General features: G+C 63.4%; 45 protein-coding genes. 23 read left to right on the top strand and 22 right to left on the bottom strand.

Annotation, left to right across the window (positions count from 1 at the left end):
* Positions 1-225: 225 nt before the first annotated feature.
* Together FB481_RS22755 and FB481_RS22750 are read right to left on the bottom strand one after the other, a co-directional pair.
* A complete protein-coding gene (locus FB481_RS22755) occupies positions 226-2256 on the bottom strand; it encodes an NADPH-dependent 2,4-dienoyl-CoA reductase (RefSeq protein WP_147178019.1) in 2031 nt (676 codons plus the stop codon).
* The gene (locus tag FB481_RS22750; RefSeq protein WP_147178018.1) at positions 2253-2432 is read right to left on the bottom strand and encodes a hypothetical protein; all 180 of its coding nucleotides are present in this window, start codon (positions 2430-2432) and stop codon (positions 2253-2255) included. The genes FB481_RS22755 and FB481_RS22750 overlap by 4 nt, the downstream gene beginning before the upstream one ends.
* Positions 2433-2453: 21 nt before the next feature.
* Between FB481_RS22750 and FB481_RS22745 the strand changes: the two genes are divergently transcribed.
* The 9 genes from FB481_RS22745 to FB481_RS22705 all read left to right on the top strand — a co-directional run bounded on the left by FB481_RS22745 (position 2454) and on the right by FB481_RS22705 (position 9818).
* The gene (locus FB481_RS22745) at positions 2454-3515 is read left to right on the top strand and encodes an AraC family transcriptional regulator (RefSeq protein ID WP_147178016.1); all 1062 of its coding nucleotides are present in this window, start codon (positions 2454-2456) and stop codon (positions 3513-3515) included.
* 190 nt (positions 3516-3705) lie between these two features.
* Positions 3706-4893, top strand: coding sequence for a PepSY domain-containing protein (locus tag FB481_RS22740; protein ID WP_147178014.1), 1188 nt, complete (start codon positions 3706-3708; stop codon positions 4891-4893).
* Positions 4890-5435: a thiamine pyrophosphate-binding protein gene (locus tag FB481_RS22735; RefSeq protein ID WP_147178012.1), complete on the top strand. Its 546-nt coding sequence runs from the start codon at positions 4890-4892 to the stop codon at positions 5433-5435. The genes FB481_RS22740 and FB481_RS22735 overlap by 4 nt, the downstream gene beginning before the upstream one ends.
* A complete protein-coding gene (locus FB481_RS22730) occupies positions 5432-5758 on the top strand; it encodes a hypothetical protein (protein ID WP_147178010.1) in 327 nt (108 codons plus the stop codon). Before FB481_RS22735 ends, FB481_RS22730 begins: the two co-directional genes overlap by 4 nt.
* Positions 5755-6321: a DUF6162 family protein gene (locus tag FB481_RS22725; protein ID WP_093503248.1), complete on the top strand. Its 567-nt coding sequence runs from the start codon at positions 5755-5757 to the stop codon at positions 6319-6321. The genes FB481_RS22730 and FB481_RS22725 overlap by 4 nt, the downstream gene beginning before the upstream one ends.
* 35 nt (positions 6322-6356) lie before the next feature.
* A complete protein-coding gene (locus tag FB481_RS22720; RefSeq protein ID WP_147178008.1) occupies positions 6357-7283 on the top strand; it encodes a metal ABC transporter substrate-binding protein in 927 nt (308 codons plus the stop codon).
* A complete protein-coding gene (locus tag FB481_RS22715; protein ID WP_093503244.1) occupies positions 7280-8035 on the top strand; it encodes a metal ABC transporter ATP-binding protein in 756 nt (251 codons plus the stop codon). Before FB481_RS22720 ends, FB481_RS22715 begins: the two co-directional genes overlap by 4 nt.
* A complete protein-coding gene (locus FB481_RS22710; RefSeq protein ID WP_178109923.1) occupies positions 8032-8934 on the top strand; it encodes a metal ABC transporter permease in 903 nt (300 codons plus the stop codon). Before FB481_RS22715 ends, FB481_RS22710 begins: the two co-directional genes overlap by 4 nt.
* Positions 8931-9818 (top strand): metal ABC transporter solute-binding protein, Zn/Mn family, encoded by an 888-nt coding sequence (locus FB481_RS22705; protein ID WP_147178006.1) that lies wholly within the window; start codon positions 8931-8933, stop codon positions 9816-9818. The genes FB481_RS22710 and FB481_RS22705 overlap by 4 nt, the downstream gene beginning before the upstream one ends.
* Before the next feature lie 255 nt (positions 9819-10073).
* Here FB481_RS22705 and epsC read toward each other — a convergent pair whose 3' ends face one another.
* The 4 genes from epsC to FB481_RS22685 all read right to left on the bottom strand — a co-directional run bounded on the left by epsC (position 10074) and on the right by FB481_RS22685 (position 14714).
* Positions 10074-11036, bottom strand: coding sequence for a serine O-acetyltransferase EpsC (gene epsC, locus FB481_RS22700; RefSeq protein WP_244154149.1), 963 nt, complete (start codon positions 11034-11036; stop codon positions 10074-10076).
* A 122-nt stretch (positions 11037-11158) separates the two neighbouring features.
* Positions 11159-13234, bottom strand: a complete 2076-nt coding sequence (gene treS, locus FB481_RS22695; protein ID WP_372239587.1) for a maltose alpha-D-glucosyltransferase — start codon at positions 13232-13234, stop codon at positions 11159-11161.
* 104 nt (positions 13235-13338) lie between these two features.
* Positions 13339-13692, bottom strand: a complete 354-nt coding sequence (locus FB481_RS22690; protein ID WP_256662793.1) for a cytochrome c family protein — start codon at positions 13690-13692, stop codon at positions 13339-13341.
* A gap of 134 nt (positions 13693-13826) precedes the next feature.
* A complete protein-coding gene (locus FB481_RS22685) occupies positions 13827-14714 on the bottom strand; it encodes an NAD(P)/FAD-dependent oxidoreductase (RefSeq protein ID WP_147178000.1) in 888 nt (295 codons plus the stop codon).
* 145 nt (positions 14715-14859) lie between these two features.
* Between FB481_RS22685 and FB481_RS22680 the strand changes: the two genes are divergently transcribed.
* Positions 14860-15309 carry an Rrf2 family transcriptional regulator gene (locus tag FB481_RS22680; RefSeq protein WP_147177998.1) on the top strand — a complete coding sequence of 150 codons (450 nt, stop codon included), beginning with the start codon at positions 14860-14862 and terminating at the stop codon, positions 15307-15309.
* A gap of 6 nt (positions 15310-15315) precedes the next feature.
* On the opposite strand, the gene FB481_RS22675 is transcribed toward FB481_RS22680, so the two are convergent.
* On the bottom strand, positions 15316-15717 hold the full coding sequence (locus tag FB481_RS22675; RefSeq protein WP_093503533.1) for a hypothetical protein: 402 nt from the start codon (positions 15715-15717) through the stop codon (positions 15316-15318).
* A 70-nt stretch (positions 15718-15787) separates the two neighbouring features.
* Positions 15788-17422 (bottom strand): methyl-accepting chemotaxis protein, encoded by a 1635-nt coding sequence (locus FB481_RS22670; RefSeq protein ID WP_147177996.1) that lies wholly within the window; start codon positions 17420-17422, stop codon positions 15788-15790.
* Positions 17423-17755: 333 nt separating this feature from the next.
* On the opposite strand from FB481_RS22670, the gene pgm reads away from it, so the two are divergent.
* Positions 17756-19420 (top strand): phosphoglucomutase (alpha-D-glucose-1,6-bisphosphate-dependent), encoded by a 1665-nt coding sequence (pgm, locus tag FB481_RS22665; RefSeq protein WP_147177994.1) that lies wholly within the window; start codon positions 17756-17758, stop codon positions 19418-19420.
* Positions 19421-19481: 61 nt separating this feature from the next.
* Here the strand turns inward: pgm and FB481_RS22660 are convergent, their stop codons facing one another.
* The 7 genes from FB481_RS22660 to FB481_RS22630 form a co-directional block, all read right to left on the bottom strand.
* Positions 19482-20117 (bottom strand): hypothetical protein, encoded by a 636-nt coding sequence (locus FB481_RS22660; RefSeq protein WP_244154148.1) that lies wholly within the window; start codon positions 20115-20117, stop codon positions 19482-19484.
* Positions 20117-20818, bottom strand: coding sequence for a hypothetical protein (locus FB481_RS22655; RefSeq protein ID WP_013790904.1), 702 nt, complete (start codon positions 20816-20818; stop codon positions 20117-20119). Before FB481_RS22655 ends, FB481_RS22660 begins: the two co-directional genes overlap by 1 nt.
* 100 nt (positions 20819-20918) lie before the next feature.
* A complete protein-coding gene (gene pstB, locus FB481_RS22650; RefSeq protein ID WP_218571915.1) occupies positions 20919-21680 on the bottom strand; it encodes a phosphate ABC transporter ATP-binding protein PstB in 762 nt (253 codons plus the stop codon).
* A 76-nt stretch (positions 21681-21756) separates the two neighbouring features.
* On the bottom strand, positions 21757-22650 hold the full coding sequence (gene pstA, locus FB481_RS22645; protein ID WP_093503225.1) for a phosphate ABC transporter permease PstA: 894 nt from the start codon (positions 22648-22650) through the stop codon (positions 21757-21759).
* Entirely contained in the window at positions 22647-23615 is a 969-nt protein-coding gene (gene pstC / locus FB481_RS22640; RefSeq protein WP_093503223.1) for a phosphate ABC transporter permease subunit PstC, read from the bottom strand. Before pstC ends, pstA begins: the two co-directional genes overlap by 4 nt.
* 62 nt (positions 23616-23677) lie before the next feature.
* Complete coding sequence (pstS, locus tag FB481_RS22635) at positions 23678-24709, bottom strand: phosphate ABC transporter substrate-binding protein PstS (protein WP_013790900.1); 1032 nt, start codon at positions 24707-24709, stop codon at positions 23678-23680.
* A 168-nt stretch (positions 24710-24877) separates the two neighbouring features.
* Entirely contained in the window at positions 24878-25228 is a 351-nt protein-coding gene (locus FB481_RS22630; RefSeq protein ID WP_027904981.1) for a DUF3509 domain-containing protein, read from the bottom strand.
* Positions 25229-25470: 242 nt separating this feature from the next.
* Here FB481_RS22630 and FB481_RS22625 point away from each other — a divergent pair, with 242 nt between their 5' ends.
* Positions 25471-26040 carry a cysteine hydrolase family protein gene (locus tag FB481_RS22625; protein WP_147177992.1) on the top strand — a complete coding sequence of 190 codons (570 nt, stop codon included), beginning with the start codon at positions 25471-25473 and terminating at the stop codon, positions 26038-26040.
* A gap of 32 nt (positions 26041-26072) precedes the next feature.
* Here FB481_RS22625 and FB481_RS22620 read toward each other — a convergent pair whose 3' ends face one another.
* Positions 26073-27347 carry a glucarate dehydratase family protein gene (locus tag FB481_RS22620; RefSeq protein WP_147178025.1) on the bottom strand — a complete coding sequence of 425 codons (1275 nt, stop codon included), beginning with the start codon at positions 27345-27347 and terminating at the stop codon, positions 26073-26075.
* A 57-nt stretch (positions 27348-27404) separates the two neighbouring features.
* On the bottom strand, positions 27405-28760 hold the full coding sequence (locus FB481_RS22615; RefSeq protein ID WP_147177990.1) for an MFS transporter: 1356 nt from the start codon (positions 28758-28760) through the stop codon (positions 27405-27407).
* A gap of 107 nt (positions 28761-28867) precedes the next feature.
* On the opposite strand from FB481_RS22615, the gene FB481_RS22610 reads away from it, so the two are divergent.
* Positions 28868-29767 (top strand): LysR substrate-binding domain-containing protein, encoded by a 900-nt coding sequence (locus FB481_RS22610; protein WP_147177988.1) that lies wholly within the window; start codon positions 28868-28870, stop codon positions 29765-29767.
* A gap of 275 nt (positions 29768-30042) precedes the next feature.
* Here FB481_RS22610 and FB481_RS22605 read toward each other — a convergent pair whose 3' ends face one another.
* The 4 genes from FB481_RS22605 to FB481_RS22590 form a co-directional block, all read right to left on the bottom strand.
* Complete coding sequence (locus FB481_RS22605; protein ID WP_093503215.1) at positions 30043-30711, bottom strand: TIGR04211 family SH3 domain-containing protein; 669 nt, start codon at positions 30709-30711, stop codon at positions 30043-30045.
* 213 nt (positions 30712-30924) lie between these two features.
* Complete coding sequence (locus tag FB481_RS22600) at positions 30925-32139, bottom strand: MFS transporter (protein ID WP_147177986.1); 1215 nt, start codon at positions 32137-32139, stop codon at positions 30925-30927.
* A gap of 188 nt (positions 32140-32327) precedes the next feature.
* Positions 32328-33227 (bottom strand): LysR family transcriptional regulator, encoded by a 900-nt coding sequence (locus tag FB481_RS22595; protein WP_147177984.1) that lies wholly within the window; start codon positions 33225-33227, stop codon positions 32328-32330.
* Positions 33228-33281: 54 nt separating this feature from the next.
* Positions 33282-34160, bottom strand: a complete 879-nt coding sequence (locus FB481_RS22590; protein ID WP_147177982.1) for a LysR family transcriptional regulator — start codon at positions 34158-34160, stop codon at positions 33282-33284.
* 91 nt (positions 34161-34251) lie between these two features.
* Between FB481_RS22590 and FB481_RS22585 the strand changes: the two genes are divergently transcribed.
* Together FB481_RS22585 and FB481_RS22580 are read left to right on the top strand one after the other, a co-directional pair.
* The gene (locus FB481_RS22585) at positions 34252-35388 is read left to right on the top strand and encodes a DSD1 family PLP-dependent enzyme (protein ID WP_147177980.1); all 1137 of its coding nucleotides are present in this window, start codon (positions 34252-34254) and stop codon (positions 35386-35388) included.
* Entirely contained in the window at positions 35378-35776 is a 399-nt protein-coding gene (locus tag FB481_RS22580; protein WP_147177978.1) for a RidA family protein, read from the top strand. The genes FB481_RS22585 and FB481_RS22580 overlap by 11 nt, the downstream gene beginning before the upstream one ends.
* A gap of 1 nt (position 35777) precedes the next feature.
* Here FB481_RS22580 and FB481_RS22575 read toward each other — a convergent pair whose 3' ends face one another.
* Positions 35778-36284, bottom strand: a complete 507-nt coding sequence (locus tag FB481_RS22575) for a GNAT family N-acetyltransferase (protein ID WP_147177976.1) — start codon at positions 36282-36284, stop codon at positions 35778-35780.
* 227 nt (positions 36285-36511) lie between these two features.
* Between FB481_RS22575 and minC the strand changes: the two genes are divergently transcribed.
* From minC to FB481_RS22535, 8 genes are all read left to right on the top strand, one after another.
* The gene (gene minC, locus FB481_RS22570) at positions 36512-37243 is read left to right on the top strand and encodes a septum site-determining protein MinC (RefSeq protein ID WP_147177973.1); all 732 of its coding nucleotides are present in this window, start codon (positions 36512-36514) and stop codon (positions 37241-37243) included.
* Between the two features lie 181 nt (positions 37244-37424).
* On the top strand, positions 37425-38240 hold the full coding sequence (minD, locus tag FB481_RS22565) for a septum site-determining protein MinD (RefSeq protein WP_013790889.1): 816 nt from the start codon (positions 37425-37427) through the stop codon (positions 38238-38240).
* Positions 38237-38491 carry a cell division topological specificity factor MinE gene (minE, locus tag FB481_RS22560; RefSeq protein ID WP_013790888.1) on the top strand — a complete coding sequence of 85 codons (255 nt, stop codon included), beginning with the start codon at positions 38237-38239 and terminating at the stop codon, positions 38489-38491. The genes minD and minE overlap by 4 nt, the downstream gene beginning before the upstream one ends.
* A 152-nt stretch (positions 38492-38643) precedes the next feature.
* Complete coding sequence (locus FB481_RS22555) at positions 38644-39279, top strand: RluA family pseudouridine synthase (RefSeq protein WP_147178023.1); 636 nt, start codon at positions 38644-38646, stop codon at positions 39277-39279.
* An 868-nt stretch (positions 39280-40147) separates the two neighbouring features.
* Positions 40148-43057, top strand: coding sequence for a ribonucleoside-diphosphate reductase subunit alpha (locus tag FB481_RS22550; protein ID WP_147177971.1), 2910 nt, complete (start codon positions 40148-40150; stop codon positions 43055-43057).
* A gap of 173 nt (positions 43058-43230) precedes the next feature.
* Positions 43231-44487 carry a ribonucleotide-diphosphate reductase subunit beta gene (locus FB481_RS22545; RefSeq protein ID WP_147177969.1) on the top strand — a complete coding sequence of 419 codons (1257 nt, stop codon included), beginning with the start codon at positions 43231-43233 and terminating at the stop codon, positions 44485-44487.
* A 122-nt stretch (positions 44488-44609) separates the two neighbouring features.
* The gene (locus FB481_RS22540) at positions 44610-45233 is read left to right on the top strand and encodes a DUF5343 domain-containing protein (RefSeq protein ID WP_147177966.1); all 624 of its coding nucleotides are present in this window, start codon (positions 44610-44612) and stop codon (positions 45231-45233) included.
* Positions 45223-45813, top strand: coding sequence for a Swt1 family HEPN domain-containing protein (locus tag FB481_RS22535; protein WP_218571914.1), 591 nt, complete (start codon positions 45223-45225; stop codon positions 45811-45813). The genes FB481_RS22540 and FB481_RS22535 overlap by 11 nt, the downstream gene beginning before the upstream one ends.
* The last annotated feature ends 116 nt before the right edge of the window (positions 45814-45929 follow it).

Below are 45929 nucleotides of genomic sequence, written 5' to 3'. Positions count from 1 at the left end.
AAGGGGTGGGGCGAGGTCTCCTACCGTCTGTACTGCTGCGAACAGTCAGAATTGGCTTTGTCGTCCCACCACCCCTTCGAGTATCACCATACAAGCGGCTTTAGCCGCGAGCTCTTTGCGCACACCAATATAGCTCGGGGCTAACGCCCCTCCTACATGCTCAACGACCGTTTCGGCCTTGCAGCAGCCTGTTTAATGTCGCCCAACAAGACCGCGAACAGGTTCCTAGAGCTCCGCCGCCAACCGCGACCCTTGGTTGATCGCGCGCTTGGCATCCAGCTCGGTAGCCACGTCGGCGCCGCCGATCAAGTGCACGGACTGGCCAGCCGCGACCAGCGCGTCCTGCAGTTCACGCAGCGGCTCCTGGCCGGCGCAGAGAATCACCGTATCTACCGGCAACACCTGGGGCTCACCTTCGCCGACGCGGATATGCAGGCCTTGGTCGTCGATCTGCAGGTACTCGACGGCGTTAATCATCTGTACCTGCTTGTTCTTCAGGCCCGCGCGGTGGATCCAGCCGGTGGTCTTGCCCAGGCCGTCGCCGACCTTACTTTTCTTGCGTTGCAACAGGAACACCTGGCGTGCCGCCGGCTCGACCTGCGGCTGCACGCCGGCGACGCCGCCGCGGGCTTCAAGGGCCAGGTCGATGCCCCACTCCTTCCAGAACGCTTCACGATCCAGGCTGGTCGCAGGCCCGGCGTGGGTGATGAATTCGCTAACGTCGAAGCCGATGCCACCGGCACCGATCACCGCAACGCGCGGGCCAACCGGCTTGCGCCCCAGGATGGCGTCCAGGTAACTGATCACCTTGGCGTGCTCGACACCCGGGATGGCCGGCGTGCGCGGCACGATGCCGGTGGCCAGGATCACCTCGTCGAAACCGCCGGCGAGCAGATCCGCAGCGCTCACCCGGGTGTTCAGGCGCAGCTCGACGCCCGTGGTCTCCAGCTTGCGCTTGAAGTAGCGCAGGGTCTCGTAGAACTCTTCCTTGCCCGGGATGCGCTTGGCCACGTTGAACTGCCCGCCAATTTCGCCCGCAGCATCGAACAAGGTCACGCTATGGCCACGCTCGGCAGCCACAGTGGCAGCGGCAAGGCCGGCAGGCCCGGCGCCGACCACGGCGATCTTTTTCACCGTGGCGGTAGGAATGTAGTTCAACTCGGTTTCATAGCAGGCGCGCGGGTTGACCAGGCAGGTGGTCAGCTTGCCGCCGAAGGTATGGTCCAGGCATGCCTGGTTGCAGCCGATGCAGGTATTGATCTCGTCGGCGCGGCCTGCGGCGGCCTTGTTGACGAACTCGGGGTCAGCCAGGAACGGCCGCGCCATGGACACCATGTCGGCATCGCCTTCGGCCAGCACCTGCTCGGCCACTTCCGGAGTGTTGATGCGGTTGGTGGTGATCAGCGGGACCTTCACCTCGCCGCGCAGCTTGGCGGTGACCTTGGTGAACGCCGCGCGCGGCACCTTGGTGGCGATGGTCGGGATGCGCGCCTCGTGCCAGCCGATGCCGGTGTTGATGAGGGTGGCGCCGGCCGTCTCGATGGCCTTGGCCAGGGTCACGATCTCGTCCCAGGTGCTGCCGCCCTCGACAAGGTCGAGCATCGACAGGCGATAGATGATGATGAAGTCGCGGCCGACCGCTTCGCGCACCCGGCGCACGATCTCCACCGGCAGGCGCATGCGGTTGGCGTAACTGCCGCCCCAGCGATCGGTGCGCTGGTTGGTGTGGGCGACCAGGAACTGATTGATGAAGTAGCCTTCGGAACCCATGATCTCGACGCCGTCATAGCCGGCCTGCTGGGCCAGCGACGAGCAATTGACGAAGTCGGCGATCTGTTTCTCGATGCCCGCCTCGTCCAACTCCTGAGGCTTGAACGGGTTGATCGGTGCTTGAATGGCGCTTGGCGCCACCTGTTTGGGGCTATACGCATAGCGCCCGGCGTGCAGGATCTGCATGCAGATCAGCCCGCCCGCCTTATGCACCGCCTCGGTGACGATGCGATGCTTGTCGGCTTCCTCAGGCGTGCTCAGCTTGGCCGCGCCAGCGTATACGCCGCCCTCCTCGTTCGGCGCGATGCCGCCGGTGACCATCAGGCCGACGCCGCCGCGGGCGCGCTCGGCGAAATACGCAGCCATACGCTCGAAACCACCCGGTTTCTCTTCCAGGCCAGTGTGCATGGAACCCATCAGGGTGCGGTTCTTCAAGGTCACGAAGCCCAGATCCAGGGGTGCGAGCAGGTGCGGGTAGGCGGTCATGGTGTCAGTCCATCGGCGTTGGTCACGGAATTGCCGCAGCCTGCGCGGGCAGCGGTCGTATGGCACAGACGATAGTGAAGCAGATGCACCTGCTCAATGATCGTAAATAACAAATTAATGATCATGTCTAACAGCGCCGCTGGCAGCTCGCCGGCGACCAGGCTACGCTGGCGCATCTCCTCCAGCGCCTTACTTTGATGAAACCTGCCGCCATTCGCCTGGGCGATCTCTCCGTTGGCTACCTGCACAGCCTGGCCGATGCCATCGAGCACCTTGGCCACGCCGCGCAACCACTGCTCGAGCACTACGGTTTCGACGCCGCGCGGCTGGCCGAACCGCGGGCGCGGCTATCGATTCCCCGCTATATGCATCTGGGCCATGCCGCCGTCGTGCTGACTGGTGAGCCGGCCCTGGGCTTGGTGATGGGCCGCTTTGCCTACCTGCATCGCCTGGGGCTGGCCGGTATCGCCGCAGCCCAGGCGCCTACCGTACGTGAGGCGGCCCGCACGCTGATCCGTTTCGAGGCGCTCTATGCCTCCAACTACCGGGGCCGCTCCAGCCTGCAGGAAGACAGCAGCGGCGCCTGGCTGCGCTTTCACTCCATCGGCCCGTACAACGCTTACAACCGCTTCGTGGTCGACACCGTGCTGGCCGCTTGGCTACGGCAAATGGGCGCCCTGGCGCGCACGCCGCTGATCGCCCAGGCGCTACAGCTGGAATTCAGCGCACCTGAGTACGCCGAACGCTATCCGCTGGAGTTTGGCTGCACTCCTCTCTTCGAAGCCGACTTCAACGGCCTGCGCCTCGATCAGCAGACCCTCAATCTGCGCAACCCCATTCATTGCCCCGGCACCTGGCATGAATTGTTACAACTTTGCGAGCAAGCGCTCGAACGCCTGATGCAGCCGAAAAGCATGCGTGACCGGGTCATTCAATTGATCGGCCCACGCCTGCATGGCCGCGAGCCGGACATGGACGATATCGCCCGTCAGCTGCAATTGCCGAGCTGGACGTTACGTCGCCGATTGGCCGAAGAAGGCACGCGTTTCAGCTCGATCATCAATGAAACCCGGCGTGATCTGGCCGTTGCCTATGTGCGCGACACCGAGCTGTCGTTCGGGGAAATCGCCTATCTGCTCGGCTTCGCTTCTGCCGAAGCTTTCCAGCGCGCCTTCAAGCGCTGGCTCCAACAAACGCCCGGGGAAATGCGCCGCGTCTATCGGCAAACCGGCAACAGCACATCCGAATCTATAAAATAACTATTTTCATTTGCAGCTGCGGGTTTTAGGCTTCTCATTCGTCTTAACAAGTAACTGACCGCTGGGTGCGTGCCACTGGCCGCAGTCGTCGGTTAACGCGCCTCGCTGCCGACCGGTTGGCGAAGCGTCGTTCGTACCAAAATCGCCCTGCCGTGCTAGTGGCGGCGGCGCACAGACAAGACTGATATTCATGTCCAAGAAGTCGCGTTCAAAAATCTGGTTTCTGGTGCACAGCTGGCTCGCCCTGCCGATCTGGTTCTTCGTGCTGATCGTCTGCGTCACCGGCACCCTGGCGGTGGTCAGTCAGGAAATCGTCTGGTTGGCCAACCCCGACGTACGCGCCAGCAAGCCCTCCGACGATGCCGAGCTGCTGACCTTCGGCCAGGTGCTGGCCGAGATCAAGAAGGCCGAGCCGGATCTGGTGGTGCAGTCCATCACCCGCCCGGACGAATCGCACTTCGCCCTCACCGCGCGGGTCAGCTACCCGGACGGCAGCAATCCGACCATCTACGTCAACCCCTACACCGGCGCCATCCAGGGCGTGAGCCCGGAGTTCGACTTCCGCCAGTTCACCCGCGCTCTGCACGGCTGGTGGTTGGTGCCCTTCACCAACGGTTTCAGCTGGGGCTGGTACCTGGTGTCGATGATGGGCATCCCGATGCTGCTGTCGTTGATCACCGGCCTCGTGGTCTACAAGAAATTCTGGAAGGGCTTCTTCAAGCCGCGCCTGCGCTTCAACCAGGGCGCGCGGATCTTCTGGGGCGACTTCCACCGCCTGAGCGGTATCTGGTCAATCTGGTTCATCGCCGTGGTGTCGATCACCGGCATCTGGTTCCTGATCCAGGCGATCCTGTTCGACAATCAGATTTCCATCTCCACCGAAGGCGTGCCCGCCGTGGTCGCCCGCGAAGACGTGCCCATCGTGCGGCCCGGCGAGCCGATCCCGATGCTCGACGTGGACGAAGCCGCGCGCATAGCCATCGGCAAGGTTCCGAGCCTGGACGTCAGCTTCACCCGCCTGCCCAGCAACGCCTACGACCACATCTCCGTGGGCGGGCGCGGCTGGTACCCGCTGATGATGCAGAGCGCCTCGATCAACCCCTACACCGGCGAAGTGGCGCAGCAGCGCCTGCTCGAGGATCGCTCCAAGCTGGAGTTCGTCACCGAATCCATGCGCCCGCTGCACACCGGCGATTTCGGCGGCCTGTGGGTGAAGATGATCTGGTTCTTCTTCGGCCTGGTGCTCAGCATGATGGTGCTCAGCGGCCTGCTGATCTGGACCAAGCGCACCGCCCTGGCCACCGCCAAGGTGATCAAGCGCCCGGCGCGGGTGCGTGAGCCGCAAACCGCAAGCGACAACGGGGAGGTTCAGGCATGAGCAAGGCCATGGCAGCACAACCCGCCTCGTCGCTGAGTCGCTTCTGGCACAAGTGGCGCTTCCACATCAACATCCTGCTGGTGCTCATTCCACTGGGCTTCATGCCTCGCTATTTCCACGACGTGGCGCTGTTTCGCGGCACCAGCGGCCTGGGCGAGCGCACGGTCGGCGAAGTACCGGTCGGGCCCTGGTCGATCACCCTGGCCGAATTTCGCGCCGCGCCACCGGAGCTCGACGGCCCGGCCGGCTACATGAAGACCTTCACCGGTGCGCTTTGCAGGGAATGCAGCAGCCAGGTCAAGGCCACCTACCTGCGCATCGGCAAGCCCCGCAGCCTGCGCGCCGCCGGCGGCATCTTCTTCGGCAGCGCCTACCGCATGGGCGCCACCGTGCCGTTACCGCCACGCACCAAGCCCGACGCCGAGCTGTGGATCACCATGGAGGGCTGGGACGGCTCCGTGCATCAGGCCGCCGTACCGCTCGAACTGGCATCCCCATCCACCGTCGCGTGGCTGCAGAAACAACAAGGAGGCAAACCATGATCAAGCCCAACGTTCTGCGCAGCGTCGCAGGTATCGCCCTGCTGTCGGTCAGCGGCCTGGCGATGGCCCACAACCCGATGTGCCAGTGCGAGGAAGTCGACGCCGAGAACATCCGCTGCACCGGCGGTTTCTCCGATGGCAGCGGCGCTGCCGGCGTGACCCTGGATGTGATCGGCTATGACGAGAGCATCCTGGTGCCCGGCAAACTGGCCGACGACTCGACCCTGACCTTCAAGAAACCCGAAGGCGAGTTCTACGTGCTGTTCGACGCCGGCCCCGGTCATATCGTCGAAATCGATCACACGGAAATCGAGACTCCATGACGGTTCAGATCGTACGCCCCGCCGGTGCCGGTCATGAAACCCTCTACGTGCTCGTCCTGTGCCTGGTCATCGTGCTGGTGGCCGGCTCGGTGGTCGCCTGGCATGGCGAAACGGACAGCGAAACCGCCATCGCCAGTCACCAGATCGATGCCCGCCGCGACCTGACTGCCGCCGAACAGGGCATCTATGCCGACCTGCGCGTGGCCGCCGACGAAATCCGCATTCGCCGCGACGAAGAGCAGCCCCTGCTGAGCCCCGCCGAGCTGGCCGACGAAGGCTTCCCGCCGTTCGTAAGCGACGCCAGCGCCACCAGCCGCGGCAGCCATCAGTGGCACTTGCTGCCCGGTGACGAGGCCGCCTACTTCGGTGCCAGCCAGGCGCTGGACGTCGCCGGCTCCCTGCTCATGCGCCTCGACGCCGAAGGAGAGCAGGCCGACGTGTGGCTCAATCGCAACACCGCCAGCGCGCCCGCCAGCCTCGATGCGCCGGCCCTGATCGCTGCCGGCTGGCAGCAGATCGCCTCCCAGTACGACGCAGGTGTGACCCGGCAACATCGCCACTGACACCTCCGACTCATCCGACAGAAGACCGCCCGCCCATGCCCATTTCCCGCCTTTTCCGCGCACGCGCTCTGTTATCACGCCTGAGCATCGGCGCCCTGCTGCTGCTCGGCGCTGCCAGCGCGGCCGATGCCAAGCTGCGCATCGGCATCACCCTGCACCCCTACTACAGCTACGTGAGCAACATCGTCGGCGACAAGGCCGAGGTGGTGCCGCTGATTCCGGCCGGCTTCAACCCCCACGCCTACGAGCCGCGGGCCGAGGACATCAAGCGTATCGGCTCGCTGGACGTGGTGGTGCTCAACGGCGTTGGCCATGACGACTTCGCCGACCGCATGATCGCCGCCAGCGAGAAGCCGGATATCGAAGTGATCGAGGCCAATGCCAACGTGCCGCTGCTGGCCGCCACCGGCATCGCTGCTCGTGGCGCCGGCAAGGTGGTCAACCCGCACACCTTCCTGTCGATCAGCGCCTCGATCGCCCAGGTCAACAACATCGCCCGCGAACTCGGCAAGCTCGACCCGGACAACGCCAAGACCTACACCCAGAATGCCCGCGCCTATGGCAAGCGCCTGCGCAAGCTGCGCGCCGATGCCCTCGCCCAGCTCACCGAAGCGCCAAACGCCGACCTGCGCGTGGCCACCGTGCATGCGGCCTACGATTACCTGCTGCGCGAGTTCGGCCTGGAAGTCACCGCGGTGGTGGAACCGGCCCACGGTATCGAGCCGAGCCCGAGCCAGTTGAAGAAGACCATCGACCAATTGCGCGAGCTGGACGTCAAGGTGATCTTCTCCGAGCTGGATTTCCCGTCCACCTACGTTGAAACCATCCAGCGCGAGTCGGGCGTCAAGCTCTACCCGCTGTCGCACATTTCCTACGGTGAATACAGCGCCGAGAAGTACGAGAAGGAAATGGCCAACAACATGAACACCGTGGTGCGCGCCATCCAGGACGCCGGCCAATGACCGCAGCCGAGAACCTGAGCGTGGCGGCCATCGGCCCGACCCTCGACTTCCAGCAGGTCAGCCTGGTGCTGGGGCGCACCCAGATCCTCGACAACGTCAGCTTCAAGGTGCGCCCGGGCAGCGTGCATGCGCTGGTCGGCCCCAACGGTGGCGGCAAGAGTTCGCTGATCAAGACCCTGCTCGGCCAGATGCCCCACCAGGGCACGCTCAGCCTGGCCTGGCAGGGCGAGGTCGGCATCATCGGCTACGTGCCCCAGGCATTGGAGTTCGACCGCGGCCTGCCGATGACCGTCGACGACTTCATGGCCGCCATGTGCCAGCGCCGACCTGCCTTTCTCGGCCTGTCGAAGCATTACGCCAGGGCCATCGACGAAGCCCTGACCCGCGTCGGCATGCTGGAAAAGCGCAAGCGGCGCATGGGCGCACTGTCCGGCGGTGAGCGCCAGCGCGTGCTGCTGGCCCAGGGGCTGATTCCCGCGCCACAGTTACTGGTGCTCGACGAGCCGATGTCGGCCCTCGACGAAGCCGGGATCCAGGTGTTCGAGCGCCTGCTCGGCGACTGGCGCCGCGCTGGCATGACCGTGCTGTGGATTGAGCACGACCTGGAAGCGGTCAAGCGCCTGGCCGATCGCGTCACCGGCCTGAGCCGCCGCGTGCTGTTCGATGCGCCGCCAGGTGAAGCCCTGACCCCGGAGCGCCTGCTCAGCCTGTTCTCCACCCATGCCCGCACCGTGGAGGCCGCCCAGCCATGATCGACTACGAACAGTTCCGCCTGTTGATCCAGGGCTGGGCCTCATCCGGCTACCTGCCCGCCGCGCTGGCCTATGGCTTCGTGGTCAACGCCCTGCTCGCCGGCCTGCTGATCGGCCCGGTGCTGGGTGGCCTGGGCACCCTGGTGGTGGTCAAGCGCTTCGCCTTCTTTTCCGAGGCGGTAGGCCACGCCGCGCTGACCGGCGTGGCCATCGGCATCCTGCTCGGCGAGCCCTACACCGGCCCCTACGGCGCGCTGTTCGGCTACGCGCTGTTGTTCGGCATCCTGCTCAACTACCTGCGCAATCGCACGGGCCTGGCGCCGGACACGCTGATCGGCGTGTTCCTGTCGGTGTCCCTGGCCATGGGCGCCAGCCTGCTGCTGGTGCTGGCCGGGCGCATCAACGTGCACATTCTGGAAAATGTGCTGTTCGGCTCGGTGCTCACCGTCAACGGCACCGACCTGTTGGTGCTGCTGGTGGTCGGTGGCCTGGTCATGGGCCTGGCGCTGCCGCTGTACAACCGCATCATGCTGGCCAGCTTCAACCCGCAGCTGGCCGCGGTGCGCGGCGTGGCGGTGAAGACCCTGGATTACCTGTTCGTGATTCTGGTGACGCTGATCACCGTGGCCGCGGTCAAGGTCATCGGCGCGATTCTGGTTGGCGCCCTGCTGGTGATTCCAGCCGCCGCCGCGCGCCTGCTCAGCCAGTCGCTGAAAGGCTTCTTCTGGCTCTCGGTACTGATCGCCACCGTCAGCACGCTGCTCGGCATCCTGTTGCCCATCGTGCTGGATCTGCCGATCCCCTCCGGCGCCGCGATCATCATGATCGCCGGTATCGCCTTCGCCCTCGCCGCCATCGCGCGCGGCGTCGTACCAAGCTTGAAAGGGAACCTGGGATGACCCATCGACTCCACCAACTGGGCCTCGCCCTGCTCCTCAGCCTGCCGGGCCTCGCTCTCGCCAAGGACGTGACCGTGCTGGTTTCGCAGCCGATCACCTTTGGCCTGGCCAGTGACCTGCTCGACGGCACCCAGGTGCACATCGGGCGCGCCGCACCGGCCAATCTGCCGGCCAGCCGCCAGGTATCGTATTTCGCCGGGCGTGGCGCCGCCGCGCTGCAAAAGGTCGCCGTCGAGGCCGACGCAGCCATCGCCCTGCGCTCGCTGTGGAGCGAAGACCCGCTCTACCCCATGGCGCGACGCAGCAACATCCGTATCGTCGAGATCGACGCCGCCCGCCCGGTGGACGGCGCCCTGCCGGGCATCGCCACCCAGGCCGAAAGCGCCGGTGACAACGATCTGGCCAGTTACCCGTGGCTGGCGATCAACAACATGGGCCGCATGGCCGACGTGATGGCTGCCGACCTGGTACGCCTGGCGCCGGACGCCAAGGGCAAGGTCGAGCAGAACCTGGCCGCCCTCAAGCAGCGCCTGCTCAAGCTCAACGCCCACAGTGAGCGCGAGCTGGCCAAGGCCGACAACCTGTCGGTGTACAGCCTCAGCGATCGCCTGGACTACCTGATCAGCGGGCTCAACCTGGATCTGGTCAGCAGCGACAGCCGCGATGACCGCGACTGGGACGCCGAGGCCCTGAAAACTCTGACCGGCGCCCTGAAAGCCGATGACGTGGCCCTGGTGCTGACCCACCGCAATCCGCCCAAGCCGGTGGCTGATGCAGTGCAGGCCGCCGGCGTGCCGCTGCTGGTGCTAACAACCGACAGCGACGACCCCGTCGCCGAGCTGGAAGGCAACGTCGATGCGCTGGTCAAGGCGCTGAGCCAGTAAGCACTTCAGCCGATGTAACGAAAAAGGCCCGATGCATGTGCATCGGGCCTTTTGTTTTGATCGTGGCCGGGGCTCGCCCCCAACCTTTCACCGAGCCTAGAGCTCGGTGGCGTCTTCGGCGAACTCGGGCACGTCCTGTTCCAGGGCACGGGACTCGAGCAACTCTTCCTGATAATCGTCCATCGCTTTCTCCTTTCTTTCTCTTCGGTCTCGTACCGATTCTAGTGGATCCCCGTGACCTTCCTGTGACAGGGATCAGCAACCGCTGCGTTCAGCGCTCGCCTGGGACACATTACTCCCAGGCTCGACACTGCGCGTCAACCAGACGTTACCGCCGATGACAGAGCCCTTGCCGATGGTGATACGCCCTAGGATGGTCGCGCCGGCGTAGATCACCACATCGTCCTCGACGATCGGGTGACGCGGCTGGCCCTTGTGCAACTGGCCGCTCTCGTCGCTGGTGAAGCGCTTGGCGCCCAGAGTCACGGCCTGGTAGATACGCACGTGGTTGCCGATGATCGCCGTCTCGCCAATCACCACGCCGGTGCCGTGATCGATGAAGAAGCTGTGGCCAATCTGCGCACCCGGATGGATGTCGATACCGGTGGCGCCGTGGGCAGTCTCCGCCGCGATGCGCGCCAGCAACGGCAGCCCTGCGCGGTACAGATGATGCGCCAGGCGGTGATAGATCACGGCCAGCACGCCGGGGTAGCACAGCAGCACTTCGTCGACGCTGCGCGCCGCCGGGTCGCCGTTATAGGCGGCCACCACATCCTGATCGAGCAAGCGGCGCAGCGCCGGCAATGCGGCGGCAAAATCACGCACGATGGCAACCGCCTGGCCATCCACGTCATCGCCGGACTCACCGCGCTGGCGCGCCGCGTAACGCAACTCCATACGCACCTGGGTCACCAGGGCATTGAGTGCGCGGTCCAGGGTATGGCCGACATAGTAATCCTCGCTTTCCTCGCGCAGCTCCGCAGGCCCCAGACGCATGGGGAACAGCGCCCCGCACAGGCCCGTGAGGATCGCCGCCACGGCCTGGCGCGAAGGCAGCTCGCGGCCACCCAGTTCCGTGTGGCGGCCCGAGCGGTTGCGCCATTCGGCACGCGCCGCGCGCAGGCCGGCCACGGTCTGCTCCAGGTCCCAGTTGACGGGACGGGAGCAGTAATCAACCTCGGCGCCATCGTCATTGCGGATGGCAAACTCGCCGTTCATCGACACCTCAACTCGACAGGTGGCCGGCGCCAACGGCCGGCCAGAACACGGACAATACGGCGCACCCGCAGGCGCGCTCAACTACTCGCAGGTTATGAGTTTAGTGCGCAAAGGCATATCGCTCAGCCGTCCATGGGCGCGATACCGGGCGCCATGCTGGCGATACGCAGCGCCAGCCCCTCATAGGGCTCGAGCTCGATGTGCAACTCACCATCGGCGGACAGATCACCCATCAGCCTTTCGTGAATGATGTCCACCACCGGGCCCGGCTCGACGTGCTCCAGCGTAATCACCTCGCTGAGCGGCTCGGCGCCGAAATTCAGCGCCGTGACTTGGATGCCGCGCCCGGCCGGCAGCTCGTGCACCATGATCAGCAGCGCGGGATGCTCGGTGACCGGCACGGCGATCTGCCGGCTGGAGGCCACGCCGTGGGAGCGCCGCGCCGCGAACAGCCGGCGCGCCTGGGAGGCGAACGACTGCGGGTCCTGCAACTGCTCGCTGAGGCTGCCGTACAGCTGGCGTGAACGCGGCAGGCCTTCGGCGGACAGCAGCGCATCGGGGTCGAGATCGACCAGGTCGTAGCCGCCGCGGTTGATCCAGCGCGTGTCGCCATCGGCGATCAGCTCGGCCACCTGCTCGGCTTCCAGCGGCAAGGCGCCGACCAGGTCCCAGCCCGACAGCGCCACCACGCCCGGCTGCATGGCATTGAACATCAGCAGCAGCAGGTGCACGCGGCGGATCTGCTCGATGTCGGCGTCGGTGATGGCGTTCAGGTCACGGATGCCCAGCGCCGCGGTGATGATGCTCACCGTGGTGCAGGCCACGCCGTTGGTGACGAACTTCAGGTTGTAAGGCGCGTGGTCGCCGGTCAGGCGCTCGTACATCTCGCCGCGGATGTGCTCGCGCAGGATGCTGCCTGGCAGGCTCTGCCCACGGAACACGTAGGTGTCGTTGGCATGCAGCGTCCAGAAATGCACCAGTTCCAGGGTCAGTTCGTCATGGTTCTGCAGGGCGTGGATCAGCGACGCCGGGTCGATGCCGAAATCGTGCATCTGCTGCAGCATCAGGCGCAGGAACTCGACTTCCCCCGTCAGCAAGGCGTGCTGGTAGGCCGGCCGGGTGATGAAGTCGTAGGACAGATCCGCACCGCCCTGGGACATCGAGGCGATGTCATCGAGCGTCAGGTTGAGCTCTTGAAAACTGAAAGCGCCGGCCTTGCGAATCATCCCGGCGAGCAACTGGTTGCCGGTCAGCGACAGCGGGTGGCTCTCCGACCACGCATTGCCCTGGCTACGCCGCTCGACACCGAGGAAACCGTTGGCATCCAGGCGCAGCACTCGCGAGCCGATCACGTCGATGGCGTGCAGCGACTCACCGGTGACCAGCTGCTGGGCGGCAAAGGTCGGGTCCAGCCAGTTCAGCGACGGCTGGCCTTCCTTGAAGTAATGCAGATACACCCAACGCCGCACCTTGCCATCGACGCCGATGATCTCGCCGGTGGCGCTCCAGTCGGTTTCCTTGACGCCCGGCTCGAAGAAGATCACCCGCTGCAACTGGCCGACGATGTAGTGCTTGTCGCGCAGCGCATCGACGGTGGCCGGCGACAGGTTCACCGAATCGCGGCCTTCGGGCAGCGGCGGCAGCAGCTCCCAGTCGGCCTCGGCGATTTCCACCATGTGGTAGAGGCCGGGGTAATCGCCATAGGCCATTTCCGCCAGGCGGAAATCCGCGCCCTTGCCGGTGTGCGACGGGATCGAGTCGTCGATGGTCACGGCGTTATGGGCCGCCGCCACACGGCTCAGGTGCACCAACTCTTCCTCGCTGCCGAAGCGCGGGTCGATCTCCAGGCTGATCCGGTCGAAATTGCCGTCGACGGTGGGCGTGTACTCGCGCCCCTGCAAACCACCCGAACGGCGCAGCGGCCCGGTGTGGATGCCCTGAACGCCAAGTTCGGAGAGTGCCGCCCACAAGCGCTCGTCGCCGAGCGCCTGCAGTACCGAGCCATCGGGCGACGTGATGATCGAGGCGGGATAGACCGCCAGCCACACCGAAGCTACCGCGGTGACGCTGCGCGGCCGTGCCAGTGCATAAGGTTGCTGCCACAGGCGGGCCTGGCCCGAATACAGGCGCATGCGTTGGCGGGCGGTGTGCAGCATGGACTGCTCGACCAGCCAGTTGATCTGTTGTTCATCTGCCATAGCGATCCCGGGGTGCGAAAGGGAGGATCGCGAACGGCCAGGCCGTCCGCTGGTTCAATTTCAGAGCCAGCGGTGAGGGCTTCGTTCAGATTGATTGCTGCCGTTCAGTGATCCTGCTGAGCCTTCAGATATAGCAGCAGGCCATCGATCTTGTCCTGATCGCCAATGCCCCAGAAGCGCATCTTGTTGCCCGGCACCACGCTGTCGGAATCCTTGATGAAGGCGCTCAGGGTGTCGTGATCCCACACCACGTCCGCCTGCTGCATGGCAGGCGAATACTTGTAGTCCTGGGTGGCGCCAGCGTGGCGGCCGAAAATCCCGTTGAGTTGGGGCCCGAAGGCCGCCCGCGCGCCCGGCCCGACGTTGTGGCAGTTGCCACAGACGCGCTTGAACAGTGCCTCGCCGGCAGCGATATCGGCTTCGGCCAGGGCCGTCTGGGTGAACAGCGCGCTCGCCACGATGAGCAACCCGTGTCGCAGGAGGCGCCGGCCCGGTAGGTGAATCAGTACAGAAACGGTCATTGGCACGCAGCAAGTCGATGCGAAGAAGCCGCCAGTATGCCCCAGCACCCGCACCGATTCATTGATCTGCGCTAGCGAAAGATCAGCGACTGATGCGCCCCCGCCCCTGCCCTTGCGCCAGTGCCCACGGCAAGCGCTACGGAACCGGCAGCCAGTGCCGCGTCGCCGCAGGCGAACACGCCAGGCACGCTGGTTTCCTGGGTTTCCGAGGTTTGCAGGTAGAGTCCCATCGGCCCTTCCAGCAGCGCGCAGCCCAGCTGGGTGGCCAGCGGATTGTTCTGGTGCGTACGCGGCATCACGAACAATCCGTCCAGTGACACGCGGCGGCCGTCAGTCAAGTTGAGGTCCACGCGCTCGCCGCTGATCGATTGCACGCGGTCCGGCTCGACCACCACGCCGCGGCGCGCCAGCTGCTGCAGTTGCTCGGCATCAGGCACGAAGACGCCGTTGAGAAAGAAGGTAGTACTGCCCCAGTCCGGCAGCATCAACGCGTGGTGAATCGACATGGGCGAGACGGCCAGCACGCCGATGCGTCCCTGCTCCAGCTCGTAGCCATGGCAATACGGGCAATGAAACACATGGCGGCCCCAGCGCTCGGCCAACCCTTCGATGGCCGGCAGTTCATCGCGTACGCCGCCGGCCAGGATCAGGCGCCGGGCGGCCACACGCTGACCGCCGCGCAGCGTGACGACGAAACCCTCGCCGTCACGCTGCACCTGGCTAGCTTCGCCTACCTGCCAGGTGACGGTCGGATAGTCCATCAGTTCGGCACGGCCATCGGCAGCGATCTCTTCGGGGGCACGCCCGTCCTGGCCGAGAAAGCCGTAGGAATGGCTGGCAAAGCGATTGCGGCGCACGCCGGCGTCGATTACCAGCACCCGCCGTCGGGCGCGGGCCAGCTGCAGGCCGGCGGACAAGCCGGCGTAGCTGCCACCGACGATGATTGCGTCATAACTCATGGCGTCATTCCTCTTTCTTACGGCTCGGGGAAATGCCAAGCCATCATGAAACACCATAAGTTACGAATAAGAAAAACGTCAACCTCTCGTAACTCTATTCATTACGAATCATACTCGGCGCGACTGCCTTCAGCCTGAGACACCCATGAGAAACGACACCCGCCTATCGCGCATGCTGCACGTGCTGATCCACATGGATCGCCACGAAGAGCGCGCCACCTCGGAGACCATCGCCCGCATGCTGGAAACCAATCCAGTGGTGGTGCGGCGCACCATGGGCCTCTTGCGCGACAAGGGCTACGTGACCTCCGACAAGGGCCACAATGGCGGCTGGTCGCTGGCACGACCGCTGGCCGAGATCACGCTGCTGGATATTCACGAGGCGTTGGGCTCGCAGTCGATCTTCAGCATCGGCCTGGCGACCGATAATCCCACCTGCCTGGTCGAACAGGCCGTCAACCAGGCCCTTGGTCAGGCGTTCGACGAGGCCCAGGCCCTGCTCCTAAAGCGGCTGGCGTCGATCAGCGTGGCCTCGCTGGCGGAAGATTTCGACGCGCGTTACCAGGCCCTCGGGCAGCCCTGCAAAAACCTGTAGATGAGCTCAAAGATCGCGGAACAGGTCATGGGCGTTGAGCAGTGCGTAGGCGATTTCCGGACGGCGCTCCAGACCGCGGCGGATGGCGGCCGGGATCGCCTGGCGGGTCTTGCGGCAAAGACCAGGAAAGTTGCGCACCTCGATGGTGATGCCACGCATGCTGCGCACTTCGTTGAAGCCCGGTGCCACGTCGACGCGAATGCCCAGTTGCTCGAACATGCGCTGCTGCATGCGTTCCAGGTCTTCCAGGCTGGCGAGGTTTTCCAGGCGCTCGAGCAGGCGCTTTTCCTCAGCTTTGGTCAGCAGCAGGATGCGCCGATCCGCCTCGGGCTGTTCCAGCAACTGCTCGCGCTCGCAGTCGCAAGCGCCCGGTGGGCAGGGATGACGGATTGGCAGGGAGGCATTCATGGCCTGCATCATAGCCACGCTGGCGGCGCGTTGACCATGGTCAACGCGCCGCCAATCAGTGCTTACTCACTCAGGCACTGAGCTTGAAGCGACCCACCAGGGTATTCAGGCCCTGGGCCAGGTGCGCCAGCTCGCTGCAGGCCGCTGCGGTCTGATTGGCGCCCGAGGCGCTCTGCATCGACAGGTCGCGGATGCTCACCAGGTTGCGATCCACCTCGCGGGCCACGTGAGCCTGCTGCTCCGAAGCCGTGGCGATCTGCAGGTTGCGCTCGTTGATCATGCCGATGGAGTCGACGATCTGCCCCAGGGCGACCCGCGCCTCGTCGGCCACCTGCAGGGTGTTGGTGGCCTCCTGACTGCTGCCGCGCATGGCCTGCACAGCCTTCTCGGTGCCGGCCTGAATCGCCGCGATCATCTGCTCGATTTCCTGGGTCGAGGCCGAGGTGCGGTGGGCCAGCCCACGTACTTCGTCAGCCACCACGGCAAAACCGCGGCCATGATCACCGGCGCGGGCAGCCTCGATGGCAGCGTTGAGCGCTAGCAGGTTGGTCTGCTCGGCGACGTTGCGGATCACGTCGAGCACCTTGCTGATATCGCGCGCCTGATCGGCCAGGCCCTGCACCTGATCGGAGGCCTCCATCACGTTACCGGACAGATTGCGGATTGCCGCTACGGTGCGGGCCACATGCTGGTTACCGGCATTGGCCGACACCGTCGACTCGCGGGACGCATCGGAGGCGCCGCTGGCGTTGCGCGACACTTCATCGACCGCCGAGCTCATCTGCGTTACCGCCGTGGCGGCCTGGTCGATTTCGGCGTTCTGGCTCTGCAGGTTGCGAGTGCTTTCCTCGGTGACCGACGCCATTTCCTCGGCAGCAGCGGCCAGCTGAGTGGAGGACTCGCTGATCTGACGGATCGCGTCATTGAGGTTCTTCTGCATGGTCGCCTGGGCGGCCAGCAGGCGCGAGGCTTCGTCCTTACCGCTGACCAGCACGGCGCGGGTCAGGTCGCCGGACGCGATGGTCTCGGCGCTCTGCAGCGCTTCCCTGATCGGCGCGGCGATGGAGCGGGTCAGCAGGGTCGCCAGCAGCACGGTCAGCAGCACCGCGATACCAATGGTGATCAGTACGCCGTTACGGCCATGGTCGAAGATGGTGCTGGCATTGAGGCCCGCCTGCTTGGCGCCCTGCATGTTGTAGGCAGTCAGCTCGTCGAGCTGATGCTGCAGCGAATTGCCATCGTCGCGCACCTTGCCGTTAGCCAGTTCCAGCGCCTGGGGCAGCTGCTTCTGGTGCAGGAACTGGACGATCTGCTGCTGCCCGTCGAGGTAGGCCTGAGCGCTGGCGCTGATGCGGTTGAACATGGCGCGCTCGGCCTCGGTGGACACCATGTGGCGATCGTACTGACCGAGCACCTGCTGCAGGGCGCCGCGGTACTGCTGGGCGACGCTTTCGTCAATGGCCTGGCCGGTGTTTTCTACCACGGCGAGCATGCGCAAGGTTTCCAGGCGGATATTGAGCAGATCCTTCTGCATTTCGCCGGAGGCCTGGATGCTGGCCATCCAATTGGTTTCAATATCCTGCTCGGCGTCGTAGAGGTCGGCGAGCTTGAAAAGTGAGAAGACGCCCAGCGCCATCACCAACAGGGTGATGAGCGCGAAACACAGAGCGGCACGGGGGGCGATATTAAGGCTACGAAGATTCATGGCGGCACCATATAAGGAACGTTTTACCAACCACTCCCTGTTGGCCCAGCACACACTTTCTATGTTCTGGCAGACACGACCAAACAATATCAAACAGCCATCATCTTGTGCGTTAAATAAATCTATCGCCCACCCAAAACAGCCTGCATAACTGCAATCGATCCTGACCAGCTGGCCAATAACATGGGTACTGGCGCTTTGCTGTGCAATCTTTATCATCCGCGACGCGAGTATGGGGAACTCCAGCCCACCGCCCTGGTGTCGAACCCGAGTCCGATGCCAGGCGTGCCGCCACAGCCGCCCGGCCCTTTTACCCCGTCAAAGGAACGATTGATGAGCATCCACAGCACCGCGGGCCAACTTCCCGACGAGCACAGCCTGGTCAACCTGCCACGCCTGGTGGCGCGCTACTACAGCGACCGCCCGGACCCGAGCGACCCCGCTCAGCAGGTGGCCTTCGGCACCTCGGGCCACCGCGGTTCGTCGCTGAAGAATAGCTTCAACGAATGGCACATCCTCGCTGTTACCCAGGCAATCTGCGATTACCGCCGCGGCCAGGGTATCGACGGCCCGCTGTACATCGGCATGGACACTCACGCGCTGTCCGAGCCCGCCTTCGTTTCCGCCCTGGAAGTGCTGGCCGCCAACCGCATCGAAACCCGCATCGATGCCGGCTGCAGCGAAACCGCCGGCGAGACGGGCTACACCCCTACCCCGGCGATCTCCAAGGCGATCCTCGATTACAACAAGGGCCGTAGCAGCGGCCTGGCCGACGGCATCGTCATCACCCCGTCGCACAACCCGCCGGCCGATGGCGGCTTCAAGTACAACGCCACCAATGGCGGCCCGGCCGACACGGGCGTGACCAAGTGGATCCAGGAACGCGCCAACGAACTGCTGGTGGCCGGCCTCAAGGGCGTGCAGCGCATCGACTACGCCAGCGCCCTGAAAGCTCCGACCACCCAGCGCCACGACTTCATCGAGCAGTACGTCGGCGATCTGGAGCAGGTGCTCGACATGCAGGCGATTCGCGGCTCGAGCCTGAAATTCGCGGTCGACCCGCTCGGCGGCGCCGGCGTGCACTACTGGACGCGCATCGCCGAGCGCTTCGGCCTGCCGCTGGAGGTGCTGTCGACCCGTATCGACCCGACCTTCCGCTTCATGCGCGTCGACTGGGACGGTAAGATCCGCATGGACTGCAGCTCGCCCCACGCCATGGCCGGGCTGATCGAGAACAAGGACCGCTTCGACGTGTCCTTCGCCTGCGACACCGACCACGACCGCCACGGCATCGTCGCCCGCTCCGTGGGGTTGCTCAATCCCAACCATTACTTGGCCGTGGCCATCGAGTACCTGTTCACCCACCGTCCGCAGTGGGCCGCCCAGGCTGCCATCGGCAAGACCCTGGTGTCTTCCTCGATGATCGACCGCGTGGCCAAGGGCATCAGCCGCGACGTGGTGGAAGTGCCGGTGGGCTTCAAGTGGTTCGTCGACGGCCTGATCGAAGGCCGTTTCGGTTTTGGCGGTGAAGAGTCCGCCGGCGCCTCGTTCCTGCGCAAGGACGGCAGCGCCTGGTCCACCGACAAGGACGGCATCATCCTCGGCCTGCTGGCGGCGGAAATCACCGCGGTGACCGGCAAGGACCCAGGCGAGCGTTACCAGGCGCTGACCGAGCGTTTCGGTGCGCCGGTCTATCAGCGTATCGACGCCCCGGCGGACCGTGAACAGAAAGCGCGCCTGAGCAAGCTGTCGGCGTCCCAGGTGACCGCCAGCGAGTTGGCCGGCCAGCCGATCACCGCGATTCTCACCGAGGCGCCCGGCAACGGTGCGGCCATCGGCGGACTCAAGGTGGTGACCGACAATGGCTGGTTTGCCGCCCGCCCGTCCGGCACCGAAGACGTTTACAAGATCTACGCGGAAAGCTTCGAGGGCGATGCGCACCTCAAGCGTATCCAGAGTGAGGCCAAGGCGCTGGTCGACAGCGTGCTGGCCGGCTGACCAAAGAAAACGCCCGGCTGATGCCGGGCGTTTTGTTTAAGTCGCTTCAGCGCGCCTGGACTCAGGACGAATAAACCTGCGCACCCTGTACAGTCTTGGCGCGACGCACGCTCTGCTGCTGTCGGCTCATCTGCTTCTGCACCTTCGCCACGGCGCCCAGCACCTGCTGCGCCCACTGCGGGTCATCGGGGCGCACCACCACCACGCGGAAGCCATGATGCTGGCCTTCTATCTGCACGCCTTCGGAATCGTCGACGTGCAGGTCGATATCGAAGGCCGATGGCAGTTTCGAGGGCGCGTGGGACAACCCGCGCGCCGTCAGCGCATGCTTGTGGCGCACGCTGTTCACCACGCCATCGACGTGAATGCCGTGGAGCATCAGCCAACGCCGTATGTATGCAGGCGTGCGCCCTGAGGAGGTGTAGATCCACACGCTGCAGTTCTGCCGACGCAGCTCGCGAATCAGCGAGCGGGTGCCGATGCGCAGCGGCTCGCCGAGCCAGCGATGGACGAACGCCGGCAACCTGCTCGGCTCGGCATCGCTGTGCAGGGCCTGGCAGGCCAGGGTGTCGTCGATATCGAAGGAAATACGCAGGCGCTGGCGCTTGAACGAAGCCAGCGGCACCAGAGCTTTGAAGGTCTGCAGGGTCGGCAGATCAGTGAGGTGAGACAGGCGAGCTGCAAAACGCTTGTTCATTACGCCTCCCACCGCTGCTCGGCAGCGAGCTTCTTCTCGCTGAGGAAGAATTTCTTGCGCTCGGGCGACTGGTCTTCCAGAAAGGCGGCGTATTTCTTCTTGATCTTGGGCAGTTCGTACAAGGCCTTGACCCCGTGCTTGGCGGAGTTGCGGATCACCGACGAGGGGTTGAAGTAGCCCTCGGCATTTTTCAGGGTCAGCACGAAAGGCGGTTGACCATCGCGCATCAGCAGGTAGCTGACGATCAGCGAGCCGGTGCGATTGTTGCCCTCGATGAACAGCTGCGGCTTGCTGAGAATCCGCACATAGACGCCGGCGGCACGCTTCCAGACCGACTCGCTGCGGTGTGCGCAATACCAGTTGAACACGTCTTTGATCCCGCCTTCGATATTGTTGAAGAAGTGCGCTTCAGTCGCCGCCAGGTGCTGGGCGAACTCCTGCCGATGTGCCGCGTTCTGCCCGCAGAGCACGGTGGCATTGAGCTCCAGCATCAGGTTCAGATTCTGCAACTCGAACAGATCGATACCGCGGGCGACATAATCGTCAATCAGCGCGTAGCCCTCAAGCACGTTTTCCAGCACTTCGTCGGTCAGCGGATCACGGGGCTCGGTGAAGTGCCGGCTGAGCTCGGCGAAGCGGCTCTGCACCTCGCGCAGGGCGTGCTCCACAGCAGGTAAATCAAGGCGACGCTTGGCAGGCATTGGCATTCCTGAAAAAAGTCTTGAACCGGTAAAACGGCCGGATACCCGTTCGAGCCTTTCGGGCTCGTGCTGGCATGCGGCCTGCAACGATTGGCGGCGCTTAGCTGAACTTGCCGCTGATGTAGTCCTCGGTCATCTTCTCTTTCGGGCTGCCGAAGATCTGCTCCGTCGCGCCCATCTCGACCAGATAACCGGTACGGGTACCCTGGGAGATATCCACCGAGAAGAACGCCGTGGTATCGGCCACCCGGATGGCCTGCTGCATGTTGTGGGTCACCAGGGCGATGGTGTAATCCTTCTTCAGCTCGACCATCAGTTCCTCGACCCGGCGCGTGGCGATCGGGTCGAGCGCCGAGCAGGGTTCGTCGAGCAGCAATACTTCCGGCTCGGTGGCGATGGCGCGGGCGATGCACAGGCGCTGCTGCTGGCCGCCAGACAGCGACAGGCCGCTGACCTTGAGCTTGTCCTTGACCTCATCCCACAATGCGGCGCCTTGCAGGGCGTGCTTGACGCGATCACCCAGGTCGCCCTTGTAGCGGTTGAGGCGCAGGCCGAAGGCGACGTTGTCGAAGATGCTCATCGAGAATGGGTTGGGCTGCTGGAACACCATGCCGATGTAGCGGCGCACCACCACCGGATCGACGCCCTTGCCGTAGACGTCCTGGCCGAGGAAGTGCACGTGGCCCTCGAAGCGGAAGCCTTTGACCAAGTCGTTCATGCGGTTGAGGCTGCGCAGCACGGTGCTCTTGCCGCAACCGGACGGGCCGATGAAGCCAGTGATCTTGTTCTTCTCGATCGGCACATGGCTGTCGCGCACGGCCAGGAAGTTGCCGTAGAAAATCTTGTCCAGCTTGCAGTCCATGACCACGGGTGCGTGGGTTTCGGACGGCGCGGCGATTGGTGCGGATAACTGGTTCACTATCAGAGTGCTCCGATTCTCAATACTTGGGCTTGCCGAAAATACGGCTGATGACATTCACCATGAGCACGATCAGCACCAGGACCAGCGAAGCGGCCCAGGCGAGCTCAAGCTGGTTGTCGAACGGCATGCCGGAGAAGTTGTAGATCAGCACGGCGAGCGAGGCCGTGGGATTCATCACGGCCAGTTCGCCGTCGTGATAGATCCAGTAGTTGCTGAACAGCGCGGTGAACAGCAGCGGTGCGGTTTCACCAGCAGCACGGGCCACGGCCAGCATCACGCCAGTCAAGATCGCCGGCAGGCCGGTCGGCAGGATGATCTTCCAGATCACCTGGGAGCGGGTGCAGCCCATGCCGTAGGCCGCGTCCTTCATGACCTTGGGCACCATCTTCATCGCCTCTTCGGCGGTCAGCACGACGATGGGCAGCATCAGTACCGCCAGCGCCACACCACCGGCCGGGGCCGAGTAGGTGCCGGTGGTGACGACCACCAGCGCGTAGGCGAATACCCCGGCGAGAATCGACGGCAGGCCGGTGAGCATCTTGGCGGCGAAGCGTGCGGCATTGGCCAGCTTGCTGTGCGGGCCCAGTTCGGCCAGGAAAATCGCCGCCAGAATGCCGACCGGCACGGCGATGGCCGCCGCGATGCCGACCATCACGAAGGTACCTGCCATGGCGTTGCCAAAGCCGCCCCCTGTCTCGAAACCGGTGGGCGGCAGTTCGGTGAACACTTCCAGGCTCAGGCGCGCGCCGCCACGGGTGATCAGCATGTAGAGCACGGAGAGCAGCGGCACACTGGCCAGCAGCGCCACGACCCAGACCACGCTGGTCAGCATCAGGCTACGCAGCGCGCGGCCCTCGAAGCGGCGCTGCAGGCTCGGCATTTCAACGGGAGGAACGGTCAGGTTGGTCATTGTTTATTGCCCCGCTGGGCGTAGACCATCAGCATCGAGCCGATGATGTTGACGATCAGGGTGATCAGCATCAGCACCAGGGCGGCGTACATCAGCACCTCGACCTCGCGCGGCCCGGCTTCCGGGAAGTTCAGGGCCAGCAGCGCGGCCAGGGTGTTGGCCGGGGCGAACAGCGACAGGGAGATGCTGTTGGCGTTACCGACCAGCATGGCCAGGGCCATGGTTTCCCCCAGCGCGCGACCAAGGCCGAGCACCAGAGAACCGAAGATGCCCGTCGCAGCGGACGGCACCATCACCTTGAGAATCGCCTCCCAGTGGGTGGTGCCCATGCCGTAGGCGGCCTGCTTGGTCTTCATCGGTACGCTGGAAAGCGCGTCCTGAGAAACCGCTGCGATGGTCGGCAGAATCATGATCGCCAGCACCAGGGCGGCAGGCAGCAGGCCCGGGCCGCTCAGCGAGGTGCCGAAGAAAGGGATCCAGCTCAGTTCGGTGTGCAGCCAGGTGGTCAGCGGGCGGATGGCCGGGATCACCACATAGATACCCCACAGGCCGTACACGACGCTGGGGATGGCCGCCAGCAGCTCGACGATGGTGCGAAACACCGCCGCGAGCTTGGCAGGCAGAAAATCCTGGGTCAGGAAGATGGCCATGCTGATACCGAAGAACCCGGCGATCAACAAGGCGATAAAGGCGCTGTACAGCGTGCCCCAAATGGCAGGAAGAATGCCGTACTTGTTCTGATTGACATCCCAGACGGTGCCGAACAGTACGTCGAAACCATATTCCTGCATGCCGGGCAATGCCTTGCGCCCAACCTCGAACACCAGGGCGAAGACCACGGCCAGAATCAGAACCACGCCCACTCGGGAGAGTGCGCGGAAGGTCCGGTCAACCAGAAAATCCTTCGTAGAAGGCGGCTGACAGGCAGAGTCGGGGTTGTCTGGAACAACGAAAGGGCTGGTCATTGGCTAATTCCAACGCAATTGCAGGCCCCTTGCGGCTTGCACCGCAAGGGGCCGGGCGAGCATTACTTGATGTTGGCAGACGCTTTGCGAACCTGATCGACGACCGATTGCGGCAGCGGGATGTAGCCCATCGAGTCGGCGATCTTCTGACCTTCGGTCAGGCTGTACTCGACCATGTCACGCAGGGCCTTGGCCTTGGCCGGGTTGCCGTTGTCCTTGCGGAAGATCATCCAGGTGTAGGTGGTGATCGGGTAGGACTTGGCACCGTCCGGGTCCGGCAGCCAGGCCACCAGGTTTTCCGGCATTTTCACGGCGGCGAGCGCCTCGGCACCGCTTTCCGCGTTCGGCACCACATACTGGCCGGCCTTGTTCTGCAGCACGGCGAAGTCGACCTTGGCGAGTTTGGCGAAGCCGTATTCGATGTAGCCGATGGAGCCCGGGGTCTGGCGAACGGTGGCGGTCACGCCATCGTTTTTCGGCGACTTGATGAACTTGTCGCTGCCAGGCCAGTTGACGGTGTTGCCCTCGCCCAGCTCTTTCTTGAAGTCGGCGTTGATGGCCGACAGGTGCTTGGTGAATACGGCGGTGGTGCCGCTGGAGTCAGCGCGCACAACAACGGTGATCGGCAGGTCGGGCAGTTTCAGCTCAGGGTTGGCCGCGGCGATCTGCGGATCGTTCCACTTGGTGATCTTGCCCAGGAAGATGTTCGAGTAAACGTCGCGCGGCAGCTTAACGCCCTTCGGGTTGCCTGGCAGGTTGTAGGCCAGCACGATTTCGCCTGCCGTCATCGGCAGCAGCTGCACGCCTTCGGCGACCTTGGCGATATCGGCGTCCGACATCGCCGAATCGCTGGCAGCGAAGTCGACGGTCTTGTTCAGGAAATCCTGTACGCCGGCACCGCTACCCTTGGATTGGTAGTCGACGGTGACGCCGGGGGTGTTCTTGCTGAAGTCCTTGAACCAGCTCAGGTAGATCGGGGCCGGGAAGCTGGCACCGGAGCCGGTCAGGCGCACGTTTTCCGCGGCGAAGGAGACGGAACTGGCACAAAGAGAAACCGTGACGGCGATGGCGGCAGACTTGAATAGCTTTTTCATTGGGGACTCCTTGTGAGCGGGAGTCCGCACTTTGCATCAATCCTGTGACGCTTTTGTGACAGGTACTGGCTGATCGCCGCACTGCGCTTTTAAAACGTTGAAAGCCTTTCGCGCCAGCACGAAAAAGCCCCGCCGAAGCGGGGCTTTTATTGAGCCGTGGGGTGACAGTCAGGCGGTAGCGCGGTAGCTGCCATCGCGGCCACGACGGGCCCACATCATCTTGGCGGCAGTCGGGTTGATCGGCGCGCCGGTGAAGGTCGGCAAGCTGCGATCGATCCACTGGGCGCCCTGCCCCTTCCAGTTGATCTCGCCACTGATCAGCTTGCTGTCACGCTGAATCTCATGCAGCAGCGCCTGCACGCGGGTTTCACAGAACACGGTCTGGCGGTCGATGGCTTTGACGAAAGCCACTTCACCATCCTTGCGCAACGTCATCAGCAACATCCCGTCGGGGCGCTTCTTGAAATCGATGGCGTAGTCCGGGAGGCTTTCGATCAGATGCTGGATGGCGTATTGCATGGCTCTTACCCTCTGAGTGGTGTTCCTTGTACGAGGGATATTGCAGAGTGCATGCCAGCTATTAAGAAAAGCTAAGAGCCTGATTTAAAAGGACTATTTAGATTAAAAAAAGAAATGAACTTTGCATCCTGCACGATAACCAGATTCTGGTCGTGCAAGATGCAATGTCGAATGGGAGAAGGATTACTGTATAGATAGGTAAATGGCGCAGAAGTGCCCTGCCTCCCGACACAAGGTAATCCATGACTAAGCCCACCCTGATCATCATCGACATGCAACGCGGCATGCTCGAGCCGGCCGCCGGCGAGCGCAACAACCCCGAGGCTCCGGCACGCATCGCCGAACTGCTAAAGGCCTGGCGGCTGGCCGGCGCGCCGCTGGTGCATGTGCGGCATATCTCCAGATCACCAGACTCACCGTTCGCGCCTGGCCAGCCAGGCGTGGAATCTCAGCCCGCGCTACGGCCGCTGCCCCATGAACATGTGGTCGAGAAGAATGTGCCCGATGCCTTTATCAACTCCGGGCTGGAGCGCTGGCTGCGGGTGCGGGACATCCAGTCGCTGGTGATCGTTGGCGTCAGCACCAACAACTCCGTTGAAGCAACCGCACGTTCGGCAGGCAACCTGGGGTTCGCCACCCACGTGGTCGCCGATAGCTGCTTCACCTTCGCCAAGACCGACTACCACGGCGTGCGGCGCAGCGCCGACGAGGTGCATGCCATGGCCCTGGCCAATCTGCAGGATGAGTACGCGCAGGTAATAGAAAGCCAAGCAGCGCTAGCACTACTCAAGCAACTAATAAGAAAGGATTGAGGCAGCCATGAACGGCCGCCTCGGCATGAGGATCAGAAGCGTGGCTTGAGCGCCTTCCAGCTCGGATCGTACTTCTGCATCTGGGTCACGTCATTGCGCGAGCGGATGCCGCAGGTCAGGTACTGGTCGTTGAGCTTGGCCAGCTGGTCGTAATCCAGCTCGACGCCCAGACCCGGCGCGCGGGTCAGCGCCACGCAGCCGTCGACGATAGGCAGCTTGCCGCCCTTGATCACTTCCTCGTCCGGCTCCTGCCACGGATAGTGGGTATCGCAGGCGTAGGACAGGTTCGGCACCGCCGCCGCCACATGGGTCATGGCCATCAGACTGATGCCCAGGTGCGAGTTGGAGTGCATCGACACGCCCAGGCCGAAGGTGTCGCACATGCGCGCCAGGATCTGCGTGTCGCGCAGGCCGCCCCAGTAATGATGGTCGGCCAGCACGATCTGCACGCTGTTCAGCGCCACGCTGCGGCGGAACTCGTCGAAGTCGGTGACCACCATGTTGGTCGCCAGCGGGATTCCGGTGCGCTTGTGCACCTCGGCCATGCCTTCCAGGCCGGGGCACGGGTCTTCGTAGTATTCCAGGTCATCGCCCATCAGCTCGGCCATGCGCAGCGAGGTTTCCACCGACCAGTTGCCATTCGGGTCGATACGCAGCGGCGCCTCCGGGAAGGCCTGGCGCAGCGCCTTGATGCACGCCACTTCATGCTCCGGCCCAAGCAAGGTGCCGGCCTTGAGCTTGATGCTCTTGAAGCCGTTCTCTTCGATCATGGTGCGCGCCTGCGCAACGATCTGTTCGGGGCTGATGCCCTCGCCCCAGCGGTCCGGCTTGTAGGGCGAGCCCACGTGCTCGGCGTACTTGAGAAAAAGGTAGGCGCTGAACGGCACACGATCGCGCACCGCACCGCCAAGTAGATCCACCAGCGGCATGCCCAGGGAACGCGCCTGCAGATCGAGAAAGGCCACCTCGAAAGCCGAATAGGCATTGGCCACCTGCTTGCTCGGGTGCGAGCCCGGCGCCAGTTCGGCGCCCGCGGTGCCTGGCTTGAGCGTGGCCACGGTATTCACCACGCGAGCGCGCAGGCCGTTGAGGTCGAATGGGTCCAGGCCAACCAGCGACTCCTGCATGGCCTGCAGCACGCTGAGCACCGGCGCATCGCCGTAGCTTTCGCCCAGGCCGATGTAACCGTTGTCGCTTTCCACCTCGATGATCGAACGCAATGCGTAGGGCTCGTGGATGCCGCTGGCGTTGAGCAAAGGTGCGTCACGAAAGGCAATCGGCGTCACGCGTACCTGTTTGATCCTCATCATTCAAATTCCTTGTACTGGTAATAGCGGCGCTGGCCCGGCCAGCGCCCATGCATGTCAGGCCGGCGATACGGCCGGTTTGGGGCTCACGCCGTTGCCGCTGCCCTTGGCGCTTTTGCTGGTCTTGGTCATGAACACCAGGATGCCGGCGACCAGCGAGACCACGGCCAGGCCGATCAGCCCGCCTTCGATGGAGCCGGTATGCTCTTCCAGATAACCGAAGGTGGCCGGCGCCACGAAACCGCCCAGGCTGCCCACCGAGTTGATCAGGGCGATCACCGCCGCGGCGATACGCGCATCCAGATAAGCCTGGGGAATCGGCCAGAACAACGAGGAAGCCGCCTTGAAGCCGATCGCCGCGAAGCAGATGGCGATAAAGGAGAATACCGGCCCGCCGGTGGTGGACATGAACAGCCCGAACGCCGCGATCACGAACGCCGCCGAGGCCCAGGCCTGCTGCCATTTGTAGCGTGCTGCCAGGGCCGCGAAGGCGTACATGGCCAGCACCGAGATGATCCAGGGAATGGAGTTGAACAGGCCGACCTCGAAATCGCCCAGCCCGCCCATGGAGCGGATGATGCTCGGCAGCCAGAAGGTGCAGCCATAGATGGTCAGCGAGATCGAGAAGTAGAGGAAGCAGAACAGCATGATCTGCGGGTCACGCAAGAGCTTGAAGGCCGAGTGCTTGACCGTGCCGGTCTCGCCTGCGGCCAGTTGGCGCTGGCGCTGCTCTTCGTCGATGCACTCGCTCAGCGCCTGGCTTTCCTCGCGGCTCAGCCACTTGGCGTCCTTGGGCAGCGAGTCCAGCCAGAACCACACGAAGCCACACAGCACCACCGAGAACATGCCCTCGATGAAGAACATCCACTGCCAGCCCTTCATGCCCAAGCCGTCGATCTGCAGCAACGCACCCGAGAGCGGCCCGGAGATGATCGAGGCGATCGCCGAGCCACTCAGGAAGATGGCCATGGCCTTGCCGCGCTCGCCGGCCGGCAGCCACTTGGTGAAGTAATAAACCACGCCTGGGAAGAACCCGGCCTCGGCGACGCCGAGCAAGAAGCGCAGGATGTAGAACCAGGTTTCGTTGGGCACGAAGGCCATCGCGGTAGCGACGATGCCCCAGGTGAACATGATGCGGGTCAGCCACACCTTGGCGCCGTAGCGCTGCAGCAGCATGTTCGAGGGCACTTCGAACAGCGCGTAGCCGATGAAGAACAGGCCGGCGCCTAAGCCATAAACAGCGGCTCCGATACCCAGGTCGGTTTCCAGGTGACTGCGCACAAAGCCGATATTCACCCGGTCGATGTAGTTGACGATGAACATGACCACGAACAGCGGCAGCACGTGGCGTTTCACTTTCGAGACCGCGCGGGCGACAACCTGCGGGTCGGCTGAACCTTGGACGTTATTCAATTGGGGCGACTCCCGATCATTGTTTTTGTGGGATGCGCTGATCATGTACGCGGGTATTGATCCCGTCTAATCTATATTGGCATTCGATTGATACCTGGATTAGATCAATGTTCGAGCTCGCCCAACTACGCTGCTTTACCACCGTCGCCACCGAACTCAACTTTCGCCGCGCCGCCGAACGGTTGAACATGACCCAGCCGCCATTGAGCCGGCAGATCCAGCTGCTCGAACATAGCTTGGGCGTCGAGTTGTTCACCCGCAGCACGCGCAGCGTCGCGCTCACCGCCGCCGGCCGGGCGTTCTTCATCGAAGCGCAGAACCTGCTGGAGCGCGCCCATCAGGCCGCCGCCTCGGCACGGCGCTTCGCCGCCGGCGATGTCGGCTCGGTGAGCATCAGCTTCGTGGGCAGTGCGGTGTACGAGTTCTTACCCCGGGTGATCGCCGAAGCGCGCCTCAATCAGCCTCAGGTGAAGATTTCCCTGAGCGAGATGAACACCCACCAGCAACACGAAGCGCTGCGCACCCGGCGCATCGACCTGGGCATCGTGCGCCAGCCACTGCTGCAGGCCGGCTACGAAAATGAATGTCTGGTACGCGAACCCTTCGTGCTGGCCATCCCCCGGCAGCACCCGCTGGCCGCGGTCGGTCAGGTGAGCGTCGGGGATCTGGATGGCGCGCCCTTTCTGATGTACTCCCACGCCGCCTACCCACCTTTCAACGAGCTGCTGACCGGTATGTTTCGCTCGGCCGGTGTGGCCCCGGAATACGTGCAATGGCTGGGCTCGTCACTGACCATCCTGGCCCTGGTCAACGCCGGCATGGGCCTGGCCCTGGTACCGCGCTGCGCCACCAACGTGGTGTTCAAGGACGTGTGCTTTCGTGAGATTGATCTGGGCGAAGGTATCCAGAGCGAGCTGCACCTGACCTGGCGCAGCAACAACGACAACCCCGCCTGCCTGATGCTGCTCGAAGCGATCAGGGCAGCGGTGGCGGCGGAGATGCACTGAAGCTCGAGATTTGCTCAGTTGCAGTGGTCAGTGAAGCGTCCACTGGATGCGAAAGAGCAGCGACTGTGGAGTATGCGAAGAATGTGGGAGCACGCCATGCGCGCGAACTCCCATCAGCTGCCCCAGTTATCTGAACAGGCATACCGAGTCGCTGTAAATGCCTTTCGCGGGCATGGACTGGGCGTCCCCGCCCGCTCCCACAGAAAGAGATGGCGCAATTGCCAATTCGCCCCTGCAAAGCAAGGGCAAAGCGCAAGGTCTGAAAGCCTACCGACTCAAATCCACTGATCATTACGCTTACGACGCACGCGCAGCATGGTCGGCAGTATCAGGCCCAGCAGCAGGCCGGCGCCGGCGATGCTGCCGCCGTAGACCATATAGCGCATCAGCACCTGTTTCTGCTCGCTGCCCAGCTGGGCCTGGGCTTCGCGCAGTTCCGAGCGGGCCTGGTTGAGTTCGATATCTTGGGCGCTGCGGCTCGCTTCCAGTTCGTCGATCAGTTTCTTGCGCGAGTCGAGGGTCTCCTGCATGCCCTGCACGCGGGTTTCCCAGGTTTCGTTGATGTTCTTGAGCTCGGTGCTCAGTTCGGTGACCTTCTGCTCCAGCGCCGGCAGTCGCTCGGCCTGGCCGGGCACTTCCTGCAGGTCGCTGTTGGGAATCCACACCGCATCGCCGTTCTCGCCACGCACCTGGCTGAAGTCGCCCTGGGTGCGCAGCAGCTGCACGCGGGTACCGGAGCTCAGGGTGCCGACGATGCGGTAGCCCTCGGTCGGGCCACTGCGCACGTAGGTGTTCAGTTTGTCGCTGACCCAGCGCACGTTGTCGCTGGCTTGTTGGGCATGGGCGGGTGCTGCGATCAGCAGCAGGCCGGATAGAACACAGGTCCCCAGCGCGCGAACGGTCGGCAGGGAAAAGGATGCAGAAAAGGGGCGGGCTAGGGACATAAAAACCATCTTCACTCGGCGGTGGAACACAATGCGACGCAGCGCGCGAACGTCGGCCAGGCGAATTGTTGTAACCGGCGCGAAAGTGGCGCAACGCCATGCCTGCCACCGGTTTGGCCGACTGCTGAAAGACCGCAGCAGATCGGTCGGGTTCCTCAGCGCCCAGCAGATTGGCGGCGCACCAGCGGATGATCGGCGCGCCGCCTTCGTCCCTTACTTGCCGACGGCCAGCCCCTGTTCACCAGCCGCGCGCCGCCCGTGCCACAGCGCGAGCAGCAGCGCCAACGCCGGAAATGCCGCACCGGCCAGCGCCGCGCCCTGCCAGCCGTAGCTCTCGTAGATCGGGCTGGTGATGGCCGAGCCGCTGGCACCGCCAATAAAGATGCTGGTCATGTAAAGCGCGTTGAGACGCGCTCGGCTGTTCTGCTCCAGGGCATAGACCTCGCGCTGGCCAAGCACCATGTTCAGCTGCACGGCAAAATCCAGCAGCACAGCGCACAGCACCAGACCGATTACCCCGCCTAGCGGGCCAGCCAACGTCAGCGCGAAGGCCAGCGGCGCCAGCACGAGGGCTACCCGCGTGGCGCGGCGGGTGTGACCGGCATCGGCCAGGCGCCCGGCAATCGGTGCGGCAATAGCGCCGATGGCACCGACCAGGGCGAACAGCGCCACGTGCGTCTGGCTGAAGCCGTAATGGCGCACCAGCTCCACCGGCGCCACCGTCCAGAACAGGCTGAACGAGGCGAACATCAGGCCCTGGTACAGCGCGCGCTGACGCAAGGTGGCGTAACGGCGCAGCAGGCCGAATAGCGACAGCAGCAGATGGCCGTAATGACCGCGGTTATCCGGCGCATGACGGGGAATGGTGGTGGCGATCACCGCCACGATACCGAGCATCAGCGCCGCCGCCATGAAGTACACCGCGCGCCAGCCAAAATATTCGGCGATCAGGCTGGCCACCGGCCGCGCCAGCAGAATGCCCAGCAGCAGACCGGCCATGATGTTGCCCACCACCCTACCCCGGCTCGTCTCTGGCGCCAGGTGCGCGGCCAGGGGAATCAGCACCTGCACCGATACCGAGCTCAGGCCGATCAGCAGCGACAGCGCGAGAAACACGCCGGGCGTGCTCGAAAAGCCTGCCAGCAGCAGGCAGACCATCGCCGCCAGAGTGGTCAGCAGCATCAATCGGCGGCTTTCCAGCAGGTCGGCCAGGGGCACCAGAAACAGCAGGCCGACGGCGTAGCCGATCTGGGTCAGCGAGACGATCAGGCTGGCCTGATGCATGGACAGGCCGACCGCAGGCGCGATCAGCTCGATGATCGGTTGGGCGTAATAGAGGTTGGCGACGATGGCGCCGCAGCAGAAGGCGAACAGCAGCACCAGCGCCGGCGAAAGGCTGTGGGGCTGGCTGGAGGATGATGTGCTCATGATGACCTCGCGATGAGACGGCCCGGACCGGGCGCGGATCGCTCAAACAGATGAAGAATCAGTGGAGCCCGGGCGCTGCGCTTCGCGATTGCCCAGGGTTGATAAAAGGGTACGACGCCTGCCGCCTCGGCAGAATCCACCAGCGGCGCAACGCTGCGTTGCACCAGGTCGAACACTGCCACCGCTGCTCAACCTGCCAGCACCTCGCGCAGGAACTCGACGAAAGCAGCCACCCGCCGCGAGCCACGCTGATTGGGCAGATACAGCACGCTGATCGCGCCACTGGCCGAGCCCGGGCTGACAGCGTAGGACTCCAGCACGCGCAGCAGCCGGCCGCTGGCAACATCCTCGCGGACCAGCCAATCGGCCAGCAGCGCCACGCCCTGCCCAGCCAGCGCCGCCTCACGCAGCACGTCGGCGTTGTTGCTGTGCAGGCGACCGCGCACCGCCACCTGCTGTATCTCCCTGCTGGCGCTGAACTGCCAGCTTTGGCCGGCAGCGCCGTAATCGAAGCGCAGGCAGTCGTGCGCCAGCAGGTCCTGCGGCGCGCTGAGCGGCTCATGGCACGCCAGATACTCCGGGCTGGCCACCAGCCAGCGCTGGAACTGGCCGACACCGAGGCTGACCACATCGTCGCTTACCAGCGTGCTACCCAGGCGCACCGCGACATCCACCCGCTCGCCGAGCAGGTCGACCACCTCATCGCTCAGGCGCAGATTCAGCTCGAGCTGCGGATGCCGGTCGAGCAAGCGCCCGAGGCGCGGCGCGATGATCCGCCGTCCGAACTCCACCGGCACGCTGACATTCAGCCGGCCACGCGCCAGGCTGCCGCGATCGGCGATGGCCGCATCGGCTTCTTCAAGCGCCTCAAGAATCGCCACCGCTTTGGTGAAATACGCCTGCCCGGCCTCGGTCACGCTGACCTGCCGCGGGCTACGGTTGACCAGCACACTCTGCAGCTCGGTCTCCAGGCTGCTGACCAGCCGGGTCACCGACGAGGTCGCCACGCCAAGAGACCGCCCAGCCGCGGAAAACCCGCCACAGCGCACGGTTTCCACAAAGGCTTTCAAGGCCATCAGTTTATCCATACCTGCCTCCCCGCCTCGCTCGGCGGCAATTTGCTCGGGCATCGTCCGCCACGGTCACAAGGACTCGACGAGAAAATCGATCAGCGCCTGCAGCCGCGCGGTGCGTCGCTGACGGGCCGGCACCAGCAGATTGATCGGCGCACCGTCGAACGTCCAGTCCGCCAATACGCGCAACAAGCGCTGACCGGCGATGGCCTCGCTGACATCCCATTGCGAGCGCAATAGCAGACCTTGATCCTGCTCGGCCCACTGGCGGGCGACGCCACCATCATTGCTGAGCATCGCCGGCTCGATCCGCAGGGTGCGCAACGTGCTGCCCTTGCGCAGGTGCCAAAGCGTTACGTCATCGTCGTTTTCACGAATGCAGATGCAGCGATGCTGCGCCAACGCCTCGGGCTCCAGCGGAACGCCGTGCCGCTGGAGGTAGGCCGGGCTCGCACACAGCCAGCGCTGATTGTCAGCAAGCAGGCGAGCGGTCCAGGCCGAATCGTCGACATGGCCGATGTGGATGACTGCGTCACTATCGTGCCGGTCCGGCCACGGCGCCTCACGCAGATCCAGTTGCACCTGCACCTGCGGATGCAGCCGGGCGAAACGAGCCAGCACCGGTGCCACGCGTTTGCGGCCGTAGCCAAAGGGCGCGGCCAGACGCAGGGGGCCAGCCAACTGGGCGTCTGGCTGGCGGAAAGAATCGGGCAGCGCGTCGAGGCGTTCGAGCAGCGCCGCGCTTTCCCTGGCAAAGCGCTCGCCTTCCAGCGTCAGGCTCAGGCGCCGCGCGTCGCGATTGGCAAGGGCCACGCCCAGCCGAGCCTCGAGTTTGCGCAAACGCATCGATAGCGCCGGCGCCGAGACGTTGAGCGCACGAGCCGCGGCACTGAGTGAGTCAGCCTTGGCCAGGGTGGCCGCCAGGCGTAGATCCTCGATGGCGATCATTAATCAGCACTTAAGGAAAGATGACAGCTGATTTAACCACAGGCTTGGCTCATCGCCCTAAAGTGCCGTCACTACCCGCCCGGAGTTCATCATGATCACGCCTCCCGCAACGTTGCAGACGCCCGCCGCCCTTCTCGACGTGCCGCGCCTGGAACGCAATATCCAACGCATGCAGGCGCGCATGAACGCCCTCGGCGTGCGTCTGCGCCCCCATGTCAAAACCAGCAAGTGCCTGCCGGTGATCGCCGCGCAGATCGCTGCCGGCGCCACGGGCGTGACCGTTTCGACGCTCGGGGAAGCGCAGCGGTGCTTCGAGCACGGCATCGACGACATTCTCTATGCGGTCGTCATGGCCCCGGACAAGCTGCCTCAGGCCCTTGATCTGGCACGCCGTGGCTGCCGGCTCGGGCTGCTCACCGACAGCCTGCAGGGCGCCCAAGCCATCTCCCGCTTCGCCAGCGAACAGGGGCAAGCCTTCGACGTCTGGATCGAGATCGATTGCGACGGCCACCGTGCCGGCCTGCGCGCCGACGATCCAGCCCTGCTGGCAGTCGCCAGGGTGATTGCCCAGGGCCAGCTGTCGCTCGCTGGCGTACTGACCCATGCCGGCTCCAGCTATGCATTGAGTGATCCCCAAGCACTGGCGCAACTGGCCGAACAGGAGCGCCTGGCCTGCGTCACCGCCGCCGAGCGCCTGCGCGCCGCCGGGCTGCCCTGCCCCGAGGTCAGCGTCGGCTCCACCCCAACCGCCCTGTCGGCTCGCGAACTCGACGGCGTCACGGAAGTGCGCGCGGGCGTCTACGCCTTCTTCGACCTGGTGATGTACAACATCGGCGTCTGCCAGGCCGAGGAGCTGGCGCTGAGCGTCCTGACCCAGGTCATTGGCCACCAGCCGGACAAGGGCTGGATCATCGTCGACGCCGGTTGGATGGCCATGAGCCGCGATCGAGGCACTCAACATCAGCAACGCGACTTCGGCTATGGCCAGGTGTGCACGCAAGCGGGTCACTGGATCGACGGCATGCTGCTCAGCGCGGCCAATCAGGAGCACGGCATCGTCACTCTGCCAGGCTTGGCCGGCGCTGAGCTGGCCAGGCGATTTCCGCTGGGCACTCGCCTGCGCATCCTGCCCAACCATGCCTGCGCAACGGGCGCGCAGTTTCCCCATTACCAGGCGATCAACGCCTGCAGCGAAGCTCATCGGTGGAGTCGCTTGCATGGCTGGTAAGCTGATAACCCAGGTGCACAGCAACCAGGCGGCGCCTCCCGGAGGCCACTATGCCCAGGCCATCGGCCACGCCGGCCTGCTCTACGTATCAGGGCAACTGCCGGTTAGGGCCGACGGCAGGCACCAGCCCGAGCAGCCGTTCGTGGAACAGGCCCGGCGTGCCCTTGGCAACCTGCTGGCAATCCTCGATGAGGCCGGCTCCCGCCCCGAAGACCTGCTGAAAGTCACCGTATATCTGGTCGGAGTGGAGCACTGGCCGGCCTTCGACCAGCTGTACCGGCAACTGATCGGAAGCCATCGGCCGGCTCGCGCCGTGGTACCGGTAGCCGGTCTGCACCATGGTTACCTGGTGGAAATAGATGCCATCGCCCGCTGCGATACCACCTGAGCTAGCGCAAGGCGAGCTGCATGTGAGTGGTTTGCCAGACTGGATCGGCTTCGACATCCAGCACCTCGAAATCCTGCCGCTCCCAAAAACGGACGGCGCCCGGCAAAAAGGGATGGGTGTGCAGGTAGAGCACCTCCACCCCCTGGGTGATGGCATGCTCGCGCAACTCGCTGCACAGCCTGGCTGCCAGGCCGGAGCGCCTGAAAGCAGGCGCCACGAACAGCCGCACGATCTCCACCGTGCGCACGCCCCGGTAGTCGAGCTGGGCGAAGCGGTGGTCGTATGGCAAGTAGCCCACGGCCGCGACGATGTCGCCTGCGCAGCGTGCCAGCCAGAAAGCGCCCGCCTCGCCCTGCACGTAAGTCTCGGCAAAACGCTGCAGGTCGGTCGGTAGCACGCTGTTATCGAGCATTGGGAAGATCTCGGCGCGGGCTGCCATCACGAAGCCGATCGCTTCGTCGATGTCCGCTGTGCTGGCTCGGGCTATCTCTATGCGGGAAGTCGTCATCGTTGAACCTGAAGCGGCCAAACGCCTGCCTTGAAAGGCTGCGCAACATAGCGCGCGCTTCTAGCGCCGCACAAGCACACGCACATTGCAGGCAGCTGGGGCACCAATGGCCCGCCAGCTTGTCACTGCAAGCCTGGCGACGGGAATCGGCGCGACATTTGTCCTTGAGCCCCGCCGCCGTTCTCGTTATAAGTCCCGCTAATTTTCCAAGGCCCATCAGGCAGACCATGAGCCAAGCTGATCTCCTCGACCAAGACCCCGTGTTCCAGCTCAAAGGCAGCATGCTGGCCATCACCGTGATGGAGCTGGCGCACAACGACCTGGCCCGCCTCGATGCGCAACTCGCCGAGAAGGTCGCCCAGGCGCCCAACTTCTTCAGCAACACGCCGCTGGTCCTGGCCCTCGACAAACTGCCGCGCGAGGAAGGTGATCTCGATCTGGGCGAGCTCATGGCCTTGTGCCGCAAGCACGGCCTGCGCACCCTGGCCGTGCGCGCCAGCCGCGAGGAAGACATCGCCGCCGCCAATGCCCTGGACCTGCCGGTGCTGCCACCGTCCGGTGCCCGCGAGCGGGTCATCGACCCGGCGCCCAAGCCGGTCGAGCCGCCCAAGCCGGTGGAACCCGAGGTCAAGCCGACCCGCGTCATCACCACCCCGGTGCGCGGCGGCCAACAGATCTACGCCCAGGGCTGCGACCTGGTGGTGCTGGCCCCGGTGAGTGCCGGTGCGGAACTTCTCGCCGACGGCAACATCCATGTCTACGCGCCAATGCGTGGCCGGGCGCTGGCCGGCGTCAAGGGCAACCGGCAAGCACGGATCTTCTGCCAGCAGATGGGCGCCGAACTGCTCTCCATCGCCGGCCAGTACAAGGTTGCCGAAGACCTGCGCCGCGACCCGAACTGGGGCCGGGCCGTGCAAGTCAGCCTGATGGGCGACGTGTTGAACATCACCCGTCTTTAACGGATACTGCCCCGCACTTTTAACTGTCACACAGGGCCCTCGAACGCCTCTGGGCGGGCTGTCAAAACAATCATCGGTCGTCCCTGGCGAGCACCGCGCACGCCGCAGCCGAGCGATTCTTTCGACAGACCGCCAATCGCGGCAGGTTCCTGCTTTATATTCATTTTTAGGGTGAATCACCTTGGCCAAGATCCTCGTAGTCACTTCCGGCAAAGGTGGCGTCGGTAAAACCACCACCAGCGCTGCCATCGGTACCGGTCTCGCCTTGCGCGGCCACAAGACCGTCATCGTCGACTTCGACGTCGGCCTGCGTAACCTCGACCTGATCATGGGCTGCGAACGCCGCGTGGTGTACGACTTCGTCAACGTCGTCAACGGCGAAGCCACCCTCACCCAGGCCCTGATCAAGGACAAGCGTCTCGAGAACCTCTACGTGCTGGCCGCCAGCCAGACCCGTGACAAGGATGCCCTGACCCAGGAAGGCGTCGAGAAGGTCATCGCCGAGCTGTCGCAGAACTTCGAATACGTGGTCTGCGACTCGCCGGCCGGTATCGAGAAAGGCGCCCACCTGGCCATGTACTTCGCCGACGAAGCCATCGTGGTCACCAACCCGGAAGTTTCATCGGTACGTGACTCGGACCGCATGCTGGGCCTCTTGGCCAGCAAGTCGCGCCGCGCCGAACAAGGCGGCGAGCCGATCAAGGAACACCTGTTGCTGACCCGCTACAACCCTGAGCGCGTCACCAAGGGCGAAATGCTCGGCGTGGAAGACGTTGAGGAAATCCTCGCCATCCGCCTGCTCGGCGTGATCCCCGAATCCCAGGCAGTGCTCAAGGCTTCCAACCAGGGCGTGCCGGTGATCCTCGATGACCAGAGCGATGCCGGCCAGGCGTACAGCGACGCCGTGGATCGCCTGCTCGGCAAGGAAGTGGCGCACCGCTTCCTCGATGTTAAGAAGCAGGGCTTCCTGCAACGCCTATTCGGAGGTCGCGAATGAATATTTTCGACTTCTTGCGTTCGCGCAAGAAGGAAACCACAGCCTCCATCGCCAAAGAGCGCCTACAGATCATCGTTGCCCACGAACGTGGCCAGCGCACCCAGCCCGACTACCTGCCTGCCCTGCAGCAGGAGCTGGTCGAGGTGATCCGCAAGTACGTCGCCATCGATTCGGATCAGGTGCAGGTCGCCCTGGAAAACCAGGGCAGCTGCTCGATTCTGGAATTGAACATCACCCTGCCGGATCGTTAAACGAACCGGCAACGAAGCCTGAACGAGATGGCGGCCCTGGTGGCCGCCATTTTGCTGTCACAAGCCTGCCTGTGGGAGCGGATTTATCCGCGAGTTCTTATAGGCCAAGCGCATCGCGGATGAATCCGCTCCCACAGAATCTGTACACGCCTATGCCGCTCAGCCAAATCGAAATCGTCCACCAGGATGCCGCCCTGCTGGTGATCAACAAGCCCACCCTGCTGCTCTCAGTGCCCGGCCGCGCCGAGGACAACAAGGATTGCCTGGTCACGCGCCTGCAGGAAAACGGCTACCCTGAGGCGCGCATCGTGCACCGCCTGGACTGGGAAACCTCGGGGCTAATCGTGCTGGCTCGCGATGCCGACAGCCACCGCGAGCTGTCGCGCCAGTTTCACGACCGCGAAACCGAGAAGGCCTACACTGCACTGTGCTGGGGCTCACCCGAAGGCGATAGCGGCAGCATCGATCTGCCGCTGCGCTACGACCCGCCGACCAAGCCACGTCATGTGGTCTGCCACGAACACGGCAAACATGCCCTGACCTTCTGGCGCGTGCTGGAACGCCACGCCGAACACGCCCGCGTCGAGCTGACACCGATCACCGGCCGCTCCCACCAGCTGCGCGTGCACATGCTGTCCATCGGCCACCCACTGCTCGGCGATGGCCTGTATGCCCACGAACGAGCCCTGGCCGCCTACCCGCGCCTGTGCCTGCACGCCAGCATGCTCACCCTCACCCACCCGCAAAGTGGCGAGCGCCTGCGCTTCGAGTGCCCGGCACCGTTTTGATCAACATCGCGCTCTCCGGCTGCTGCATGCTCGGCTAAGCAGTTGGTAGCCGGGCCACCGCGGTGAAATGTGGAAGCGGACGGGGACGCCCATCCCATGCCGCGAAAGATCACGGGCATGGCCCGTTCCCACAGAAGAAATGATTGCGCCCTCGACAACGCGCTACGAGCGACCAACGGTCACGCCGGAGCACTTAAATAGAGCACATAAGTCGTGATGGCACATTGACCAAAAAGTTCAGTAAATAACCCCATATCTTGTGTTTATGCGAACCTGCGAAACCACCCGGCAAAAGCCCTAAAAAAATCTGCCTGCGACATAAATGCCCAGCCTCGCGCGAGCCCCAGCAACCATGGGCATTTGCGCCACTTACCCCGGCATAACCCACAGATTTATCCACAACCCAAAGGGCTTGCCTTGCTGCCCACACCGCACTATCTTGTATCCCCAGTTCGCCAGACCCCTATATGTTGGGTTTCTGGCCAAAATGGACCCAAGCACAAATGTGCTGATGAAGTCCATGGCCCAAGCCCTTTTTTGCCAGGGTGGCGGCAACTCGGATACAGCGGCAGCGAACGAGCCGATCGTTCGTGCCACACGCAATACCAGAGGCTGCGCCCACACTACATCTAGTGGCTGCTTGCAGCAGGAAGCACCAGTTAACGCCAGGGATGAAGCGTTCCGGCAATCGAACAGTACCGACCGTCGCTGAGCCGCACGCCAGCCGGTCCATCACCGCCTTTTTGCAACACCCTGCTGCCCGCCTCGTGCAGGCGCAGGCTTTGTCGATTGGAATGAAAGCCAGGTACCACGTCGATCAGCGACGGAATGCTACAACCCGAAAATTTCATTGATCATGGAGACCTTCATGCACACCGACACCACTCGTGAGAACCCTCAGGCCAATGTGCCTCAGGGCGACGCCCCTCAGGATCTGGCCGCTACCGCTCCGGGCCAACTGCGTGTGATCAAGCGTAACGGCACCGTGGTGCCTTACACCGGTGACAAGATCACCGTGGCCATCACCAAGGCGTTTCTCGCAGTGGAAGGTGGCAACGCCGCCGCTTCGTCGCGCATCCATGACACCGTCGCGCGCCTGACCGAGCAGGTCACCGCGACCTTCAAGCGCCGCATGCCGTCCGGCGGCACCATCCACATCGAAGAGATCCAGGACCAGGTCGAACTGGCCCTGATGCGCGCTGGCGAGCAGAAAGTTGCCCGCGACTACGTGATCTACCGCGAAGCCCAGGCCAACAAGCGCAAGAACGCCGACGCCGGCAGCGCCATTGCCGAGCCGCACCCGAGCATCCGCGTCACCCTCGCCGACGGCAGCCTCGAGCCGCTGGACATGGGCCGCCTGAACACCATCATTTCCGAAGCCTGCGAAGGCCTGCTGGAAGTCGACGGCGCGCTGATCCAGAAAGAAACCCTGAAGAACCTGTACGACGGCGTGAACCAGAAGGACGTCAACACCGCCTTGGTGATGACCGCCCGTACCCTGGTCGAGCGTGAGCCGAACTACAGCTACGTCACCGCCCGCCTGCTGATGGACAACATCCGCGCCGAGGCCCTGGGCTTCCTGGGCATCGCCACCAGCGCCACTCACCACGAGATGGCCGAGCTGTACGCCAAGGCCCTGCCGGCCTACGTCGAAGCCGGTGCGAAGTTCGAGCTGCTCGACCCGAAACTCAAGGAATACGACCTGGAGAAGCTGGGCAAGGCGCTGAACCACGAGCGCGACCAGCAGTTCACCTACCTGGGCCTGCAAACCCTGTTCGACCGCTACTTCATCCACAAGGATGGCGTGCGCTTCGAGCTGCCCCAGGTGTTCTTCATGCGCGTAGCCATGGGCCTGGCCATCGAAGAGCCGAAGAACCGTGAAGAGCGCGCCATCGAGTTCTACAACCTGCTCTCCTCGTTCGACTACATGGCGTCGACCCCGACCCTGTTCAACGCCGGCACCCTGCGCCCGCAGCTGTCGTCGTGCTACCTGACCACCGTGCCGGACGACCTGTCGGGCATCTACGGCGCCATCCACGACAACGCCATGCTGAGCAAATTCGCCGGCGGCCTGGGCAACGACTGGACGCCGGTGCGCGCGCTGGGCTCCTACATCAAGGGTACCAACGGCAAATCCCAGGGCGTCGTGCCGTTCCTCAAAGTGGTCAACGACACCGCCGTGGCGGTCAACCAGGGCGGCAAGCGCAAGGGCGCCGTGTGCGCCTACCTGGAAACCTGGCACATGGACATCGAGGAATTCCTCGAGCTGCGCAAGAACACCGGTGACGACCGTCGTCGTACCCACGACATGAACACCGCCAACTGGATTCCGGACCTGTTCATGAAGCGCGTCTTCGAAGACGGCAAGTGGACCCTGTTCAGCCCGAGCGAAACGCCGGACCTGCACGACCTGACCGGCAAGGCCTTCGAAGAGCGCTACGAGTACTACGAAGCCCTGATCGAGTACGGCAAGATCAAGCTGTACAAGACCATCCAGGCCAAGGACCTGTGGCGCAAGATGCTCTCGATGCTGTTCGAGACCGGCCACCCGTGGCTGACCTTCAAGGACCCATGCAACCTGCGCAGCCCGCAACAGCACGTGGGCGTGGTGCACAGCTCCAACCTGTGCACCGAGATCACCCTGAACACCAACAAGGACGAGATCGCGGTCTGCAACCTGGGCTCGATCAACATGGTCAACCACATCGTCGACGGCAAGCTGGACACCGCCAAGCTCGGCCGCACCGTGAAGACCGCCGTGCGCATGCTCGACAACGTCATCGACATCAACTACTACAGCGTGCCGCAGGCCCGTAACTCCAACCTCAAGCACCGTCCGGTCGGCCTCGGTCTGATGGGCTTCCAGGACGCCCTGTACCTGCAGCACATCGCCTACGGCTCCGACGCCGCGGTGGAGTTCGCCGACCGCTCCATGGAAGCGATCAGCTACTACGCCATCCAGGCTTCCTGTGACCTGGCCGACGAGCGCGGCGCCTACGAAACCTTCAACGGTTCGCTGTGGAGCAAGGGCATCCTGCCGCTGGACTCCCAGCAGATCCTCATCGAAGCCCGTGGCGCCAAGTACATCGACGTCAACCTGGACGAAACCCTGGACTGGGCGCCGATCCGTGAGCGCGTCAAGAAAGGCATTCGTAACTCGAACATCATGGCCATTGCGCCGACCGCGACCATCTCCAACATCATTGGCGTGTCGCAGTCCATCGAGCCGACGTACCAGAACCTCTACGTGAAGTCGAACCTCTCCGGCGAATTCACCGTGATCAACCCCTACCTGGTTCGCGACCTCAAGAACCGCGGCCTGTGGGACCCGGTCATGGTCAACGACCTGAAGTACTACGACGGCTCCGTGCAGCAGATCGAGCGCATCCCGCAAGACCTGAAAGACCTGTACGCCACCGCCTTCGAAGTCGACACCAAGTGGATCGTCGATGCTGCCAGCCGTCGCCAGAAGTGGATCGACCAGGCGCAATCGCTGAACCTGTACATCGCTGGCGCTTCGGGCAAGAAGCTCGACGTGACCTACCGCATGGCCTGGTACCGTGGTCTGAAAACCACCTACTACCTCCGTGCCCTGGCCGCCACCAGCACCGAGAAGTCCACCATCAACACCGGCAAGCTCAACGCCGTGTCCAGTGGTGGCGACCAAGGCCTCAGCGCCGCCCCGGCTGCCGCACCGACCACCCAGGCCTCCCCTGGCCCGGCTCCGGTTCCGAAGGCGTGCGCCATCGACGAGCCGGACTGCGAAGCCTGCCAATGATGGTCTAGCCGGCTGCAGCCACTGCAGCCGGCACCGATAACCCAAGAGCCGGGGTACAACCCCGGCCTCTGATAATCAGCCGTAGCGCTCTGCGTGCATCGCAAGCTACCGACCGATTAGCCACAATCCACACAGGCCGGTCCTTCGCCGGCCTCTCAAGCAGGAGCCCCACCATGCTGAGCTGGGATGAATTCGACAAGGAAGACGGCGCCGAAGCCGCCTCCCCCGCCAAGAACAACGCTGCACAGGCCGGCGCCGACATGAGCCTGGAAAAACTCAACCAGGTCGGCGGCAACGCCGCCCTCGAAGCCCGCGCCGTCGACGCCAGCGACTCCGCCGCCGTAGCCCGCGCCAAGCAAGCTCTCAACGACCTCGACATCCAGGAAGGCCTGGACGAGCTCGAAGGCAGCTCCGCGCGCGTGGAAGTCGGCGACAAGCAGATGATCAACGCCCGCGCCGACCTCAACCAGCTCGTCCCCTTCAAGTACGACTGGGCCTGGCAGAAGTATCTGGATGGTTGTGCCAACCACTGGATGCCCCAGGAAGTGAACATGACCGCGGACATCGCCCTGTGGAAGTCCGCCGACGGCCTGACCGAAGACGAGCGCCGCATCGTCAAGCGCAACCTGGGCTTCTTCTCCACCGCCGACAGCCTGGTTGCCAACAACCTGGTACTGGCCGTATACCGCCTGATCACCAACCCCGAGTGCCGCCAGTACATCCTGCGCCAGGCCTTCGAGGAAGCGATCCACACCCACGCCTACCAGTACTGCATCGAATCGCTGGGCATGGATGAAGGCGAAATCTTCAACATGTACCACGAGATCCCGAGCGTCGCGAAGAAAGCCTCCTGGGGCCTGAAGTACACCCGCTCGATCTCCGATCCCAAGTTCGAAACCGGCACCCCGGAAACCGACCGCCAGTTCCTCAAGAACCTGATCGCCTACTACTGCGTACTCGAAGGCATCTTCTTCTACTGTGGCTTCACCCAGATCCTCTCCATGGGCCGCCGCAACAAGATGACCGGCACCGCCGAGCAGTTCCAGTACATCCTGCGCGACGAGTCCATGCACCTGAACTTCGGCATCGACATGATCAACCAGATCAAGATCGAGAACCCGAGCCTGTGGGACGCCACCATGAAGGACGAGGCGACCCAGATGATCCTGCAGGGCGCCCAGCTGGAAATCGAATACGCACGCGACACCATGCCCCGCGGCGTACTGGGCATGAACGCCGCGATGATGGAGGACTACCTCAAATTCATCGCCAACCGCCGCCTGACCCAGATCGGCCTGAAGGAAGAATACCCGGGCACCACCAACCCATTCCCGTGGATGAGCGAGATCATGGACCTCAAGAAGGAGAAGAACTTCTTCGAAACCCGTGTGATCGAGTATCAGACTGGTGGGGCGTTGAGCTGGGATTGATGTCAGTTTGAAATCACGCTAGATTCACCCAACACCTGCCATGGATGCTGGGGTTGAAGCTTCGATAAAGAGCCCCGCCTAGTGCGGGGCTTTTTTATAGCTCAAACATTCAGGAGGCATGAATGCTAATCAGTCGCTATATGACTAGTGTAAAAAATCTAGGCCTTATCTTTCAGAAAATAATAGAAGGCGCTGCGCCGGCTAAATTCACAATATCCCACCTTAAAGGTCTAGGGTTCACAAGTAGTAATGACGTTGGAGTGCTAGCGCTCTTAAAAGATCTGAGATTTTTAACTGATGATGGAATACCAACCCCCAGATACCACGCATATCGCGATCGGACTCAATCTGGAAAAATCTTAGCAGAAGCTATACGCGAAGCATATAGCGATCTCTTTTTAATCAATGAAAGTCTGTCCGAGAAAGATAGAGTTGCCATTGAAGGCAAGTTCAAGCAAGTCCATAACGTCACAGATCGGGTTGCATCGGAGCAAGCAAAAACTTTCTTTGCCCTTCTAAGACTAGCAGATATGACCTCGCCAGCAGCACCCAGCAGTTCACTGGCCACAGACCCTACTCCGCCCCCAACTCAACCTGATACAAAACCAAATAGTCCAGAGAGCAATCACCGAATCAGCCTAGGTGGGCTTCGTTACAACATAGAAATTCATCTTCCTGCGACAAAAGACATTGAAGTCTTCAACGCAATATTTAAATCTCTTAGAGAGCACCTACTTGAACACTAACAAGAAAGACTTAAGAGATTGGATGTTTAGAGGCTTAATGTTTGAGGCAGACGCCGAAAACTTTCGTCGCGCGGGATTAAGGGTTGGAGCAGACCAAAGGGAAGTAGAACAATCACTTTTTCAGGAAGCGCTATCACCATTTAGTGTAGACCTGCGAAATCACGCACTCACTATGTCTCGCGTTTACGCGCTCCTGTATTGTTTCGAGAACTCTGTAAGAAATCTTATTGACGACCGACTAACAGAGCGCCACGGGGCAAACTGGTGGAACTCCAAAGTTCCTAATAAAATAAAAAACTTTGCAGACGGACGAATAAAAAATGCGGAGGCCAATTCGTGGTTGGAAGGCCAAAGCAAAGACCCTATGGAGTTTGTGCAATTCGGCCATCTCTCTGACATCATCACAGAGAACTGGGCGGACTTTTCCGATCTAATCCCGAGCCATCACTGGCTGAAACAACGCATGGACGAACTTGAAAGCGCGAGAAACTTCATAGCACACAATAGAATCTTGCTTCCAAATGAGCTCCAGCGAATCGAAATGTATGTAAACGACTGGAATAGACAAGTAGGACTGTAGTGAAAAGGGCGAGAAAGGGGACACCCATTAGCCGGCCCTGCGTCAAGACTCAAAGCCACCCGCTCTGCTTTTTAAGAGCAGAGTTTTCCAGCGTCGAACCTGATGGGTTGATCCGG

The sequence above is a fragment of the Pseudomonas sp. AG1028 genome (assembly GCF_007993955.1).
Lineage (GTDB): Bacteria > Pseudomonadota > Gammaproteobacteria > Pseudomonadales > Pseudomonadaceae > Aquipseudomonas > Aquipseudomonas straminea.
Note: the sequence above shows the minus strand (reverse complement) of the source record. Positions and strands in the feature narration are given on the sequence as shown.

Coding starts and splice junctions, on each gene's coding strand:
- FB481_RS22715 (WP_093503244.1), top strand. CDS start 7,280: ATGACCGCAGCCGAGAACCTGAGCGTGGCGGCCATCGGCCCGACCCTC.
- epsC (WP_244154149.1), bottom strand. CDS start 11,036: ATGAACGGCGAGTTTGCCATCCGCAATGACGATGGCGCCGAGGTTGAT.
- FB481_RS22600 (WP_147177986.1), bottom strand. CDS start 32,139: ATGAGCACATCATCCTCCAGCCAGCCCCACAGCCTTTCGCCGGCGCTG.
- FB481_RS22740 (WP_147178014.1), top strand. CDS start 3,706: ATGTCCAAGAAGTCGCGTTCAAAAATCTGGTTTCTGGTGCACAGCTGG.
- FB481_RS22720 (WP_147178008.1), top strand. CDS start 6,357: ATGCCCATTTCCCGCCTTTTCCGCGCACGCGCTCTGTTATCACGCCTG.
- FB481_RS22610 (WP_147177988.1), top strand. CDS start 28,868: ATGTTCGAGCTCGCCCAACTACGCTGCTTTACCACCGTCGCCACCGAA.
- pstC (WP_093503223.1), bottom strand. CDS start 23,615: ATGACCAGCCCTTTCGTTGTTCCAGACAACCCCGACTCTGCCTGTCAG.
- FB481_RS22725 (WP_093503248.1), top strand. CDS start 5,755: ATGACGGTTCAGATCGTACGCCCCGCCGGTGCCGGTCATGAAACCCTC.
- FB481_RS22590 (WP_147177982.1), bottom strand. CDS start 34,160: ATGATCGCCATCGAGGATCTACGCCTGGCGGCCACCCTGGCCAAGGCT.
- FB481_RS22625 (WP_147177992.1), top strand. CDS start 25,471: ATGACTAAGCCCACCCTGATCATCATCGACATGCAACGCGGCATGCTC.
- FB481_RS22630 (WP_027904981.1), bottom strand. CDS start 25,228: ATGCAATACGCCATCCAGCATCTGATCGAAAGCCTCCCGGACTACGCC.
- FB481_RS22550 (WP_147177971.1), top strand. CDS start 40,148: ATGCACACCGACACCACTCGTGAGAACCCTCAGGCCAATGTGCCTCAG.
- FB481_RS22540 (WP_147177966.1), top strand. CDS start 44,610: ATGCTAATCAGTCGCTATATGACTAGTGTAAAAAATCTAGGCCTTATC.
- FB481_RS22575 (WP_147177976.1), bottom strand. CDS start 36,284: ATGACGACTTCCCGCATAGAGATAGCCCGAGCCAGCACAGCGGACATC.
- FB481_RS22545 (WP_147177969.1), top strand. CDS start 43,231: ATGCTGAGCTGGGATGAATTCGACAAGGAAGACGGCGCCGAAGCCGCC.
- pstA (WP_093503225.1), bottom strand. CDS start 22,650: ATGACCAACCTGACCGTTCCTCCCGTTGAAATGCCGAGCCTGCAGCGC.
- FB481_RS22655 (WP_013790904.1), bottom strand. CDS start 20,818: ATGCCTGCCAAGCGTCGCCTTGATTTACCTGCTGTGGAGCACGCCCTG.
- FB481_RS22585 (WP_147177980.1), top strand. CDS start 34,252: ATGATCACGCCTCCCGCAACGTTGCAGACGCCCGCCGCCCTTCTCGAC.
- FB481_RS22580 (WP_147177978.1), top strand. CDS start 35,378: ATGGCTGGTAAGCTGATAACCCAGGTGCACAGCAACCAGGCGGCGCCT.
- FB481_RS22705 (WP_147178006.1), top strand. CDS start 8,931: ATGACCCATCGACTCCACCAACTGGGCCTCGCCCTGCTCCTCAGCCTG.
- FB481_RS22680 (WP_147177998.1), top strand. CDS start 14,860: ATGAGAAACGACACCCGCCTATCGCGCATGCTGCACGTGCTGATCCAC.
- FB481_RS22675 (WP_093503533.1), bottom strand. CDS start 15,717: ATGAATGCCTCCCTGCCAATCCGTCATCCCTGCCCACCGGGCGCTTGC.
- treS (WP_372239587.1), bottom strand. CDS start 13,234: ATGGCAGATGAACAACAGATCAACTGGCTGGTCGAGCAGTCCATGCTG.
- pstB (WP_218571915.1), bottom strand. CDS start 21,680: ATGGACTGCAAGCTGGACAAGATTTTCTACGGCAACTTCCTGGCCGTG.
- FB481_RS22750 (WP_147178018.1), bottom strand. CDS start 2,432: ATGCGCCAGCGTAGCCTGGTCGCCGGCGAGCTGCCAGCGGCGCTGTTA.
- FB481_RS22745 (WP_147178016.1), top strand. CDS start 2,454: ATGAAACCTGCCGCCATTCGCCTGGGCGATCTCTCCGTTGGCTACCTG.
- FB481_RS22660 (WP_244154148.1), bottom strand. CDS start 20,117: ATGAACAAGCGTTTTGCAGCTCGCCTGTCTCACCTCACTGATCTGCCG.
- FB481_RS22710 (WP_178109923.1), top strand. CDS start 8,032: ATGATCGACTACGAACAGTTCCGCCTGTTGATCCAGGGCTGGGCCTCA.
- FB481_RS22670 (WP_147177996.1), bottom strand. CDS start 17,422: ATGAATCTTCGTAGCCTTAATATCGCCCCCCGTGCCGCTCTGTGTTTC.
- FB481_RS22735 (WP_147178012.1), top strand. CDS start 4,890: ATGAGCAAGGCCATGGCAGCACAACCCGCCTCGTCGCTGAGTCGCTTC.
- FB481_RS22685 (WP_147178000.1), bottom strand. CDS start 14,714: ATGAGTTATGACGCAATCATCGTCGGTGGCAGCTACGCCGGCTTGTCC.
- pgm (WP_147177994.1), top strand. CDS start 17,756: ATGAGCATCCACAGCACCGCGGGCCAACTTCCCGACGAGCACAGCCTG.
- FB481_RS22755 (WP_147178019.1), bottom strand. CDS start 2,256: ATGACCGCCTACCCGCACCTGCTCGCACCCCTGGATCTGGGCTTCGTG.
- FB481_RS22730 (WP_147178010.1), top strand. CDS start 5,432: ATGATCAAGCCCAACGTTCTGCGCAGCGTCGCAGGTATCGCCCTGCTG.
- minE (WP_013790888.1), top strand. CDS start 38,237: ATGAATATTTTCGACTTCTTGCGTTCGCGCAAGAAGGAAACCACAGCC.
- FB481_RS22620 (WP_147178025.1), bottom strand. CDS start 27,347: ATGAGGATCAAACAGGTACGCGTGACGCCGATTGCCTTTCGTGACGCA.
- FB481_RS22605 (WP_093503215.1), bottom strand. CDS start 30,711: ATGTCCCTAGCCCGCCCCTTTTCTGCATCCTTTTCCCTGCCGACCGTT.
- pstS (WP_013790900.1), bottom strand. CDS start 24,709: ATGAAAAAGCTATTCAAGTCTGCCGCCATCGCCGTCACGGTTTCTCTT.
- FB481_RS22555 (WP_147178023.1), top strand. CDS start 38,644: ATGCCGCTCAGCCAAATCGAAATCGTCCACCAGGATGCCGCCCTGCTG.
- minC (WP_147177973.1), top strand. CDS start 36,512: ATGAGCCAAGCTGATCTCCTCGACCAAGACCCCGTGTTCCAGCTCAAA.
- FB481_RS22595 (WP_147177984.1), bottom strand. CDS start 33,227: ATGGATAAACTGATGGCCTTGAAAGCCTTTGTGGAAACCGTGCGCTGT.